Origin of the sequence: Pseudomonas mosselii, assembly GCF_003205295.1 — a bacterium.
Classification (GTDB): Bacteria; Pseudomonadota; Gammaproteobacteria; order Pseudomonadales; family Pseudomonadaceae; genus Aquipseudomonas; species Aquipseudomonas mosselii_B.
The window spans coordinates 1-56,497 of the sequence record NZ_QJRP01000003.1; the positions used below are offsets into that span (position 1 = coordinate 1).

Below are 56,497 nucleotides of genomic sequence, written 5' to 3' on the forward strand. Positions count from 1 at the left end.
GTCCGTGCATGATGGGTGGGGCACGGACTATGGGCGGGCCTTGGTGGCTCGGTGGGGTAGATAGGTCTGCCAGGTACAGGGTATTCCCGGACCGCTCCGGGGCCGGTTGCGCATAACGGTTGCCATGGATGCATGCTCAAAGCGCAATTCGGGTTTATGATGCCAGGCGGCAGACTAAATCCTCACACGGAGTGCGCAATGCAGACCCTGTACCCGCAGATCAAACCCTACGCCCGGCACGATCTGGCCGTGGAAGCGCCGCATGTGCTGTATGTCGACGAGAGCGGCTCGCCGGAAGGTCTGCCCGTGGTGTTCATCCACGGTGGGCCGGGCGCGGGTTGCGATGCCCAGAGCCGTTGCTATTTCGACCCCAACCTGTACCGCATCATCACCTTCGACCAGCGCGGCTGTGGCCGCTCCACGCCCCACGCGAGCCTGGAGAACAACACCACCTGGCACCTGGTCGAGGACCTGGAGCGTATTCGCGAGCATCTGGGCATCGACAAGTGGGTGCTGTTCGGCGGCTCCTGGGGCTCCACCCTGGCGCTGGCTTACGCCCAGACCCACCCCGAGCGCGTGCATGGCCTGATCCTGCGTGGCATCTTCCTGTGCCGCCCGCAGGAGATCAGCTGGTTCTACCAGGAGGGCGCCAGCCGCCTGTTCCCCGACTACTGGCAGGACTACATCGCGCCGATCCCGCCGGAAGAGCGCGGCGACCTGGTCAAGGCCTTCCACAAGCGCCTGACCGGCAACGACCAGATCGCCCAGATGCATGCCGCCAAAGCCTGGTCCACCTGGGAGGGCCGCACCGCGACCCTGCGCCCCAACCCGCTGGTAGTCGACCGCTTCTCCGAGCCGCAGCGTGCCCTGTCGATCGCCCGCATCGAATGCCATTACTTCACCAACAATGCCTTCCTCGAGCAGGACCAGCTGATCCGCGACATGCCGAAGATCGCCCATCTGCCGGCGGTGATCGTGCATGGCCGCTACGACGTGATCTGCCCGTTGGACAACGCCTGGGAGCTGCACCAGGCTTGGCCGAACAGCGAGCTGAAGGTGATTCGCGACGCCGGCCATGCCGCCTCCGAGCCCGGCATTACCGACGCCCTGGTGCGCGCCGCCGACCAGATGGCCCGGCGCCTGCTCGACCTGCCCCTGGAAGAAGCATGAAGGGGCTGATCCAGCGCGTGCGCGGCGCCCGGGTGGAGGTGGCGGGGGAAATCGTCGGCGCCATCGACCAGGGGTTGCTGGCGCTGGTGGCGGTCGAGCCTGACGATTCGCCCGAGCAGGCCGACAAGCTGTTGCACAAGCTGCTGAACTACCGGGTGTTCAGCGACGAGCAAGGCAAGATGAACCGCTCGCTCAAGGATGTCGGTGGCGGCCTGCTGCTGGTGTCGCAGTTCACCCTGGCCGCCGACACCCGCAACGGCATGCGCCCGAGCTTCTCGACGGCTGCGCCACCGGCTCTGGGCGCCGAACTTTTCGACTATTTGCTGCGCCAGGCACAGGGTCAGCACCCGGTTGTGGCCAGTGGTCGCTTCGGTGCCGACATGCAGGTGCATCTGGTCAATGATGGCCCGGTAACATTTATGTTACAAATATGAGGTCAAAAAACCCTTTGTTTGTCGAAAAACAAGGGGTTTTGTACGATAAATAGTTTGTTCAGCCTGATGCGTTGTAACGCGACCTGCTGGATAATCGCGCGCTGCATGAACCTGCGTTCGCAGGTTCGTTTCACTTTGACTCGAGCATTGTCAGGATCCGTTTGGGGAATCATTAGGCCCTTGCGGGGTCCGAACAGTGCTCGCCAACCCGGCATTGGTCGCTGGCCGTTGGTTTCATGATCTGTTTTCGGCGAGGATTGCTCGTGATTGTAAGCCCCTGTATTGCACCTAGAATCCCCGGTACCCGGCTGCGCAAGGCCATGTTGGCCGGCGTGGCGCTGGTCGGCCTGTTGAGCGCGGGCCAGCTGTGGGCATTCAATCTGGACGACGTTGCAGCCAAGGCAAAGGATCTGGCCGGTCAGAAGTTCGAAGCACCGAAGAGCAACCTGCCACCGGTGTTCCGCGACATGAAGTACGCCGACTACCAGAAGATTCGCTTCCTGCAGGAAAAGGCCGAGTGGGCCAAGGACAAGACGCCGTTCAAGCTGTCCTTCTACCACCAGGGCATGCACTTCGACACACCGGTGACCATCAACGAGATCACCGCCAACAAGGTCAAGGAAATCAAGTACGACCCGAGCCGCTTCGAGTTCGGTGACGTGCCGCACGACGCCGACGCTACCAAGAACCTCGGCTACGCCGGTTTCCGCGTGCTCTACCCGATCAACAAGGCCGACAAGCAGGACGAGATCATGACCCTGCTCGGCGCCAGCTACTTCCGCGTGGTCGGCAAGGGCCACCGTTACGGCCTGTCGGCCCGTGGCCTGGCAATCGACACCGCGCTGCCGTCCGGCGAGGAGTTCCCGCGCTTTCGCGAGTTCTGGATCGAAAAGCCCAAGCCGAACGACAAGCACCTGGTCATCTATGCGCTGCTCGACTCGCCGCGCTCCACTGGCGCCTACAAGCTGACCCTGCGCCCGGGCGAGGACACCCTGGTCGACGTCAAGTCGCGGGTCTACCTGCGTGACAACGTCAGTCGCCTGGGCATCGCCCCGCTGACCAGCATGTACCTGTTCGGCCCCAACCAACCGTCGAAAGTCATGAACTACCGTCCGGCCCTGCACGATTCCGAAGGCCTGTCGATCCACGCCGGCAATGGCGAGTGGCTGTGGCGTCCGCTGAACAACCCGAAACACCTGGCCGTGAGCAACTTCAGCGTCGAGAACCCGCGTGGTTTCGGCCTGCTGCAGCGCCAGCGCGACTTCAGCGACTACGAAGACCTCGACGACGAATACGAGAAGCGCCCGAGCGCCTGGATCGAGCCGAAGGGCGACTGGGGCAAGGGTACCGTCGACCTGGTCGAGATTCCGACCGCCGACGAGACCAACGACAACATCGTGGCCTTCTGGAGCCCGGAAAAGCTGCCGGAAGTAGGCAAGCCGTTCGAGTACGACTACCGCCTGCGCTGGACCATCAAGGAAGATCAGCTGCACTCGCCTGAGCTGGGTTGGGTCAAGCAGACCCTGCGCTCCACCGGCGACGTCAAGCAGTCCAACCTGATCCGTCAGCCCGATGGCACCATCGCCTTCCTGGTCGACTTCATCGGCCCAAACCTGGCAACCCTGCCGGCCGACACCGCCGTGCGCAGCCAGGTCAGCGTCGGCGACAACGCCGAAGTGGTCGAGAACAACCTGCGCTACAACACGGAAACCAAGGGCTGGCGCCTGACCCTGCGCCTGAAGGTGCAGGATCCGAAGAAATCCACCGAGATGCGTGCCGCGCTGCTGCGCGACGTTCCGGTCGAGCAGCCCAAGCCGGCCAAGGATGCCAAGCAGGACAAGGCCGCGGCCAAGCATGCTCACGCCAAGGCCGAGAAAGCCAAGGCCGAGAAGGCTGCCGAGCAACCCGCCGCCGATGCGGCATCCACCAACGGGACCCCGGCCACCACCGAGAAAGTGCTGACCGAGACCTGGAGCTATCAGTTGCCTGCCGATGAGTAACTCAAGCGCAAGGCCGGAATCGCTGAGCGAGTACCTGGCCCACCTTCCCCTGAGCGACGAGCAGCGTGCGGAACTCGCCCGCTGCACCTCCTTCAGCGAGTTGCACCAACACCTGGCGGCCCAACCGGCCGCCGGCACCACCGAGGCCGCCCAGGCTTCGGTGGGCTCCCGTCTTACCGTCGGCAGCGCCGCCGAGCTGGAAGAAGCCGAGATGCTCGGCGTCGATGCCGGCGGGCGGCTGTGCCTGAAGATCGCGCCGCCGATCAAGCGCACCAAGGTCGTGCCCGAGCCGTGGCGCACCAACATCCTGATCCGCATGTGGCGCCGCATGACCGGCCGCACCAACGCCCCGCAGCCGCCCAAGCGCGAGCTGCCGCCGGCACGCTGGCGCACGGTCGGCTCGATCCGCCGCTACATCCTGCTGACCCTGATGATCGGCCAGACCCTCGTCGCCGGCTGGTACATGAAGGGCATCCTGCCGTACCAGGGCTGGTCGTTCGTCGATCTCGACGAAATTCTCAACCAGCCGCTGTGGGACACGGTGGTGCAGGTGTGGCCGTATGCGCTGCAGACCTCCATCCTGGTCCTGTTCGGTATCCTGTTCTGCTGGGTGTCTGCGGGCTTCTGGACCGCCCTGATGGGTTTCCTCGAGCTGCTCACCGGGCGTGACAAGTACAAGATTTCCGGCAGCAGCGCCGGCAACGAGCCGATCGCGCCCGAGGCGCGCACCGCGCTGGTGATGCCGATCTGCAATGAAGACGTGCCACGGGTGTTCGCCGGCCTGCGCGCCACCTTCGAGTCGGTGGCTGCCAGCGGCAACCTCGACCGCTTCGACTTCTTCGTGCTCAGCGACACCAACGACACCGACATCGCCGTTGCCGAACAACAGGCCTGGCTCGACGTGTGCCGTGAAACCAAGGGCTTCGGCCGTATCTTCTACCGCCGCCGTCGGCGCCGGGTGAAGCGCAAGAGCGGCAACCTCGACGACTTCTGCCGTCGCTGGGGCGGCGAGTACAAGTACATGGTCGTGCTCGACGCCGACAGCGTCATGAGCGGCGAATGCCTGAGCAGCCTGGTGCGCCTGATGGAGGCCAACCCGGACGCCGGCATCATCCAGACCGGGCCGAAAGCCTCGGGCATGGACACCTTGTACGCACGCATGCAGCAGTTCGCCACCCGCGTGTACGGCCCGCTGTTCACCGCCGGCCTGCACTTCTGGCAGCTGGGCGAGTCGCACTACTGGGGCCACAACGCGATCATCCGCATGAAGCCGTTCATCGAGCACTGCGCCCTGGCGCCGTTGCCGGGCAAGGGCGCGTTCGCCGGTGCGATCCTCTCCCACGACTTCGTCGAAGCGGCGCTGATGCGCCGTGCCGGCTGGGGCGTGTGGATCGCCTACGACCTGCCGGGCAGCTACGAAGAACTGCCGCCGAACCTGCTCGACGAACTCAAGCGCGATCGTCGCTGGTGCCACGGCAACCTGATGAACTTCCGCCTGTTCCTGGTCAAGGGCATGCACCCGGTGCACCGCGCGGTGTTCCTCACCGGGGTGATGTCGTACCTGTCGGCGCCGCTGTGGTTCCTGTTCCTGGTGCTGTCGACCGCGCTGCTGGCGACCAACACCCTGATGGAGCCGCAGTACTTCATCGAGCCGTTCCAGCTCTACCCGCTGTGGCCGCAGTGGCACCCGGAGAAGGCCATCGCGCTGTTCTCCACCACCATCGTGCTGCTGTTCCTGCCCAAGCTGCTCAGCATCATCCTGATCTGGGCCAAGGGCGCCACCGAGTTCGGTGGGCGCATCAAGGTCACCCTGTCGATGCTGATGGAGATGCTGTTCTCCATGTTGCTGGCACCGGTGCGGATGATTTTCCACACCCGCTTCGTGCTGGCCGCGTTCCTCGGCTGGGCCGCGACCTGGAACTCGCCGCAGCGTGACGACGACTCCACCCCGTGGAGCGAAGCGGTGCGTCGCCATGGTCCGCAGACCCTGCTGGGTATCGCCTGGGCTGCGCTGGTGGCCTGGTTGAACCCGAGCTTCCTGTGGTGGCTGGCGCCGATCGTCGGCTCGCTGGTGCTGTCGATCCCGGTGTCGGTGATCTCCAGCCGCACGCGCCTGGGCCTGGCGGCCAAGGACGAGAAGCTGTTCCTCATTCCCGAGGAATACGCTACGCCCCAGGAGCTGCTGGCCACCGACCAGTACACCCACGAGAACCGCTGGCACGCCCTGCACGACGGCTTCGTCCGTGCCGTGGTCGACCCGCGTCAGAATGCCCTGGCCTGCGCCATGGCCACGGCGCGTCACGGCCAGGCGGCACCGATCGAGGCGTTGCGTGCCGAGCGTGTGGCCAAGGCGCTGGAAGTCGGCCCGAAAGGCCTGGACCTGAACACCCGCCTGGCGCTGCTCAGCGACCCGGTGGCGCTGTCGCGCCTGCACGAGCAGGTATGGGCCGGGCACCACGCGGCGTGGATCGATGTGTGGCGGGCGTCCATCGCCAACGATCCGCACTCGCCGCTGCTGCCGCTGCATCCGCAGAACGTGGCCCAGCCAGCCTTGGCTTGAGCCCGTTGCTCCGATAATCGCGGGGCCAGCCCGCTCCCACGCCATCACAACGGTGCGTGGGAGCGGGCTGGCCCCGCGATGCTTTCTGGTCGATTTTGGCCAACAAAGTCCCCCACGGCTCTAGGTCCCAGCTCACGCATGCGTTAGCATCCGTCCCGATATTGCGCATCGGTCTGTCGGACCGTGCTTACAAGAAAAATCTGCGTACTTCTTGCTAGGGGACTTGGTGATGATTAAGAAATACCTGTCGCGACTGCTGGTAGGTGCGACCGCCTTGATCGCGGTAACCGCCGCCCAGGCCGGCGCCATCGACGATGCGGTCAAGCGTGGCACCCTGCGCGTGGGCATGGACCCGACCTACATGCCGTTCGAAATGACCAACAAGCGCGGTGAGATCATCGGCTTCGAAGTCGACATCCTCAAGGCCATGGCCAAGTCCATGGGCGTCAAGCTGGAGATGGTTTCCACCGCCTACGACGGTATCATCCCGGCCCTGATGACCGACAAGTTCGACTTCATCGGCAGCGGCATGACCCTGACCCAGGAGCGCAACCTGCGCCTGAACTTCAGCGAACCCTTCATCGTCGTCGGCCAGACCCTGCTGATCCGCAAGGAACTGGCGGGCGAGATCAAGTCGTACAAGGACCTGAACAACGAGAAGTACCGCCTCACCTCCAAGCTCGGCACCACCGGCGAGATGGTCGCGAAGAAGCTGATCGGCAAGGCCAAGTACCACGGCTACGACAACGAGCAGGAAGGGGTGATGGACGTGGTCAACGGCAAGGCCGATGCCTTCGTCTACGACTCGCCCTACAACGTGGTGGCGGTGGAGAAGGCCGGCGCCGGCAAGCTGGTGTTCCTGGAAGAGCCCTTCACCTACGAGCCGCTGGCCTTCGGCCTGAAGAAGGGCGACTACGACAGCATCAACTACATCAACAACTTCCTGCACCAGATCAAGCATGACGGGACCTACGATCGTATTCACGACAAGTGGTTCAAGAGCAAGGAATGGCTGAAGGAAATGGAATAAGGGTCGGGCCAAAAGCCTAGACTTTGATCCCAACGCGCAGGTTGGACTGAGGGCGGTAGATCGAGGACAGCGGATGTTTTCGCTGGCCTCTTCGCGGGTAAACCCGCTCCCACAGGGTTTGGCTACATCTGTGGGAGTGGGTTTACCCGCGAAGAGGCCGGCAAGTACAACGCACGCTCCACGGGCTATCGCTAAAGCTCCACCCGGCGCGTTTCTTTTTTTGTGGAAGTACCCCAAGTGATCAAACACAAGAAAGCACAGTGGCCCTGGCATGGGCTGACCGCGCTGGTCCTGGTGGGCCTGGCGATCAGCCTGTACCTGGCCACCTCGATGATTTCCTACGAGTGGCGCTGGAACCGCGTTCCGCAATACTTCGCCTACAAGGCCGAGGAAACCCAGCGTGCCGCCAACCCGGGCACGGTCGAGGAAATCGTGGTGTCCGGCGACAACGCCCGGCTCACCCTGAAGGATGAGAGCGGCGACACACAGGTCATCGAGGTGGCCAAGGACAGCATGCTGCTGGCCCGTGGTGATGACGTCGCCGAGGGCGATGCCATTGGCGTCACCCGCCACTGGGCCGCCGGCCCCTTGGCCTGGGGCCTGTGGACCACGCTGTGGATCTCGGTGATCTCCGGCGCCCTGGGCCTGGTGATCGGCCTGTTCGCCGGGCTGTGCCGGCTGTCGAGCAATCCCACCCTGCGCGACCTGTCCACGGTGTATGTCGAACTGGTACGCGGCACGCCGCTGCTGGTGCAGATCTTCATCTTCTACTTCTTCATCGGCACCGTGCTCAACCTGTCACGCGAGTTCGCCGGAGTGGCGGCGCTGGCGCTGTTCACCGGAGCCTACGTGGCCGAGATCGTCCGTGCCGGTGTGCAGTCGATCGCCAAGGGGCAAAACGAGGCGGCGCGTTCGCTGGGCCTGAACGGTGCCCAGTCGATGCGCCACGTGATCTTGCCGCAGGCGTTCAAACGCGTGCTGCCACCGCTGGCCGGGCAGTTCATCAGCCTGGTCAAGGACACGTCGCTGGTGTCGGTGATCGCCATCACCGAGCTGACCAAGAGCGGCCGCGAGGCCATCACCACCTCGTTCTCGACCTTTGAGATCTGGTTCTGCGTGGCGGGCCTGTACCTGCTGATCAACCTGCCGCTGTCGCACATCGCCAGCCGGCTCGAGCGGAGGCTTGCGCAAAGTGATTGAAGTCCGTGACCTGCTTAAAGTCTTCGACACCCGCGGCCAGGTGGTGCGCGCGGTGGACAATGTCACCACCCAGGTCGCCAAGGGCGAGGTGGTGGTGGTGCTGGGGCCTTCGGGCTCGGGCAAGTCGACCTTCCTGCGCTGCCTGAACGGCCTGGAGCATTTCGACGAGGGCCATGTGGCCATCGACGGCCTGCAACTGGACGACCCGAAGACCGATATCAACGCCTATCGCCGTGAAGTCGGCATGGTGTTCCAGCACTTCAACCTGTTCCCGCACATGACCGTGCTGGAGAACCTGTGCCTGGCGCAGAAGGTGGTGCGCAAGCGCAACAAGGCCGAGCGCGAGGCCAAGGCCCGGGCGTTGCTGGAAAAGGTCGGTATCGCGCAGAAGGCCAACGAGTATCCGTCGCGTCTTTCCGGCGGGCAGCAGCAGCGGGTGGCCATTGCCCGGGCCCTGGCGATGGACCCGAAGGTGATGTTGTTTGACGAGCCAACTTCGGCGCTTGATCCGGAAATGGTCGGCGAGGTGCTGGATGTGATGAAGACCTTGGCCCAGGAAGGCATGACCATGGTCTGCGTGACGCACGAGATGGGCTTTGCCCGGGAAGTGGCGGATCGGGTGTTGTTCTTTGATCACGGGAAGTTGCTGGAAGATTCGCCGCCGCAGCAGTTCTTTGCTGCGCCGAAGGACCTGCGTGCCCAGGCGTTCCTGCGCCAGGTACTGTAGGGGGAGTAGCCGCCCATGCCCGGTAATGGCCGCCTGGCAGCAACGGTGTGGGGGCGGTGGACCACCGCTCCCACGAGCCCTGTGAAGCTTTAACCAGGGCTACTGCCGTATGCGGTAGCTGTCATATGCTGAGTTCCAGTGCTGACGATCAATAGCGCTCACAGCCGCTTGCGCGGTGTTCAGCGCTTCGAAAAATGCAGTTAGCTCCATAATCTGCAAGGGTAGGAGTTCAGCTATTTTCTGGTGAACTTTGTAAGCGTAGGAAGCATAATCCACGGTTAATCCGATAATTTCTTCCATTTTTGCCGGGCTGAGATTGAGGTATGCTTGATGCGCCGGCCCGCCTTCACTTGTATAGGGTAGTAGTTGATGTAGTAAACGCCCTGCTGTTTGGGTACCGATTTCTCCATTTTGGTATCGCGTCGATATCGACAGCGTCTCTGCGAGTTCGTTTTTTTTGTCGTTAATGCGTCTTAACTCGTTAGAGAGTTTGTGGATTTCGGATGTTCTGGCCTTATATCTTTCTCTTGTTATGTTTGCGGCGGCTACAGACTTATCTGCATGTGAAATGAGGGTTTGTTGAGCGAGTTGCTTAAGAGTCGGAACGTTTCCAGACGGGTCGCTATAGTTGATCGGGTCGCCTTTGCAATAGGCATAGGCATTGTAGTTTCGCTGTAAAAACACCCCGATCCGATCTGGAGAATAAAAACGCATGAGCCTGGGGCTGTAAATACGGTTGCCATGCCCCAGCAGATAAAGGCCTGCCTGCTCCAGGTATTCGCCGTTATAAGCCAGCAGGTTCTGCGCGCAACCGGGTGGCAGGTCACCATAGGGCGTATAGGCGTTGTTTTGCTGGACTGGGTCCGGGTCGGTCAGCAGAATCGATTTGGATGAGTCGATCGCCAGCAGTTTGGATTGCGCCAGGGCGTATTGTCGAGCATGCGGTGGACTACCCAGCGCGAAAAATAATTTTTTTGCATATCGGAAGTATTTTTTATTCACCTTTGGCGCTCCAGTCATGAAGGGCGAATTCTTCATGTAGTCTCGTCCAAGTACCGGAGCTCGGAAAACTAACAAAAATGTCAGGTCGAGCGAGCCCACGCTGAGTCCCAGACCGGCGGCTTTTCATTCATGCTGTGCATCACGTCCTGCGACATAGCGTTTATCAGGGAAGGTTTCAGTCGCGAACGCCGATGGACCGGCGCCGCGACGACACTGATCTGCGTTACAGGCTGAACTTACCAACCATCCCCCGAAGTTCCCGCCCCAATTCCTCCAACTCGACGCAAGATGCCGCGGACCGTTCGCTGGCCAGGCTGGTCTGCTCCGAAACATCCCGCACATTGATCACGCTACGGTTGATCTGTTCGGCCACCACGCTCTGCTGCTCACTGGCCGTGGCGATCTGCTGGTTCATGCCCTGGATCGTCGACACCGTCTCGGTAATCTGCCCAAGCGCGGCGCCGGCCTTGCGGCTAAGCTCGACGCTTTGTCCGGTCAGGCGCTTGCTGTCGTCCAACAGACCGGTGACCTCGTCAGTGCCACGGTGCAGGCTGTCGATCAGCAGCTCGATCTCCTCGGTCGACTGCTGCGTGCGCTGGGCCAGGCCGCGCACCTCGTCGGCCACCACGGCGAAACCGCGCCCGGCCTCGCCGGCCCGGGCCGCCTCGATGGCGGCGTTCAGTGCCAGCAGGTTGGTCTGCTCGGACACCGACTTGATCACATCGAGAATCGAACCGATGCGCTGACTTTCACCGGCCAGGTGACCCATGGACGTCAGGCAATGGTCCATCTGCCCGGCCAACTGCTCGATGCGGGCAATCGCCTCGGCCACCACCTGGTCGCCCAGCTGGGCCTGACGGTCGGCGGCGGTGGCCGCCTGCGAGGCCTGCTCGGCGTTCTGCGCGACCTCCTGCACCGTGGCGCTCATCTGGTTCATGGCCGTGGCCACCTGGTCGGTCTCCTCGCGCTGCTGGCCGATGCGCTCGCGGGTGTCCACACTGGCTCCGGCCAGTGCGGTCGTGGCCCGGGACAGGTGACCGACGCCCTGGTCGATGCCGCCGAGCAGCTCGCGCAGGCTCAAGGTCATCTCCCGCATGCTCGTCTGCAACTGGCCCATCTCGTCGCGACGCTGCACCGTCTGCACCTCGCTGAGGTCGCCACGGGCGATGCGCGCGGCCTGGGCCAGCACTTGTCGCAGGGGTTGGGTTACCTGCCGGGTGATCAGCCAGGCGGCCAGGATGCCGAACAGCAACGCCAGCACGGCCACGCTGGTCAGCAACGAACGGTCGGCCAGGGCCTCGTTGTCGCGCTGCTCGACCTTGCGCTCGCTCAGTTCACGGCTCACGGCCTGCAGCTCGTCGCCCATCTTCTCCATGCCGTCCTGCAACTGTTCGACCTTGAGCGCGGTGTCGCGGTATTGGCGCAGGGTGTTGCGGTAGCGGTCCAGTTCCACCTGTGGGCGTTGGGTCAGCGTAGCGGGCAGCTCCAGTGGTGCGATGGCCTGCAGCAACTGACCCAGGCTGGTGTCCGCCGCCTGCAGCGCGGCATCGCCCATGCTGGCGAAACCGTCCCGGGGCGAGAAGGCATAGGCCGGCACCAGGCTTTGCTGGCTGGCGGACTCGATATGGCGGCCCAGGGTATCCATGAGCCCGACCACGCTGCCCTGCCGGCCGTCGCCCGGCAGCTTCAGCAAGGCCTGGGTCTGCAGCTCGTCGATCACGCTTTCGAGCACGCCCGCCTGCGCCTGCATTGCCGCACGCAAGCCTTCGCGGCTGTCCACGGTGCCTTGCAGGGTGGTGAAGTCGCCCTTCAGACGCTGCAGCAACTGCAGTTTCTGCTCCAGCATCTGTCGTGACGAATCGACTCTGCTGCGTTGCTGCAGCAGGGTCAGGCGGTCGTGCAACTGTTCCAGGATAGCCGCGATGCGTGTCTTGCTGATGTCGTCGGCGAGTACCCGGTAGGTGATGCGCTCGGCGCGCAGGTCCCGGCTCAGGTCGTTGAGTTGGCCGATGTCGCCGAGTTGTTCCGAGCGTTCGATGGCGCCGTCCAGCGCACTCCAGCCGCTGAGGGTGGTGGCCAGGGTGAGCAGCAGCACCACGGCGAAACCGAGGGCGAGCTTGAGCCCGACGCCGAGGTTGCCGAGTTGGCGGTCAAGGTATCCGAACATGGCAGGTCTCCGTCCAATTGAGAAAAGGCCACGGCGGCATAGTGCCGCCATGACTCTTGCTCATCGGCTGGAAGTCCGTCGGACTGGACCTGCAAATTGAGTAGGAAATTTCCCGGCAGATTGAGGGATAAGGCCTACAGCTCGCAAGCCGCGGATCAGAGCCTGAAACGTCCCACCAAGCCCTGCAGGTGAGTCCCCAGACGGGCCAGCTCGACGCTGGAACTGGCGGTCTCCTCGCTGGCGGCCGAGGTCTGGTCGGAGATGTCGCGCACGTTCATCACGCTGCGGTTGATCTCTTCGGCCACGGCGCTCTGCTGCTCGGCGGCGGTAGCGATCTGCTGGTTCATCGACTGGATCGACGACACGGTACGGGTGATGGTGCCCAGCGAGTCGCCGGCGCGGCGGGTCAGCTCGACGCTGCTGTCGGTCAGGGCGCGGCTGCTGTCCATGACGCTGGCCACGCGTTCGGTACCGGTTTGCAGGCTGGCGATCAGCTCCTCGATCTCCTCGGTGGACTGCTGGGTGCGCTGGGCCAGGCTGCGCACCTCGTCGGCGACCACGGCGAAACCACGGCCCGCCTCGCCGGCGCGGGCGGCCTCGATGGCGGCGTTGAGTGCCAGCAGGTTGGTCTGCTGGGCCACCGACTTGATCACATCGAGCACGCTGCCGATCTTGTCGCTCTCGGCCTTGAGCTGGCTCATCGCTTCGCTGGAATTGACCACCTCGCCGGCCAGGCGCTCGATCTGGCTGATTGCCTCGCCCACCACCTTGTCACCCTCGCGGGCCTGCTGGTCGGCCATCAGCGCCGCTTCCGAGGCCTGCTCGGCGTTGCGTGCCACTTCCTGGACGGTGGCGGCCATCTCGTTCATGGCGGTGGCGACCTGGTCGGTCTCGACCTTCTGGTTGTTGACCCCGGCGCTGGTCTGTTCGGTGACCGCCGACAGTTCCTCGGCGGCGCTGGCGATCTGCGTCACGCCGTCGCCGATGCCGCCGATCAGCTCGCGCAGGCTTTGGGTCATGCGCTGCATGCTGGCCTGCAACTGGCCCAGTTCATCGCGCCGATCGGCCTTGAGGTCCTGGCGCAGGTCGCCGCCGGCCACGCGCTCGGCGGCGGCGAGGGTCTGGCGCAGCGGCACGATGATCTGCCGGGTGATGGCGAAGGCGGCCAGCACCCCCAGCAGCAGGGCCAGGGCGGTGGCGCCGGCCAGCAGGGTCTTGGCCTGCTGGGTGCCCTGGTCGCGCACGGTGGTTTGCGAAACGCTCATTTCCTGACTGGTGACCAGCAGCAGCTGGCCTTGCGCGGACATGCGCGTCAACGCCTGCTCGCTGGCGGCCTGGGCATTGCCGAACTGGTTCACTGCGTCGCGGTAGGCGGCCAGTGCGCTGGCGGCGTCGTCGAGGCTGGCGGCGAACTCGGCCGGGAGTTTGCCTGGCAGCGCCTTGAGCACGGTCACGGCCTGGTCGATGGCGCCGAGCGCCGTCTGCTGGAATTCGGCCTTGCCGCTGTAGGTGTAGCCGCGCACCTGGAAGCGCGCCTGCTGCAACAGGGCGGCGACCTGCACCACCTCCTGGTACTGCTGGATATCACCGCCCTGCAGCAGGCGCTGCTGGACCTTGCCGATCAGCGCGGCGGCCTTGTCGGCGCTGTCGCCCAGGGTGGCGCGGCTGGCCTCGCGGCGCTGGCCGGCCTGCTTGAGCTCGGCGAAGGCCTGCTGGTACTGGCGCACGGCGTCCTGCTGCTTGTCCAGGCGCTGGCGGTCGGCGGGGAGCTCGATCTGGCCAAGCATGAACTGCACCTGGCGCTCTAGGTTGGCCAGGGCCTTTTCCAGTTCCGCCACGGCGGCGTCGTCACGGTTGCGCTCATAGCCCAGGCGGGCCAGGCGCAGGTCCTGGGTGTACTGGTGGATCACCGAGATATTGCCGAGCTTGTCGCCACGGCTGGTGACGCTGTCGATGCCTAGCCAGCCGGTGAAGGTGATGCCGAGGGTGAGCAGCAGCACCAGGCCGAAGCCGATCCCCAACTTGCGATTGACGCTTACATTTCCCAGTGACTGGGCAAACCAACGGTACATAGACGACTCCCCGGCGCGTGGCAGTGCGGATTATTGTTCTGTTGCACAGGCCATCGGCGGGGGACAGGGAAACTTGATGGTAAAAACCTGACCTCTGCGTCAGAAAATTCGAGAGAGCAGGGCGGTGACTGCCGTTTCCACCCGCAGGATGCGATCACCCAGCTGCACCGGGGCCAGCCCGGCCTTGCCGAGCAGCTCGACCTCGTAGGGGATCCAGCCGCCTTCGGGGCCGATCGCCAGGGTCACCGCACCTTCCACGGCGCGGGGGCAGGCAGGGTAGGGGCCGGGATGGCCGACCAGGCCCAGGGTGCCTTCGGCAATGGCGGGCAGGCGGTCTTCGACGAAGGGCTTGAAGCGCTTCTCGATGATCACTTCCGGCAGCACGGTGTCACGTGCCTGCTCCAGGCCGAGAACAAGGTTTTCGCGGATGGTCTCGGGCTGGAGGAACGGCGTCTGCCAGAAGCTCTTCTCGACCTTGTAGCTGTTGACCAGGATCAGCCGCGGCACGCCCAAGGTGGCGACCGTCTGGAACAGCCGACGCAGCATCTTCGGTCGTGGCACGGCCAGCACCAGGGTCAGTGGCAGCTTGGCCGGCGGCGGCTGGTCGAAGGCCACCCGCAGTTCGGCCTCATGGCCCTCAAGGCGGATGACCTCGGCCTTGCCCATCAGGCCGCCGATGCGCCCGACGCGCAGGCTGTCGCCCACCGCCACGCGGTGGATCTCCTGCATGTGGGTGAAGCGGCGATCGGCCAGGACGACACGGTCGGCCGACACGAAGTCGGCCTCTTCAAGAAGCAACAGGTTCACGGTTGGGTCGCAGGCGGCTGGTCGTTGTGGTCGTTGTTCGCTTCGTCCGGCTCGTGGCTACGTTTGCGGATCAGGCTGCCGCACAGCACGCCGACCTCGAACAGCATCCACATGGGCACGGCCAGCAGGGTCTGGGAGAAGATGTCCGGCGGGGTGAGGATCATGCCGACCACGAAGCAGCCGATGATCACGTACGGGCGGATCTTCTTCAGGTACTGCACGTCGACCACGCCGATCCACACCAGCAGCACCACCGCCACCGGAATCTCGAAGGCGACGCCGAAGGCGAAGAACAGAGTCATGACGAAGTCGAGGTAGCTGGAAATGTCGGTCATCATCGACACGCCCTCGGGGGTAGCGCTGGCGAAGAAGCCGAAGATCAGCGGGAACACCAGGAAGTAGGCGAAGGCCATGCCGGCATAGAACAGGAAGATGCTCGATACCAGCAGCGGGATGGCGATGCGCTTTTCGTGGCGGTACAGGCCCGGGGCGATGAAGCCCCAGATCTGCTGCAGGATGAACGGGATCGCCAGGAACAGCGAGACGATCATGGTCAGCTTGAACGGCGTCAGGAACGGCGAGGCCACGTCGGTGGCGATCATCGTCGCGTTGGCCGGCAGGTGCGCGCGCAGCGGCGCCGAGACCAGGGTGTAGATCTGCTGGGCGAAGGAGAACAGCCCGGCGAAGATCAGGAAGATGGCGGCAACGCAGCGCAGCAGGCGGGTGCGCAGCTCGGTCAGGTGCGAGACCAGCGGCATCGGCTGGTCATGTTCCGGATTCTCGCTCATGGGGCTCGTGGCGGTTGGGGCGGCTCGGAGGGTGGCGCCGCGGTCGGCTGCGCGGGGGCGGCTTCGACGGCGGGTGTGGCGGGCGTTTCAGTGCTGGCCGGCGGCTGCGCCGGGGGCGTCAGTGGATTGAGGATACGCTTGGCCTCCTGCTCCATCTGCAGGATGTGCTCGTTGTGCAACTGGCGGCGGATGTCGTCGGCGCCGATCTCGCGCTCGACTTCCATCTTGATCGCGTTGAAGCTGCGCTTGAGGCGGCCGATCCACAGGCCCGCAGTGCGCGCGGCTCCCGGCAGGCGCTCGGGGCCGAGCACCAGCAGGGCGACCAGGCCGACGAGCAGCAGCTCGCTGAAACTGATGCCGAACATGGGTCAGTCTTTCCGCTGCGGCTCTTGGACCGGCTGCGCCTGGCCCTCGATGGTGTGGCCCTGGGCTTGCTGGGCGGTGTTCTGCACCGGCGGAACCGGCTGGGCCGGCGGCGGGGTCTGTTCGGCGGGCTTGGTTTCTTCTTCGTTCATGGCCTTGCGAAAGCCCTTGATCGACTCGCCCAGGTCGCTGCCGAAGTTCTTCAGTTTCTTGGTGCCGAACACCAGCACCACGACGACCAGCAGGACGATCCAGTGTTTCCAGTCAAAAATGCCCATTTCAAGCTCCTGAAAATGTGTGTCTGTCGGCGGGAGCCGAACTGGCTTCCAGAGGGTTTGCAGGACCCTGTGGGAGCGGGTTTACCCGCGAACAAGGGCGAAGCCCTTGCCATGTACCGCGGCGCCTGGTTCGCGGGTGAACCCGCTCCCACAGGGGAATTGAAATCTCAGGCAGAAGGCTGACGCGCAGCCTTCTCGTCATGCCCGGAAAGCCCGAACCGACGCTCCAGCTCGTCAAGCACCGCCTGCGGATGCTGGCCCAGCGCGCTGAGCATGACCAGGCTATGAAACCACAGGTCTGCGGTTTCATAGATGACATCGCTGTAATCCTTGCTGGCGGCGGCATCCTTGGCGGCGATGATGGTCTCGATGGACTCTTCGCCGAGCTTCTCGAGGATCTTGTTCAGGCCCTTGTGATACAGGCTGGCCACGTAGCTGCTGTCCGGCGCCGCGTGCTTGCGTTCTTCCAGCACCTCGGCGAGGCGGTTCAGGGTGTCGCTCATGTCAGTGTCCTGCGCTGTAGATGGCGTCCGGATCCTTCAGGACCGGGTCGACGGTTTTCCACTGGCCGTCCTCGAAGACGCGGTAGAAGCAGCTTTCGCGGCCGGTATGGCAGGCGATATGGCCCAGTTGCTCGACCATCAGGATGATCACGTCGGCGTCGCAGTCCAGGCGCATTTCATGCAGTTTCTGCACATGGCCCGACTCTTCGCCCTTGCGCCACAGCTTGCCCCGCGAGCGCGACCAGTAGATGGCGCGATGCTCGGCGGCGGTCAGGGCGAGGGATTCACGGTTCATCCAGGCCATCATCAGCACGCGCCCGGTCTTGTGGTCCTGGGCGATCGCCGGCACCAGGCCATCGCTGTTCCACTTGATCTCGTCCAGCCAGTCTTTCATCGTCGACTCCAAACCGGGCCCGCTCCCGTACCGGGCCCCTGTGCGTTAGTGTGCCAGCCGGCGGCGCGGCTGGCTATCGGCGCACGATCAGGTACAGGCCGGCGGCCAGCATCAGCCACGCGGGCCAGGCGGCCGGGGCGCTGAGGCTGGCGGCACCGGCGGCCAGGGTGGCGCCGCCACCGAGCAGGCCGGCGCCGAGCAGGCGCAGCGCCCAGTTGTCGCCGGCGCGGCGCCGTTCGGGCAGTTGCGCGTCGTGCAGATGCGGTTGCGACAGGCGCTCGAGCAGGTCGCGGGTCATGTCGGCCAGGTGCGGCAGTTGCTCGGCCTGGCTGTACAGGTTGCCGATCACAGCCTTGGGGCTCATGCGCTCGCGCATCCAGCGCTCGAGGAACGGCTTGGCGGTGCTCCACAGGTCGAGGTCGGGGTACAGCTGACGGCCCAGGCCTTCAATGTTGAGCAGGGTCTTTTGCAGCAGTACCAGCTGTGGCTGGACCTCCATGTTGAAGCGCCGGGCGGTCTGGAACAGGCGCATCAGCACCTGGCCGAAGGAGATGTCCTTCAAGGGTTTTTCGAAGATCGGCTCGCACACGGTGCGGATCGCCGCCTCGAACTCGTTGACCTTGGTCTGCGCCGGCACCCAGCCCGAATCGATGTGCAACTGGGCCACGCGACGGTAGTCGCGCTTGAAGAAGGCGATCAGGTTGCGGGCCAGGTAGTCCTGGTCCTCGGACGTGAGGCTGCCGACGATGCCGCAGTCGATGGCAATGTACTGCGGGCTCCAAGGCTTGACCGTGCTGACGAAAATGTTGCCCGGGTGCATGTCGGCGTGGAAGAAGCTGTCGCGGAACACCTGGGTGAAGAACACCTCGACGCCGCGTTCGGCGAGCATCTTCATGTCGGTGCGCTGGTCGGCCAGGGTGGCCATGTCGGTGACCGGCACGCCATAGATGCGCTCCATTACCAGCACCTTGGGCCGGCAGAAGTCCCAGTACACCTGGGGCACGTACATCAGCTCGGAGCCTTCGAAGTTGCGTCGCAGCTGGCTGGCGTTGGCCGCCTCGCGCAGCAGGTCAAGCTCGTCGTAGATGGTCTTTTCGTAGTCGCCGACGATTTCCACAGGGTGCAGGCGGCGGGCGTCTGCCGAGGCGCGTTCGGCGGCCTTGGCGATCAGGAACAGCCAGGCCAGGTCCTGGGCGATGATCGGCTTGAGGCCTGGGCGTACCACCTTGACCACCACTTCCTCGCCGCTCTTCAGGCGCGCGGCGTGAACCTGGGCTACCGAGGCCGAGGCCAGCGGCTCGACGTCGAAGCGGCTGAACACCTCGCCCACCTTCGCCCCGAGCTGTTCCTCGATCAGCGCCACGGCGTGCCGCGGGTCGAACGGCGGCACCCGGTCCTGCAGCAGCATCAGCTCGTCGGCGATGTCGGTAGGCAGCAGGTCGCGGCGGGTGGAGAGCAACTGGCCGAACTTGATGAAGATCGGCCCCAGGTCCTGCAGTGCCAGGCGCAGGCGCGCGCCGCGGCTCAGTTCCAGGGGCTTGCGCGGCAGCCAGCGCCAGGGCATCAGCAGGCGCAGGCTGGCCAGCCACCAGGGCAGCAGGGGCTGTTCGAACAGCAGGTCATCGAGGCGGTAGCGGATCACGACGCGCTGGATGCGCAACAGACGGCGGACGGCGAGCAGCTTCATGCGTTATCGCTGGTATCAAGAGTGTGGGCGAGGCGGCGCAGGCGCGCCTCGAGACGTTCGATATCGACCTTCAGCGCATCGAGTTCGCTGAACGCCGCTTCGGCTTCGCGTTTGCCGACCAGGGTGCGGGATTCCTCGGCCAGGTACTCGGAGAGGTTCTCGCCGAAGCGGGCCAGGCCCTGGCGGGTCCAGCGTGCGCGCAGGCGCAGGTGCCCGGCGATCAGTGCGGTGGGCACCGGGCCCAGCCAGCGCTGCAGCTCGTATTCCCAGTCCAGCTCCAGGTCCTGCAGGATGCCGAACAGGTCGAGCAGCACGGCGCTGTCGCCATGCAGTTCGACCTGGGGGCTGTGCAGCACGGCGGTCTTGTCCCTGGCCAGGGCCAGCTGCGCCAGGCGCCCGGCGGGGGCGCGCAGGGTGCAGTCGACCTCGCCCTCCCAGTGGGCGGCGAGCATCAGGCCTTCCTCGTCGGGCAGCACGAACAGCTTCAGGGCCGGCTGCACGCAGTCGATCTCGATCACCCGGCCTTCCAGCGCCGCCAGGCGCGGGAGGGCGGTGCTGTCCAGGCGCAGGACACGGTTGAGCCCGTGCTCGGCGCTGGCGAGCAGGCCGGCCAGGAGCATCAGGGTTTGATCCCCCGGTGCACGGCGACGATGCCGCTGGTCATGTTGTGGTAGGTGACGCGGTCGAAGCCGGCCTCGACCATCATGCTCTTGAGCGTTTCCTGATCGGGGTGCATGCGGATCGACTCGGCGAGGTAACGGTAGCTTTCCGAGTCGTTGGTGATCAGCTTGCCGGCCAGTGGCATGAAGGCGAACGAGTAGGCGTCGTAGGCCTTGGACATCAGCTTGTTGGTCGGCTTGGAGAACTCCAGGATCAACAGCCGGCCGCCGGGCTTGAGCACCCGCAGCATGGAGCGGATGGCCTCGTCCTTGTGGGTCACGTTGCGCAGGCCGAAGGCGATGGTCACGCAGTCGAAGTGATTGTCCGGGAACGGCAGCTTTTCGGCGTCGGCCTGGACGAACTCGATATTGCCGGCCACGCCGCGGTCGAGCAGGCGGTCACGGCCGACCTTGAGCATCGAATCGTTGATGTCGGCCAGCACCACCTGGCCGGTCGGGCCGACCAGGCGCGAGAACTTGGCCGCCAGGTCGCCGGTGCCACCGGCGATGTCCAGCACCCGGTTGCCGCTGCGCACGCCGGACAGCTCGATGGTGAAGCGCTTCCACAGGCGGTGCATGCCGCCGGACAGCACGTCGTTCATCAGGTCGTACTTGGCGGCCACCGAGTGGAACACCTCGGCGACTTTCTTCGCCTTCTGGCTCTCGGGCACGTCCTGGTAGCCGAAGTGGGTAGTGGGTTCGGCGTGGTCGCCTTTGCGCTGGTCGGTCATATCGCTTCACCAGAAAAAAATTACGGCCATTCTAGGGGCTGCGGGCGGATTTGTCTTGGCGGGGTGTGTCATGCAGAGGGGGCGGGCATAATGGTGATTATGTCTTCATATCCAGGATCACCCGCATGACCCAGATCAGCGTCGAACGCAAACACTCCCTCGGCCGTGACGCCGCCCGTGCCAAGGCCGAGGCGCTGGTCGACAAGCTGACCCGCGAATACGACCTCAAGGCCACCTGGAACGGCGACCGCGTCGATGTGACGCGCAGCGGCGCCAACGGCAGCGTGCACATTGGCGAGGACACCATCCGCGTCGAGCTGAAGCTGGGCATGATGCTGTCGATGATGAGTGGCAGCATCAAGGGCGAGATCGAGCGGGCGCTGGACAAGGCGCTGGCCTGACACTGCGCGCTCCTTGCTGTTTGCGGGCGCGGGCCTTGTGGGAGCAGGTATCGTGGGAGCGGGCTTGCCCCGCGATAGCGATTGCCCGGGCTGGCGCTATCGCGGGGCAAGCCCGCTCCACGCAAACGCTGCATGACCCCACCTTAGGGTGAGGATTCTAATTTTTCCGCCTACCTTCACGCTCAAGCCCTGCCTCCCAGGGCAGTTCCTCCCTCCCTTAGAACGAGCATGAGGTGCAGAGCATGGCCAAAGTGAATCTCAAGCAGAAAGACGACGCCCAAGGCAGTACCCTGGGCGAGGTGCGCGGCTACGCCCGCAAGATCTGGCTGGCGGGCATCGGTGCCTACGCCCGCGTCGGCCAGGAAGGTTCCGACTACTTCAAGGAGCTGGTGAAGGCCGGCGAAGGCGTCGAGAAACGCGGCAAGAAGCGCCTGGGCAAGGAGCTCGAAGCGGCCAACGGCCATCTCGACGAAGCCACCCAGGAAGTCAGCCGGGTACGCGGCAAGGTCGAGGTCCAACTGGACAAAATCGAGAAAGCCTTCGACGCCCGTGTCGGTCGCGCCTTGAATCGCCTCGGCATTCCGTCTAAACATGACGTTGAGGCGTTGTCCATCAAGCTTGAACAGCTGCACGAGCTGCTCGAGCGCGTCGCGCACAAACCATAAGGAGAGCAGGATGGCTGGCAAGAAGAACACCGAGAAAGAAGGCAGTTCCTGGATCGGCGGAATCGAGAAGTACTCCCGCAAGATCTGGTTGGCTGGCCTGGGTATCTACTCCAAGGTCGACCAGGATGGTCCGAAGCTGTTCGATTCGCTGGTGAAGGATGGCGAAAAGGCCGAGAAACAGGCGAAGAAAACCGCCGAAGACGTGGCCGAAAGCGCCAAGTCGTCGACCAACTCGCGGGTATCGGGCGTCAAGGACCGTGCGCTGGGCAAGTGGAGCGAGCTGGAAGAGGCCTTCGACAAGCGCCTGAACAGCGCCATCTCGCGCCTGGGCGTGCCCAGCCGCAATGAGATCAAGGCCCTGCACCAGCAGGTTGACTCGCTGACCAAGCAGATCGAGAAACTGACCGGCGCGTCGGTGACCCCGATCTCCAAGGCCAGTGCCGGCAAGACCGCAGCCAAACCCCTGGCCAAGGCGGCAGCCAAGCCTGCGGCCAAGACCGCCGCGGCAAAACCGGCGGCCAAGCCTGCGGCGAAAAGCGCGGCGGCCAAACCGGCAGCCAAGCCAGCGGCCAAACCCACTGCTGCCAAGAAACCGGCTGTGAAAAAAGCCGCCCCGGCCAAGCCTGTGGCAGCCAAGCCGGCAACTCCGGCGCCCGCCGCCACCGCGGCTCCGGCCCCGAGCGCGGCCCCGGCCAGCAGCACCCCATCGGCACCGGTGACCGCGGCCACCCAGGCCTGACACCGCGTCGCCCATTTCGCGGGTGAACCCGCTCCCACAGGCTTTTCGCAGTCCTGTGGGAGCGGGTTCACCCGCGAAAGCCTCAACGCTGATCTGACGCGCCTACCCCTCCAGATACCGCATCGCCAACTGCTCCGCCGCCCTGCGCGCCGGTGCCTGCAGATGCGGCGCCACCAGCATCATCACCTGGTACACCACCACCCCCACGTCGCCCTCGCGCCCCAGTACTCGCTGGTAGTCCAGCGAGCAAATCAGGGTCAGGGTGATCTGCTCCACCAATTGCCCCAGCGCTTGGGTCTCACTGGTTACCTGGCCCTGCCCCTTGAGGCTGGCCAGCAACGCGGCCAGGGTGCGTTTGAGGGCGTTGATCAGGCTGCGCATGCCCCGTGCCAGCTTGGGCAGGCGCCCGGTGAGGTTGGACAGGTCCTGGAACAGAAAACGGTACTGGGCCATGCGCTCGACGATCAGGTGCAGGAACAGCCAGTAGTCCTCGGCGTCCAGGCGTACGTCCAGGGGTGGGTCGAGCAGTGGCATCAACTCCTCTTCGAAGCGCTCGAACAGGCCGATCACCAGCGGCTCCTTGCCGTGGAAGTGGTAGTACAGGTTGCCGGGGCTGATCCCCAGTTCGTTGGCGATCTCCAGGGTCGAGACGTTCGGCTCGCCCTGGCGGTTGAACAGCTGCAAGGCACATTCGAGGATACGGTCGCGGGTCTTCATCCGGTCAGCGCGCCAATACGTAGCTGCCTGGCGCGGGGCCCAGCGGTGGATAGGTGGCGTTGCCCAGCTCCTCGCGGGGCGTCTTCAGCGTGCCGGAGCGCTCGGTGATCCATTCCAGCCACAGCGGCCACCAGCTGCCGTCTCGGCGCTGGGCGTCGTGGAACCAGGCCCGTGGGTCGCTGGAAAGCTTGGGGTTCTCCAGGTAGTAGGCCTTGGGGTTGCCGGGCGGGTTGATGATGCTCTGGATATGGCCGCTATTGGCCAGGATGAAACGCCGATCGCCGCCGAGCAGCAGGGCTGAGCGGTAGACCGCGTCCCACGGGGTGATATGGTCGTTGCTGCCGGCCACGGTGAAACTGTCCAGCCCGACTTGCTTGAGATCGATCGGCGTGCCGCACACCTCCAGCCCCTCGGGGAAGGTCAGCGGGTTGAGCTTGAAGAAGTCCAGCAGGTCGCCGTGCAGGGCGGCAGGCAGGCGGGTGTTGTCGGCGTTCCAGTAGAGGATGTCGAACGCCGGCGGGGTCTTGCCCATCAGGTAGTTGTTGACCCAATAGTTCCAGATCAGGTCATTGGGGCGCATCCAGGCGAAGATCCGCGCCACTTCGCCGCCGTCGAGCACGCCGCGCTGGTACGAGCGGCGCTTGGCCGCCTCGATGGTCTGCTCGTCGGCGAACAGGCTGGCGGGGCTGTCGAACTGGCTGTCGAGCAGGCTCACCAGGTAGGTGGCGCTGCGCACCTTGCGCAGTTGCTTCTTGGCGTGCAGGTGGCCCTGCAACGCGGCCATGGTCAGGCCGCCGGCACAGGCGCCCATCAGGTTGGGATCGCGGCTGCCGCTGATGCTGCGACAGGCATTGAGTGCTTCTTCCACGGCCTGTACGTAACTGGACAGGCCCCATTCGCGGTGACGCGGATCGGGGTTGCGCCAGCTGACCATGAACACCTGCAGGCCCTGCTTGAGCATGTACTGGACGAAGCTGTTGGTCGGGCTCAGGTCGAAGATGTAGAACTTGTTGATCTGCGGCGGTATGACCAGCAGCGGCCGGGCGTACTGTTTCTCGCTCATGGGCTTGTACTGGATCAGCTCCAGCAGCTCGTTGCGAAACACCACCGCACCAGGGCTGGCGGCGAGGTTGCCGCCGACTTCGAAGGCACGTTCGTCCACCTGGCGCGGCAGGCCGTCGTTATGGCGCAGGTCGTCAAGCAGATGGCTGACGCCACGCAGCAGGCTCAGGCCGCCGGTGTTGAACAGCTCCTTGACCGCCAGCGGGTTGAGCAGCGAGTTGCTGGGCGCGAAGGCGTCGCTGACCAGGTTGAACAGGAACTGCGCCCGGGCGCGATCATCGTCGGCCAGGCTGCTTTCCTCGATCCACAGACGGGTTTGCTTCTGCCAGGCCAGGTAGGCCTGCAGGCCGCGACGGTAGAACGGGTTCTGGCTCCAGGTCGGATCGCTGAAGCGCGTATCGCGGGGGTGGGGCTGATAGGAGCTGTCGCCGATCAGCACGCGACCCAGCTGGCCGCCCAGACTCAGCAGATGGTGGGCGGTGTGCAGCGGGTTGCGCAGGCCGATCCGGCCGACCTGGCGCAGGGTAGAAATCAGGTCGCGACCGCGCAGGCCGGTTATGGCGTTCTGCACGTTCATGCTCGTGGCGGGGACCGGTGTCATCCCTCTGGCCGGTTTGTCCTTCATGCCAACACTCCTTCGTCAGATCCATTTCCGCGTTGGCCTCGTCGCGAACAGGCCCGCACCTGTTTGGCGCAGGGTGTGGCCGCAAAAAGCCCGTGCTGACGCAATAAAAAGCCTTCCTACCCCCTTGCCGCAGGCCGGGGGTGCATGACCGCGCGTTGGCGTTCCTGCTCGAGGAATTTCATGATGATCGGCGCGACGGCCTCGGCCCGGGTGATCAGGAACAGGTGGCCGTCGTCGATTATGTGTAGCTGGGCATTGGGAATTCGCCAGGCCAGCAGGCGCATGTTGATCAGGGGGATCAACGGATCGTCGTCGCCGGCCAGCACCAGGGTGGGCTGGTGGATCTTGTGCAGCCAGTGGATGCTGGTCCAGCCGAGCCCGGCGAACAGTTGCCAGTAGTAGCCCAGCTTGCCACCCGAGCGGACCTTGGAGGCGTGGTGCATGGCCAGGTCCGGGTCGCGTCGGAAGCCGCCGCCGTAGATCAGCGGGGCGATGCGGATCACATGGGAGGGCTGCACGTAGCGCCGCGGGCTGGCCATCATCCACAGCACCTTGGGCTTGCCCGGCACCATCACCGCGCCGGCGGCCGTGGCGGCCAGCACCAGCTTCTTGCAGCGCTCGGGGTAGTCGTGGGCGAACTGCTGGGCCAGGGCGCCGCCCCAGGACACGCCGATGACATTGACCTGGCCGTAATCCAGGTAGTCGAGCATACGCGCGGTCAGCTTGGCCAGGCCGGGGAAACGGTAGGGGTGGCGGGGCGTAGACGAGCCGCCGACCCCGGGCACGTCGAAGGCGATGACCTCCAGGTCCGGGTCCAGCGCCTCGATGAACGGGAACACCAGTTCGAGGTTGGCGCCGATGCCATTGAAGATCAGCAACGGCGTCAGGTGTGGCTTGCCCGGGCGGACCGCGGTGCGGATGGACTGCTCGTCCAGCTCGACGGTCCTGAAGATGTACGGTTGCGGCATGCGCGTGACTCTGTGGTGAAGGTAGCGCCGCGATGCACCGACAGGCCCATCGCGGCGGTTCGGTTCAACGCTCGTGCACGTATGTTCCCGGTGCGGCCTCGCCTGCGGTATAGGTGCGGTTACCCAGCTTTGTAGGCGCCTTCTTGAGTTCGCCGGCGCGCTCGCCCAGCCAGGTCTGCCAGTGCAGCCACCAGGAGTCGGCATGCTTGATCGCATTTTCCTGCCAGGCCACCGGGTCGTCCGGGCGGTCTTCGCCGGTCATGAAGCGTGCCTTGGGGTTGCCCGGCGGATTGAGGATGCTCTGGATATGGCCGCTGTTGGACAGCACGAACTCGATCTTGCCGCCGAACAGGTGCGCCGAGCGGTAGCATGACTGCCACGGGGTGATGTGGTCGGCGGTGCCGGCGACGCTGTAGATGTCGCAGTCGACCTTCTTCAGGTCGATGGCGGTGCCGCACACTTCGAGGGCGTCGGAGCGGGTCAGCGGGTTGTTCTTGAACATCTCGATCAGGTCGCCGTGGAAGGCGGCCGGCAGGCGGGTGGTGTCGTTGTTCCAGAACAGGATGTCGAACACTGGTGGCTCGTTGCCGAGCAGGTAGTTGTTGACCCAGTAGTTCCAGATCAGGTCGTTGGGGCGCATCCAGGCGAACACCTTGGCCATGTCGCTGCCTTCGAGCACCCCGGCCTGGTAGGAGTGGCGCTTGGCCGCCTCCAGGGTCTGCTCGTCGACGAACAATGCGACCTGGGTGTCGACGGTGGTGTCGAGCACACTCACCAGCAAGGTCAAGGCATTGACCTTCTTCTCGCCGAGCGCGGCGTAGTGGCCCACCAGCGCGGTGCAGGTGATGCCACCGGAGCAGGCGCCAAGCATGTTCAGATCCTTGCTGCCGGTAATTGCCAGCACCGCGTCGACCGCCTCCTTGAGCGCGTCGATGTAGGTCGACAGGCCCCACTCGCGCTGGGCCTTGGTCGGATTGCGCCAGCTGACGATGAAGGTCTGCTGCTGGGAGCGCAGGCAGAAGCGCGCCAGGCTCTTTTCCGGGCTCAGGTCGAACACGTAGAACTTGTTGATCTGTGGCGGCACCACCAGCAGCGGACGGCTGTGCACCTGTTCGGTGATGGGGCTGTACTGGATCAGTTCCAGCACATCGTTGCGGTACACCACCGAGCCTTCGCTGGTGCCGAGGTTCTTGCCGACCTCGAAGGCCTCCATGTTCACCTGGCTGGGCATGCCGCCGTTGTTGACGATGTCCTTGGCCAGGTTGGACAACCCGTCGAGCAGGCTCTTGCCGCCGGTCTCGAAGAAGCGCTTGACCGCGGCGGGGTTGGAGAGGGTGTTGGTGGGGGCCATGGCCTCGGTCACCAGGTTGATGACGAACTGCCCGCGGCTGATGTCCTGGGGCGACAGGTCGCTTTCGCCGATCCAGTCGTTGAGCTCCTTGCGCCAGGCCAGGTAGGTCTGCAGGTAGCGGCGGTACAGGGGGTTCTTGCTCCATGCCGGGTCGGCGAAGCGACGGTCGTCGCCCTCGGGCTGCAGGGCCGACTTGCCCAGCAGCACGTTCTTCAGCTCAAGGCCGAAATGCGCCACGTGCTTGGCGCTGTGCAGGGGTTGGCGTAGCGCCTGGCGCAGTACCGTGCGCGCTGACGTCAGCAGATCCTTGCGGCGAATGCCGATGACCGGGTTCAGCCCCAAGGTGTTTTCCGAGGCCTGCCGCTGCAACTCATCGTTGTTCTTGTTACTCATCTACGACGCTCCGTTGTCCTGAGACGAGTACCGGCGTGCTGTGACAGCCCGGTACTGCTACTCGGGTGACCAGTGATAAGGAACAGCGGTGCTGCGACCGGATGCGTGCCGATGATGAGCTGCGTGGGTTTCTGCGTGTGAAGACAACCTGCTTTCGCTCGCGACCTCTACATACCGGCCTGGCCCTGCCTGCCATCAAGGCAATGCAGGGAACTTGCCAGCTCCATTGGTTACCCGACTTTCGTGTAATGCGCAAGACAGCCAATCTTTGGCAGTCATCAAGGCATTCAAGCAGATGAGATTAGAAAATGCGCTCTAAAGCCTGCGAGCCTTGAGCTAGAGCATCAATTTCACTACCGATTCGGACGGGTCGCGGGATTTGCCGGCCTTGTGCAATTCGTCGAGGTACTCGGCCCACAGCTGCTCCTGGCGCAGGCACAGCTGCTCGAGGTACTCCCAGGTGAACAATCCGGAGTCATGGCCGTCGTCGAAGGTCAGTTTCAGTGCATATTGACCGGCCGGCTCCAGGCCGTTGAGGCCGACGTTGATCTTGCCAAATTGCAGGATGGGATTGCCGTGGCCCTGGACCTCGGCGGAGGGGGAGTGCACGCGCAGGAACTCGGCGGGCAGGTGGTAGACCTCGCCGGGGGCGTAGGTGAGGGTGAGGGTCTTGGAGGCTTTGTGCAGGTTTATCGCGGTGGGGAGGCGGGCCATGGGCGAATCTCTCTTTGGCTTCAAGCTGCAAGCTTCGAGTGATTCCAGGCATTGTGCAAGGGGGCTGCTGCGCAGCCCATTCGCGACACAAGGCCGCTCCTACAGGGAGAATGCAGTCCCCCTGTAGGAGCGGCCTTGTGTCGCGAATGGGCCGCGCAGCGGCCCCCAGCGGTCTTACAGGATGTAACGCGACAGGTCTTCGTTCTGCGCCAGCTCACCCAGGTGGCTGTTCACATAGGCGGCGTCGATGTGGATCGGCGTCTCGTCGTGGGTGCTGGCCAGGTCGCCAGCGCTGAACGACACCTCTTCGAGCAGGCGCTCAAGCAGCGTGTGCAGGCGGCGGGCACCGATGTTCTCGGTCTTCTCGTTGACCTGGTAGGCGATTTCAGCCAGGCGTTTGATGCCGTCGGCGGCGAACTCGATGTTCAGGCCTTCGGTCTTGAGCAGGGCGCTGTATTGCTCGGTCAGCGAGGCGTGCGGCTCCTTGAGGATGCGCTCGAAGTCTTCCGGGGTCAGTGCCTTGAGTTCCACCCGGATCGGCAGGCGGCCCTGCAGCTCGGGCACCAGGTCGCTCGGCTTGCTCAGGTGGAAGGCGCCGGAAGCGATGAACAGGATGTGGTCGGTCTTGACCATGCCCAGCTTGGTGTTGACGGTGCAGCCCTCGATCAGCGGCAGCAGGTCGCGCTGCACGCCTTCACGGGAGACATCGGCGCCGCCGACATTGCCACGCTTGGCCACCTTGTCGATCTCGTCGATGAACACGATGCCGTGCTGCTCGACCGCTTCCAGGGCCTTGCCCTTGAGCTCTTCCTCGTTGACCAGGCGGCCCGCTTCCTCGTCGCGGACCATCTTCAGGGCGTCCTTGACCTTCAACTTGCGGCTCTTGCGCTTGCCCTTGCCCATGTTGGCGAACAGGCTCTGCAACTGGTTGGTCATCTCTTCCATGCCGGGCGGCGCGGCGATCTCGACGCCCATGTTCTCGGCGACTTCGATCTCGATTTCCTTGTCGTCCAGCTGGCCTTCGCGCAGGCGCTTGCGGAACAGCTGGCGGGTGTTGGAGTCGCTGCTGGACTGCTGGGCTTCCTCGCTGAAGCTGCTGACCCGCGCCTGCGGTAGCAGGGCGTCGAGAATGCGATCTTCGGCGGCATCCTCGGCGCGGTGGCGCACGCGGACGATTTCCTGCTCGCGCAGCATCTTCAGGGCGGCGTCGGCCAGATCGCGGATGATCGACTCGACATCACGGCCAACGTAGCCCACTTCGGTGAACTTGGTCGCTTCGACCTTGATGAACGGCGCATTGGCCAACTTGGCCAGGCGGCGGGCGATCTCGGTCTTGCCGACGCCGGTGGGGCCGATCATCAGGATGTTCTTGGGGGTCACTTCGGCACGCAGCTCGGCGGGGAGCTGCATGCGCCGCCAGCGGTTGCGCAGGGCAATGGCGACGGCGCGCTTAGCGTCGTCCTGGCCGATGATGTGGCGGTTGAGTTCGTGAACGATTTCGCGGGGGGTCATGGACATGATGAATGTGGTCCTCAAGCAGAGTGATCAGTGTGGAAAAGTCCCGCTGCGAGCGGGACGCCAAAACAACTGATTCACTCGGCCAGGTCCTGCTCCTCGATGGTCAGGTTGTGGTTGGTGAACACGCAGATGTCGCCGGCGATGTTCAGGGCGGCCTCGGTGATTTCACGGGCCGACAGGTCGGTCTTGTTCAGCAGTGCGCGGGCTGCGGCCTGGGCGTAGCCGCCACCGGAGCCCATGGCGATCAGGCCGTCCTCGGGCTCGACCACGTCACCGTTGCCGGTGATGATCAGGGAGGCGTCCTTGTTGGCCACGGCCAGCATGGCTTCCAGACGGCTGAGCGAGCGGTCGGTGCGCCATTCCTTGGCCAGCTCGACGGCGGCACGCACCAGGTGGCCGGAGTGTTTCTGCAGCTGGGCTTCGAAGCGCTCGAACAGGGTGAAGGCATCGGCGGTGGCACCGGCGAAGCCGGCGATGACCTGGCCGTTGTACAGGCGACGGACCTTCTTGGCGTTGCCTTTCATCACGGTGTTGCCGAGGGAAACCTGGCCGTCGCCGCCCATGACGACTTTGCCGTTACGGCGGACAGAAACGATGGTAGTCAAGGGAGAGTCTCCACGCAGCGGGGCGAAAATGCCTGATGCAGACTCATATGGGGGGAGGGGGGAAGGATTTCAACCTTGGGGGATGAGTGGTTGGCGCAGGGCAGGCGCATTCATGTTGGGGCATTCGCGGGTAAACCCGCTCCCACAGGCGCTTCGATAGCCCTGTGGGAGCGGGTTTACCCGCGAAGGGGGCGGTGCGGTCTATCAGGCTTCGTGGCAGACGTGCCCGTCGACCAAGGTATAACGCACCGCGCCCGGCAGGCAGTGGCCGATGAACGGGCAGTTCGCGCCGCGGGAGAACCACTGCTCGCCTGCAACAGTGGACGCTTTCGGATCGAACAGCACCAGGTCCGCCGCGCCGCCCACCTTCAGCTCGCCGGCCGGCAGGCGCATGGCCGCGGCCGGGCCGCTGCTCAGGCGTGCCAGCAGGGTCGGCAGGTCGAGCAGGCCGTCCTCGACCAGGGTCATGGCCAGCGGCAGCAGCAGTTCGACGCTGCTGATACCCGGCTCGGTGGCACCGAACGGCGCCAGCTTGGCATCACGCTCGTGGGGCTGGTGGTGGCTGGAAATCGCCTGGATCACCCCGGACTTCACCGCCTCGCGCAGGCCGTCGCGGTCGGCGGCGCTGCGCAGCGGTGGCTGCACGTGGTACAGGCTGGAGAAGTCGCGCAGCGCCTCGTCGGTGAGGATCAGCTGGTACAGCGCCACATCGGCGGTGACCGGCAGCCCCAACTGCTGGGCCTGGGCGATCAGCCGGGCGCCGCGGGCGCTGGTGATCTGGCTGAAGTGGGCGCGTACGCCGCTCTGCTCGACCAGCAGCAGGTTGCGCGCCAGGGCCACGGTCTCGGCGGTTTCCGGGATGCCCGGAAGGCCGAGGAAGCTGGCCATCGGGCCTTCGTGGGCCAGGCCGCCCTGGGCCAGGTCGCGGTCCTGGGAGTGGAACACCACGGTCAGGTCGAAGGTCGCCGCGTACTCCAGGGCACGGGCCAGGGTGCGGTTGTTGGGGATTTCCTTAAGGCCATTGCCGAAGGCCACGCAACCGGTGTCGCGCAGGGCCACCAGCTCGGCCAGTTGCTCGCCTTCCAGGCCCTTGGTCAGGGCGCCGATCGGGTAGACCTTGCTGTTGGCGGCTTCGCGGGCGCGGTCGAGGATCAGTTCGGCGACCGCCGAAGTGTCCAGCACCGGCTTGGTCTGCGGCGGGCAGCACAGGCTGGTGACACCGCCGGCTACAGCGGCGCGGGTTTCGCTGGCGATGTTGCCCTTGCGGCTGTAGCCCGGCTCGCGCAGGGATACGCCGAGGTCGACCAGGCCAGGGGCTGCCACCAGGCCGTCGGCCTGGATCGTGCGGCTGGCGCTGAAGCCGGCCGGCGCCGCGCCGATGGCGGCAATACGACCGCCGTCCAGGTGCAGGTCGGTGACGCGGTCAAGGCCGCTGGCAGGATCGATGACCCGGGCGCCGATAATGCTGATGGTCACTGGGCGTTCTCCTGGTCGAATTGACGTTGCGCGTTCTGTCCGCTCATGGCCATGGACAGCACGGCCATGCGCACGGCGATGCCGTAGGTGACCTGGTTGAGGATCACCGAGTGCTGGCCGTCGGCCACCGCCGATTCAATCTCGACACCGCGGTTGATCGGGCCCGGGTGCATGACGATGGCATCCGGCTTGGCCCCGGCCAGGCGCGCGGTGGTCAGGCCGAACAGGCGGTAGAACTCGCCCTCGCTGGGCAGCAGGCCGCCGGCCATGCGCTCGCGCTGCAGGCGCAGCATGATCACCACGTCGACGTCCTTCAGGCCTTCGGCGAGGTCGGTGTAGACCTTCACGCCATATTGCTCGATGCCGATCGGGATCAGCGTCTTCGGGCCGATCACGCGGATGTCCGGGCAGCCCAGCGCCTTGAGCGCGAGCATGTCCGAGCGGGCCACCCGCGAGTGCAGGATGTCGCCGACGATGGCCACGGAGAGGTTTTCGAAACCGCCCTTGTGCCGACGAATGGTGAGCATGTCGAGCATGCCCTGGGTCGGGTGGGCGTGGCGGCCGTCACCGCCGTTGATCACTGCCACGTCCGGGCACACATGCTCGGCGATGAAGTGGGCGGCGCCGGAATCGGAGTGGCGCACGACAAACATGTCGGCGGCCATGGCCTCCAGGTTGCGCAGGGTGTCGAACAGGGTCTCGCCCTTGCTGGTCGAGGAAGTCGATACGTTCAGGCTGATCACGTCGGCCGACAGGCGCTGGGCGGCCAGTTCGAAGGTGGTGCGGGTGCGGGTGGAGTTCTCGAAGAACACGTTGCACACGGTCTTGCCGCGCAGCAACGGGACTTTCTTCACGGCCCGGGCGCCGACTTCGAGGAACGAGTCGGCGGTGTCGAGGATCTCGGTGAGCAGTTCGCGGGGCAAACCGTCGAGCGAGAGGAAGTGGCGCAGCTGGCCCTGGTCATTGAGCTGCAGCGGGCGCTTGGCGTCGAATGGCGTCATCGCGGGGGACTCTTAAAGGGCGGAAGCGGGAGCGAGGTCCTGGCGCTCGAGGGCGAGCGGCGTGGGTCCGGTCAATTTTACCCGTTCATGGGCCGCCAGGGACAGGGTGGCGCCAAGCACATTCGGGCGGATCGGCAATTCGCCGGCATCCAGGTCGAGCAGGCAGGCCAGGGTCACGCTGGCTGGACGGCCATAGTCGAACAACTCGTTGAGGGCGGCGCGGATGGTGCGCCCGCTCATCAGCACGTCGTCCACCAGCACCAGATGCTGGCCTTCGATCTCGAACGGCAGCTCGGACGGGCGCACCTGCGGGTGCAGGCCGTTCTGGCTGAAGTCGTCGCGGTAGAAGGACACATCCAGGGTGCCCAGCGGGCCCTGGTCGCCCAGCTCGGCCTGCAGGGCCTGGGCCACCCACACGCCGCCGGTGCGGATGCCGATGAAACGCGGCTCGCTGATGCCGCGGCGGGCCAGGTGGGCGCGAAGGTCGACGGCCATCTGCCGGATCAGATCGGCGGGATTGGGTAGGCTCATTGCGTGCTCCTCGGAAGGCGGGCGCCGGCTCCAGCCGGCGGCAAAGCGGATTTAAGTGTTGGCCTCCAGCCAGCCTTGCAGCAGCAGGGCGGCGGCGATGGCGTCGACCGGGTTGTCGCGGTAGCTGCCGTGGCGCCCGCTTCGGGCCATCTGCTCGCCCTTGGCCTCGAAGGTGGTCAGGCGTTCGTCGTGGGTGTGCACCGGCAGGTTGTAGCGACCGTGCAGGCGCCGGGCGAATTTCTCGGCGCGCTCGCTCATCTCGCTGGGCGTGCCGTCCATGTTCAGCGGCAGGCCGACGACGATGGCGTCGGGTTTCCATTCCTTGATCAGCTTCTCGACCTGGTTCCAGTCCGGCACGCCGTTCTGCGCCTTGAGCGTGCACAGTTCGCGGGCCTGGCCGGTGATCACCTGGCCGACGGCGACGCCGATCTGCCGGGTGCCGTAGTCGAAGCCCAGCAGCAGGCGCAGTTCGGCCATCAGGCGTGGCCCGCCTGGCTGGTCAGCAGGCTGAGGTTGATCCCCAGGCTGGCGGCAGCGGCGCCCAGGCGCTGGTCGCTGGCCAGGCCGAAGATGATCTCGGGGTCGAACGGGCAGTTGAGCCAGGCGTTGTCGGCCAGCTCCGCCTCAAGCTGGCCGGCTTCCCAGCCCGCGTAGCCCAGGGTGATCAGGCTCTTGCGCGGACCGTCGCCGGCGGCGATGGCGAACAGCACGTCTTGGGAGGTGGACAGCGACAGGCCCTCCAGCTCGACCGTGGCCTGGTAGCTGCGGTCGTTGCTATGCAGCACGAAACCGCGGTCGGTCTGCACCGGGCCACCCTGGTAGATCGGGATGTGCACAGTGCTGGCCGGCGGCTCGTCGTCCGGGCGCAACTGCTCGAGGATGTCGGCCAGGTTCAGCTCCTGCGGGCGGTTGACCACCAGGCCCATGGCGCCGTGGGCATTGTGCTCGACGATGTAGGTGAGGGTCTGGGCAAAGTTCGGATCGGCCATGTGCGGCATGGCGATCAGGAACTGGTGCTTGAGGTAGCTGGGGGCGAGGGTCTTCATGACCGCTAGTGTGGCGCCAGGTGGCGAGGCTGACAAGGTGCTCTGCAGTCCCGATCAGTTGCTCGACAGCCGGTCACCCCGGGCAAAGCGCCAGGTGCGGATGATCTCCAGACGGTCGAATTCCGCCAGGTCGCCGGTGAACGGCGCGAACGGCGCCGCCAGACGCACGATGCGCTGGGCCGCCTGGTCCAGCACTGGCTGGCCAGAGGACTCCAGTACCAGCACCTCGTACAGCGAGCCGTCGCGGTTGATCGATACCATCATCCGCAAGCTGCCGTACATTTGCTGGCGCCGGGCCTCTTCGGGGTAGTTGAGGTTGCCGATGCGCTCGACCTTCTTGCGCCACTCTTCCTTGTACCAGGCGCCCTTGTCGCGCAGGGTCGAGGCGGCGTTCAGACGATGGATGCGCGGGCGCTTGGCATACAGCTGCTGCTCATGGGACAGCTCGGCCTCGAGGCTGGCGATCTGGCTGGACAGCTGCGAGCTGTCGAAGTCCGGCACCTTGGCCTCGGGCTTGGGCTGCGGCTTGCTTTCCTTCGGCCTGGGCTCGACCTTCTGGGTTTTCGGCGCTTGGGTGGCGACCACGGACTTCGCCGGTGCGGGCGGGGTTTGCGGTTTCGCCGCCGGCGGCGGGGTGATCTTGTTGATCTTGCTGTCCTGGAACGGCGCGACCTCGGTGGTCTTGGGCACCGCCTTCTTCTCCAGGGTGCCGCTGCCCTGCTGGTTGTCCTGGGCCTGGAAGTCGGCCTTCTCGGGCGCTTTCTCGCTCTTGAAGGTGGCCAGGGTGATGTCCATGGTGTGGCGGATATCAGCCGGTTTGACCACGGTGAAACCCACGCCGAGGATCAGCGCCAGGTGCACCAGGGCGGCCAGGAACAGGGTGAAGCCGAGGCGGTCCACCGGGCGAACGCGGGGTGGCAGCAGGTCGGCGGGGATGTCGGCGGGCAGCGTCATCAGGTATCCAGCAACCGCGAAACAGGGCGCAGGTCAGCGAAAAAGGACCGGCATCATACCCCACTCCGCGGGTTTGCCGCGTGTCGGCGGTCAGCGCGCCTGCAACTGGCGATCAATGGCGTCCATCAAGCGGCCGCCGATGTCGGTGTTGTAGGCCGCGTCGATCTCGCGGATGCAGGTCGGGCTGGTGACGTTGATCTCGGTGAGGTAGTCGCCGATCACGTCCAGGCCGACGAACAGCAGGCCCTTCTCGCGCAGGGTCGGGCCGACCTGGGCGGCGATCCAGCGGTCGCGCTCGCTCAACGGCCGGGCTTCGCCGCGTCCGCCGGCGGCCAGGTTGCCGCGGGTCTCGCCACTGGCCGGGATGCGCGCCAGGCAGTAATCCACCGGCTCGCCGTCGATCATCAGGATGCGCTTGTCGCCGTCCTTGATCGCCGGCAGGTAGGCCTGGGCCATGATCTGCTGGGCGCCGAGCGCGGTCAGGGTCTCGAGGATCACCGACAGGTTGGGGTCACCGGCCCGGTGACGGAAGATCGAGGTGCCACCCATGCCGTCCAGCGGCTTGAGGATCACGTCGCCATGTTCGGCGGCGAAGGCGCGGATGATGTCCGGGCGGCGGCTGACCAGGGTCGGCGGCGTGCACTGCGGGAACAGCGTGGCGAACAGTTTCTCGTTGCAGTCGCGCAGGCTTTGCGGGCGGTTGACCACCAGCACGCCTTCGGCCTCGGCCTGTTCCAGCAGGTAGGTGCTGTAGACGAACTCCATGTCGAAGGGCGGGTCCTTGCGCATCAGGATCACGTCCAGCTCGGCCAGGGGGCTGTCCTGCTCCTCGTCCAGCTCGAACCAGCGGGCCGGGTCGGCGAACACCCTGAGCGGACGCATGCGCGCGCGGGCCTTGCCCTGGGCCTGGTACAGGTCGCGTTGTTCCATGTAGAACAGGCTCCAGCCGCGGGCCTGGGCAGCCAGCAGCATGGCCAGCGAGCTGTCCTTTTTGTAGGAGATGGACGCGATGGGGTCCATGACAATCCCGAGGCGAACGCTCATGGGGTAGTTCCTCTTGGCGGCGGGTGGCCGCGATGGCACGAAAGAAAAGTGGCTCAGGGTGGCGCCGGGCGCGCCCACGGTCAAGGGGCGGGCGGATGGAATGGCCTTCGGGAGTGTGCTAAAAAGGCCGGACAAGTGGTCTGTGTTGGCCTCCAGCCTGGCCGTACCTCCAAGAGCTGGGGCTGCTGCGCAGCCCATCGCGACACAAGGCCGCTCCCACAGGGTTCGGCGTCGGATGGCTGCTCAGCGCAACGCATGGACAGGTGGGAGCGGCCTTGTGTCGCGATGGGGCGCGAAGCGGCCCCAGGATTTCGGCCCCGGCAGCGATGGTAGTGCGACTATGGAACAACCCCTGAAGGTGATGGTGATCGACGACTCCCGCACGATCCGCCGCACCGCGCAGATGTTGCTCGGCGAGGCAGGCTGCGAGGTGATCACCGCCAGCGACGGCTTCGACGCCCTGGCCAAGATCGTCGACCACAAGCCCCGAATCATCTTCGTCGATGTGCTGATGCCGCGCCTTGACGGTTACCAGACCTGCGCCATCATCAAGCACAACAACGCATTCAAGGACACCCCGGTGATCCTGCTCTCTTCCCGTGATGGCTTGTTCGACAAGGCCCGCGGCCGGGTGGTCGGCTCCGACCAGTTCCTGACCAAACCGTTCAGCAAGGAAGAACTGCTCGACGCGATCCGTGCCAGCGTGCCCGGTTTCGCCGCGCAGGACCCAAACGCACCCTGACGCCGCCTTCACCGGACGGCGTCTCTATTTCCTGATGGGGAAACAGCATGGCCCGAATTCTGATTGTCGATGATTCGCCGACAGAGATGTATCGATTGACCGAATGGCTCGAAAATCACGGCCACCAGGTGCTCAAGGCCGACAATGGCGCCGACGGCGTGGCCTTGGCCCGTCAGGAAAAACCCGATGCCGTGCTGATGGACATCGTCATGCAAGGCATGAATGGTTTCCAGGCCACCCGCCAGTTGAGCAAGGATGACGAGACCCGTCACATCCCGGTGATCGTGGTGACCACCAAGGATCAGGATACCGATCGCATCTGGGCCCTGCGTCAGGGCGCCCGCGACTTTCTTACCAAACCTGTGGAAGAGGACGCACTGATCCGCAAGCTGCAAGAAGTGCTCGGCGCTTGACCTCCCGCCCCCAGGGCGCGTCGCTGACCGCTTTCGAGCTTCTGCTGGACATCGACCGGCGCTGCCGCCTGCTGGTGGCCGACCAGCCACCGCAGGACACCCGCCTGCAGCAGTGGAGCGGCATCGGCTTTCGCATCGCCGGGCAGTGGTTCGTCGCGCCCATGGGCGAGGTCGCCGAGGTGCTGCGCGAGCCTCGCAGTAGCCGGGTGCCAGGCGTGCAGCCGTGGGTTCGCGGGGTGGCCAACCTGCGCGGGCGGCTGTTGCCGGTGATGGACCTGTGCGCGTTCTTCGGCCTCGGCCCGGCGGCGGCGGGCAAGCAACGGCGGGTGCTGGTGCTGGACCACGAGGAGCTGTTCGCCGGGCTGCTGGTGGACGAGGTGGTAGGCCTGCAGCACTTCGCCCTGAGCAGCCTCGAGCTGTCGCCGCCGCAGCCATTGATCCGCGCGGCCGCGCCCTTCGTGCAGGGCCATTTCCCCCGTGAACGCAACTGGGCGATCTTCAGCCCGTTCGCCCTGGCCCAGGCCCCGGGTTTTCTCGATGTGGCGTTGTAGAGGATTTTCGACGTGAACAAGCCAGGACCTTCCGTAGCCACCGCCGGCGTTTCACCCGCCGCCGTGGCCCAGCGCCCGCGCAGCACCGCGCAGATCACCGTGCTGTTCGTGGTGCTGATCCTGTCGATCGTCCTGTTGTTCGCCAACTTCGCCTACCTCAATACCCAGGCCAACCACGACAAGCAGTACATCGGCCATGCCGGCGAGCTGCGCGTGCTGTCCCAGCGCATCGCCAAGAACGCCACCGAGGCGGCGGCGGGCAAGGCGCTGGCGTTCAAGCTGCTCAGCGACGCGCGCAACGACTTCGAGCGGCGCTGGAGCTACCTGCGCGAGGGCGACAAGACCACCGGCCTGCCCGCCGCGCCAGTGACGGTGCGCGACGAGATGGACGCGGTGCGCCAGGACTGGGAGAACCTGCGCAAGAACACCGACACCATCCTCGCCAGCGAACAGACCGTGCTGTCGCTGCACCAGGTCGCGGCCACCCTGGCCGAGACCGTGCCGCAACTGCAGGTCGAATACGAGAAGGTGGTGGAGATCCTGCTGCAGAGTGGCGCGCCGGCCAATCAGGTGGCCGTGGCCCAGCGTCAGCTGCTGCTGGCCGAACGCATACTAGGCTCGGTCAATACCGTGCTCGCCGGCGACGAAACCTCGGTGCAGGCCGCCGACGCCTTCGGTCGCGACGCCAGCCGCTTCGGCCAGGTGCTCGAAGGCATGCTCGCCGGCAACCCGTCGATCCAGGTCACCCGGGTCGAGGACGCCGATGCCCGGGCGCGGCTGGCCGAGATCGCCGAGCTGTTCCAGTTCGTCTCGGGCTCGGTGGACGAGATCCTCGAGACCTCGCCCGAGCTGTTTCGCGTGCGCGAGGCCGCCGGCAACATCTTCAGCCTGTCGCAGACCCTGCTCGACGAGGCCTCGCACCTGGCCAACGGCTTCGAGAACCTGGCCGGCGGGCGCACCCTGGACACCGTCGGCGGCTACGTGCTCGGCCTGCTGGCGCTGGCCTCGATCATCCTCATCGGCCTGGTGATGGTGCGCGCCACCCACCGCCAGTTGCGCGAGACCGCCGAGAAGAACGAACGCAACCAGCAGGCGATCATGCGCCTGCTCGACGAGATCGAGGAGCTGGCCGACGGCGACCTGACTGTCACCGTGTCGGTCACCGAAGACTTCACCGGCGCCATCGCCGACTCGATCAACTACTCGGTCGACCAACTGCGCGACCTGGTGGCCACCATCAACCATAGCGCCGAGCAGGTCGCCGCCGCCGTGCAGGACACCCAGAACACCGCTCGCCAGCTGGCCAAGGCCTCCGAGCACCAGGCCGAGCAGATCAGCGAGGCCTCCGAGGCGGTGGGCGACATGGTCGAGTCGATCGACCGGGTCTCGGCCCACGCCTACGAATCGGCCAAGGTGGCCGAGCGTTCGGTGGCCATCGCCAACAAGGGCAACGAGGTGGTGCACAACACCATCCACGGCATGGACAACATCCGCGAGCAGATCCAGGACACCGCCAAGAGGATCAAGCGCCTTGGCGAGTCTTCCCAGGAGATCGGCGACATCGTCAGCCTGATCGACGATATTGCCGACCAGACCAACATCCTCGCCCTCAACGCGGCGATCCAGGCCTCGCTGGCCGGCGAGGCCGGTCGCGGCTTCGCCGTGGTCGCTGACGAGGTGCAGCGTCTGGCTGAGCGATCCTCATCGGCGACCCGACAGATCGAGGCGCTGGTACGGACCATCCAGGTCGACACCAACGAGGCGGTGATCTCAATGGAGCAGACCACCGCCGAAGTGGTGCGCGGCGCGCGCCTGGCCCAGGACGCCGGGGTGGCCCTGGCGGAAATCGAGGGCGTCTCGCAGACGATGGCCGAACTTATCCACAGCATCTCCGACGCCGCCCAGTTGCAGACTTCCTCGGCCGGGCAGATTTCCCACACCATGGCGGTCATCCAGCAGATCACCGCGCAGACCTCCGCCGGCTCCGGCGCCACCGCCGACAGCATCCGCCACCTGGCGCGCATGGCCAGCGAGATGCGCCGTTCAGTGTCCGGCTTCACCCTGCCCAAGCCGGTGGAGCGCTCGTGAGCGAGGCGAACCTGAACACCCCCGGCGAGCGCCACGACACGGTGGCCCTGGCCTGGACCAAGGCGCCGATTCTCGATTGCCTGGGCCAGGCGCGCCAGGCCCTGGAGCGCTTCTCGGCGGAGCCGGGCGACCTGTCGATGCTGGCGTTCTTCGTCGACAACCTGCACCAGGTCCACGGCTGCCTGCACATGCTCGCGCTGCCGGGCGCGATGCGCCTGGCCGAGGAGCTGGAGCTGCTCGGGCGGGCCATGGCCGACGGCCAGGTGAGCCCTCGCGGCGATTGCCTGGGCGCGCTGTTCCGCGGGCTCGAGCAATTGCCGCCGTACCTGGATCGTCTGCGTGGCGCGCGCCACGACCTGCCGCTGGTGGTCATGCCGCTGCTCAACCAGTTGCGGGTCTGCCGTGGCGCCGAACCCCTGGCCCAGGGCAGCCTGCTGGGCGACCTGGGGCAACGGCTGGCCGGTGCGGCGGACCTGGCCAACCTCGACCTGTCGCTGGGCAACTGGCGCGAGCACATGCAGGCCGGCCCCGGGCGCGATGCGTTGCGCTCGGTGGTGATGGCCCTGTGCGACGACCTGATGCGCATCAAGGACCGCCTCGACCCTTTCGTCGGTGGCGAACGCTCGCCACACGAGCCGCTGGAGACGCTGCTGCCGCCCTTGCGACATGTGGCTGACACCCTGGCGGTGCTGGGCTTCCAGCAGCCGCGGCGGGTGATCATCGACCAGGTGCTGGCGCTGCAGGCACTGGTCGAGAAGGACGGAGCCGTGGACGAGGCGCTGCTGATGGACGTCGCCGGGGCACTGCTGTATGTCGAGGCCACCCTCAACGGCATGGTTGGCCCGCTGGAGGAAACCAACCCCGGCAGCCTGCCCGGCTCGGACCTGGCCGAAATCCGCCAGCTGGTGCTCAACGAATCGCTCAATGTGCTGCAGCAGGCCAAGGACCTGATCGGCGATTGCCTGGAGTCCGACTGGTCGCGCCAGCGCCTGCAGGCCCTGCCCGGCTTGTTGCAGCAGGTACGTGGAGCGCTGGCGATGCTGATGCTGCCGGCCGCCGCCGAGGTGTTCGCCGGTTGTGCGGGCTATGTGCAAGGCTGGCTGGTGCATCTGGAGGATGAGCCGCAAGCGGACGAACTGGCGCACCTGGCCGATGCCCTGAGTGCCGGCGAGGCCTGGCTGCAATGGCGGGTGGCCGATCCGCTGGCCGACGCCCAGCGCTTCATCGACATGGCCCACGCCAGCCTGGCCGCGCTGGGCGTGCAGTGCGCCCGCGACACATCAGCCGCAGGCGGTGAGCAGGCGCTGGACGGTATCGACGATGAGTTGCGCGAGGTGTTCCTCGAAGAGGCTGGCGAGCTGCTGCCTGAGATCGAGCGCCAATGGCTGCGCTGGCGCGCCGACAACGGTCTGCGCGAGGCGTTGATCGAGGTGCGCCGGGCCCTGCACACGCTCAAGGGCAGCGGGCGAATGGTCCATGCCGAAGCCGTGGCCGAGCTGGCCTGGGGCGCCGAGCACCTGCTTAATCGGGTGCTGGAGGGGCGCATCGTGCTCAGCGCCGAAGGTCTGGTGGCCCTGCAGCAGGTGTTCGTGCGCCTGCCCGACCTGCTGGCCGACTTCGCCGCCAGCCAGTTGCCGCCCACGGCCGAGATCGAACAGCTGGCCGGGCACCTGCATGCGCTGGCGCTCAATGACACGCCGGTCAGCGCCAGCATCGATGGGCTCGATCCGCAATTGCTGGAGATCTTCCGCAACGAGGCCCAGGGCCACCTGGCCGGGCTCGATGGCTTCCTGCAGGCGGTCGACGGCCGGGGCAGCGCGGTCAGCGACAGCCTGCAACGTGCCCTGCACACCCTCAAGGGCAGCGCCGCCATGGCCGGCGTGATGCCGGTGGCGGAACTGGCTACCGCCCTCGACCGCCTGGTGCGCGAATACAAGGGGCACCAGCTACCCCTGCAAGTGGCCGAGATCGAACTGCTGGAGGCGGCGCGTGCACTGTTCCACCTTGGCCTGGCCCAGCTGGGCAGCACACCGTTGGCGCCCATCCCCGGGGCCGTCGGGCTGATCGAGCAGGTCGGGCAGACGGTCGACGCCCGGCTGGCCCTGCTCCAGGCCGAGCCGCACCCGCCGCGCCGGACCCGACGCGACCCGCAACTGACGGCCACCTTCCTGACCATGGGCATGGATATCCTGCTCGATGCCGAGGCGCGGCTCGCCAACTGGCAGGGCGATCCCGCGCAGCATCACGAACTGCACCTGCTGCTCGAGGAAATGACCACCCTGGGTCACGGCGCGCACCAAGCCGAACTGTGGCAGGTCGATGAGGTCTGCGAAGGGCTGCTGGACCTGTATGGGGCGGTGGAGGAGGGTAGCCTGGCGGTAACGCCGCGCTTCTTCGCCGTTGCCCGGCAAGCCCACGAGGTGCTTTTCGACCTGTTCGACGAGATTGCCGCCGGCCAGGACCCGAGCCCCCGGCCCGAATGCCTGGCGACCCTGCATGGCTTGCTCGACGATGCGCTCGACCCTGCCGCCCTGGGGCTGGTCGGGGCGAACGGCGTGACGGTGCTGACAGCGCCCGGCGAGTTGCCGGACCCGGCGGTGGTCGAGCTGTTCCTCGAAGAAGCTGGGGATATTCTTGACGGTGCCGACCACGCCTTGCGGCAATGGAAGGCTGATCCGGACAGCCTGTCACCGCTGTCGGCGTTGCAGCATGATGTGCTGACCCTCAAGGGTGGGGCGCAGATGGCGGCGATCGGCGCTGTCGAGGTGCTGGCCCAGGAGCTGGCGCTGCTCTATGAAGGCCTGGTGGACCGCCGGCTGGGTGCCAGCCCGGCGCTGTTCGAGCTGCTCCGGCGCAGCCATGACGCCCTGGCCGGGATGTTGAAAAGCCTGCGCGAGGGCCAGGCACCGCTGTCGGCGGTGACGTTGCTGGGCGAATTGCGTGAGTTCCGCCACAGCGCCCCGCCTCCTGTCGCCTCCGAGCCGCAGGATGACAACGAAGAAGCCGAGGGCGACAAGGAGCTGCTGGACGTTTTCCTCGAAGAGAGCTCCGATATCCTCGAGAGCGCCGCCGAATCCCTGGCGCGTTGGCAGGCCGACCCGCGCAACACGGTCGAGGTGGAGAACCTGCTGCGCGACCTGCACACGCTCAAGGGCGGCGCGCGCATGGTCGAGATCGCCGCCATCGGCGACCTTGCCCACGAACTGGAATTCCTTTACGAGCTGCTGGCCGCCGGGCGCCTGCCGCCGACGCCGGCCTTGTTCAGCCTGCTGCAGAACTGCCATGACCGCCTGGCACATATGCTCGACGCGGCGCGCCTGGGCGAGCCGCTGCATGCGGCCACGGCGCTGATCGACTACATCCGCAACTTCTCCAGCGCCGCCCTGACCGACAGCGTGGCCGGCCAGCCCCAGGCCGAGCCGGCCGCCGTCGAGGCCCCGGCCGCCGCCCCCGAGCGGGCGGGCGATATGGTCAAGGTCGATGCCGAACTGCTCGACGACCTCGGCAACCTGGCCGGTGAGCACTCGGTCATCCGTGGGCGCATCGAGCAGCAGGTCAACGATGCGCAGTTCGCCCTCAACGAGATGGAGACCACGCTGGAGCGCATGCGCGACCAGCTGTTGCGCCTGGACATCGAGACCCAGGGGCGAATTTCCAGCCGTCACCAGTTCGAGGGTGACGCCTATGACGATTTCGACCCGCTGGAGATGGACCGCCATTCCCAGTTGCAGCAATTGTCGCGGGCGCTGTTCGAGTCCACCTCGGACCTGCTTGACCTCAAGGAGACCCTGCTGCAGCGGGCCCAGGAGGCCTACAGCCTCCTGCAGCAGCAGGCGCGGGTCAACAGCCAGTTGCAGGAGGGCCTGACCGCCACCCTGATGGTGCCCTTCGAGCGCCTTGTGCCGCGTCTGCAGCGGGTGGTGCGGCAGGTGGCCAGCGAGCTGGGCAAGCAGGTCGAGCTGGTGGTTGGCAATGCCGAGGGCGAGCTCGACCGCAGCGTGCTCGAACGCATGGTCGCACCCCTGGAGCACATGCTGCGCAACGCCGTCGACCATGGCCTGGAGGCCCGCGAGGCGCGCCTGGCGGCCGGCAAGCCGGAGCAGGGCACCATTCACCTGAACCTGCTGCACGAAGGCGCCGACATCGTCATCGAGATGAGCGACGACGGTGCCGGAGTGCCGCTGGAGGCGGTACGCAACAAGGCGATCAAGCGCGGCCTGCTCGATCCGCAGGCGCGCCTGAGCGATCACGAGATCCTGCAGTTCATCCTGCGCCCCGGGTTCTCCACGGCCGAGAAGATCACCCAGATCTCCGGGCGCGGCCTGGGCATGGATGTGGTCCACGAAGAGGTCAAGCAACTGGGCGGCTCGATGAGCATCGAGTCCAGCCCCGGCAAGGGCGCGCGTTTTCTGATCCGCCTGCCGTTCACCGTGTCGGTGAACCGGGCGCTGATGGTGCACGTGGAGGAGGAGCAGTACGCCATCCCGCTGAACACCATCGAGGGCATCGTGCGCGTGCCGCCGGCGGAGCTGGAGGCCTGCTACCGGCTCGATCCTCCCCGCTACAGCTATGCCGGACACGACTACGCGCTGCGTTACCTCGGCGACCTGCTGCAGGGCGGCGGCCTGCCCGGGTTGCTGGGCCAAAGCGTGCCGCTGCCGGTGCTGCTCACCCATTCCCATGAGCAGTCGTTCGCCATCCAGGTCGACGGCCTGTCGCCCAGCCGCGAGATCGTGGTCAAGAGCCTCGGCCCGCAGTTCGCCGCGGTGCCGGGGCTGTCTGGCGCCACCCTGCTGGGGGACGGGCGGGTGGTGCTGATTCTCGACCTGCTCGGCCAGTTGCGCGGCCAGCAACGGCGCCTGGCGCGCCTGCCGGGCGTGGTCGAGGGGGCGCATGCGCTGACTGGCCCGGTGCCTCGGCGGCCATTGCTGGTGATGGTGGTGGACGACTCGGTGACCGTGCGCAAGGTCACCAGCCGCCTGCTCGAGCGTCACGGCATGAGCGTGCTGACGGCCAAGGACGGCGTCGATGCCATGGCGCTGCTTGAGGAGCACCGTCCGGATGTGCTGTTGCTGGATATCGAGATGCCGCGCATGGATGGCTTCGAAGTGGCCACGCGGATCCGCCGCGATGAGCGCCTGAGCCAGCTGCCGATCATCATGATCACCTCGCGTACCGGCCAGAAGCACCGCGACCGGGCCATGGCCATCGGCGTCAATGAATACCTCGGCAAGCCGTACCAGGAATCGGTGCTGCTGCAGAGCATCGCCCACTGGAGCCGACCCCATGCTTGAACATATTGCCGGCCAGCGCAGCAGCCTGACTGGGTTGCTGCTGCCCCTGGGCGATCGTACCTTGGTGTTGCCCAACGTGGCGGTGGCCGAACTGATCGGCCACCGTGTCATCGCCTGTGAGCCAGGGGAGCCGGCCTGGCATCTGGGCTGGGTGAACTGGCGCCAGCAACGGTTGCCGTTGATCGGCTTCGAGGCGGCCTGCGGCGGGCAGACCCCCTGCGGCGAGCGGGCGCGGGTGGTGGTGCTCAACGCCCTGGGGGATACCGGGCTGCGTTACCTCGCGTTGCTGCTGCAGGGGATCCCGCGCTCGTGCAAGCTCGACAGCCAGCTGAATTATGTCGATGTGCCGTTGGCGGGGCTGGAACTGGCGGCGGTGCAGGTGGGTGAACAGGTGGCGCGGGTGCCTGACCTGGCGGGGTTGGAAAGATTGGTGCGTGACGCGCAACTGCAACCTGTAGCCGGCTAGGATGGTCTCTGGGTGGGCCCTATCGCGGGGCAAGCCCGCTCCCACGATAAGGTGGGGGAGGAACCCGACCGGCGTAGCGAGGTCTTTGCTTGCATGTACTACGGTGAACGTTTCAACGCTTGGACCCATCTGGTCGGCGCGATCCTGGCCTGTATTGGCGCGATCTGGCTGATCGTCGTGGCGGGCTTGCAGGGCGATCCCTGGAAGATCGTCAGTTTCTCCATCTACGGCTTCACCCTGCTGCTGCTCTACAGCATCTCCACCCTCTACCACAGCACCCGCGGGCGGGCGAAGCTGATCATGCGCAAGCTCGACCACCTGTCGATCTACCTGCTGATCGCTGGCAGCTACACACCCTTTTGCCTGGTCAGCCTGCGCGGGCCGTGGGGCTGGAGCCTGTTCGGCGTGGTTTGGGGGTTGGCGTTGGTCGGCATGCTGCAGGAGATCAAGCCGCGCTCGGAGGCGCGGATCCTGTCGATCGTCATCTATGCGCTGATGGGCTGGATCGTGCTGGTGGCGGTCAAGCCTCTGCTGCACAGCCTGGGCGGTGCCGGCTTCGCCTGGCTGGCGGCCGGCGGTATTTTCTACACCGTCGGCATCATCTTCTTCGCCTTCGACAGCCGGTTCCGCCACTGGCATGGCATCTGGCACCTGTTCGTCATCGCCGGCAGCCTGATGCACTTCGTCGCGGTGTTTTACTACGTGCGCTAGAAGTCGCCCCACAACTGCTGCGCCACTGACAGCGCCACCACGGGCGCTGTCTCGGTGCGTAGTACCCGTGGGCCGAGGCGGGCGGCGTGGTAGTCGCAGGCCTTGGCCTGCTCGACTTCCGCCTCGCTCAGACCGCCCTCGGGGCCGATCAGGAAGGCCAGCTTCGCTGGTTTCTCATGGCTGGTCAGCGGTTCGGCCACCGGGTGCAGCACCAGCTTGAGGTCGGCCTCGGTGCCCTTGAGCCATTCGGTCAGGGTGACCGGCGGGTGGATGACCGGCAGGGTCGAGCGGCCGCATTGCTCGCAGGCGCTGATCGCCACCTGGCGCCAGTGGGCCAGGCGCTTGTCGGCGCGCTCGTCCTTCAGACGCACTTCGCAGCGTTCGCTGACGATCGGGGTGATTTCGTTGGCGCCCAGTTCGGTGGCCTTCTGGATCGCCCAGTCCATGCGCTCGCCGCGGGACAGGCCCTGGCCGAGGTGGATGTGCAGCGGCGAGTCGGCCTGGCCGGGGAGGGCCTGGTCGAGGCTGACGCGCACGCTTTTCTTGCCCACCTCGAGCAGTTGGCCGAGGTATTCCTGGCCGCTGCCGTCGAACAGCTGCACGGCGTCACCGGCGGCCATGCGCAGCACGCGGCCGATGTAGTGGGCCTGGGCTTCGGGGAGCTCGTGCTCGCCGAGGCCAAGCGGGGCGTCGATGAAGAAGCGGGAGAGTCTCATGGTTCTACTCGGAATCTGATGGGGACATCGTCCCCTGTAGGAGCGGCCTTGTGCCGCGAAAGGGCCGCAAAGAGGCCCCAGGCCTTCAGCTTCGCAGCAGAGATTGCCGGGGCTGCTCTGCAGCCCCTTCGCGGCACAAGGCCGCTCCTACAGGGGGGCGAGTGAAGGCTTGGGCCTAGCCCGGATCGCGGAAATCGGGGTGAAAATCGGCCGGCACCGCCACGCTGACGCGGTCACGGGTGGCGATGTCGATCCCTTCGCTGGCCACCTCGGCCAGGAAATCGATCTGCTCCGGGGTGACGACGTAGGGCGGCAGGAAGTACACCACGCTGCCCAGCGGGCGCAACAGCGCGCCACGGCTCAGGGCGTGCTCGTAGACCTTCAGGCCGCGGCGTTCCTGCCAGGGGTAGGCGGTCTTGCTGGCTTTGTCCTGGACCATCTCGATGGCCAGGGCCATGCCGGTCTGGCGGATCTCGGCGACATGGGCGTGGTCGGCCAGGTGCGCGGTGGCGCTGGCCATGCGCGCCGACAGGGCTTTGTTGGCCTCGATGATGTTGTCCTGCGCGAAGATGTCCAGGGTCGCCAGGGCCGCGGCGCAGGCCAACGGGTTGCCGGTGTAGCTGTGCGAGTGGAGGAAGGCGCGCAGGGTCGGGTAGTCGTCGTAGAAGGCCTGGTACACCTTGTCGGTGGTCAGGCAGGCGGCCAGGGGCAGGTAGCCGCCGGTCAGGGCCTTGGACAGGCACAGGAAGTCCGGACGGATGCCGGCCTGTTCGCAGGCGAACATCGTGCCGGTGCGGCCGAAGCCCACGGCGATCTCGTCGTGGATCAGGTGCACCTCATAGCGGTCGCAGGCCTCGCGCAGCAGCTTGAGGTACACCGGGTGGTACATGCGCATGCCGCCGGCGCCCTGGATCAGCGGCTCGACGATCACCGCGGCGATGCTGGCGTGGTGTTCGGCCAGGGTCTGCTCCATGGCCGCGAACATGTTCCGCGAATGCTCCTCCCAGCCCATGCCTTCAGGGCGCAGGTAGCAGTCCGGGCTCGGCACCTTGATGGTGTCCAGCAGCAGGGCCTTGTAGGTCTCGGTGAACAGTGGCACGTCGCCCACCGACATCGCCGCGATGGTTTCGCCGTGGTAGCTGTTGGTCAGGGTGACGAAGCGCTTTTTCTGCGGTTTGCCGATGTTCTGCCAGTAGTGGTAGCTCATCTTCAGCGCCACTTCGATGCACGAAGAGCCGTTGTCGGCGTAGAACACTCGGTCCAGGCCGGCAGGGGTCATGGCCACCAGGCGCTCGGACAGCTCGATCGCCGGCTGGTGACTGAAACCAGCCAGGATCACGTGCTCGAGCTGGTCGACCTGGTCCTTGATGCGCTGGTTGATACGCGGGTTGGCATGGCCGAACACATTGACCCACCAGGAGCTGACCGCGTCCAGGTAGCGCTTGCCCTCGAAGTCCTCGAGCCATACGCCCTCGCCGCGGCGGATCGGGATCAGCGGCAGCTGCTCGTGGTCTTTCATCTGGGTGCAGGGGTGCCACAGGACCTTGAGGTCGCGTTGCATCCACTGATCGTTGAGGCCCATGGGCACTTCTCCTGGCGTTACGGCTCGGTTTGACCGCGTAAGCCTAAGCAATGCCGGGGAGCAGGACAACCGCTCAATGACGCCAGGCCGGGCGCCATTCAAGTTGGCGCACATGTACGGTGCACTGGGGCAGGGTAGAGAGGGTCAGGCGGTCGAGCGGACCAGGCACGTCGTGCCAGAAGGTCCCGGGCCGGCCGGGGCCTGGCGTGAACTCGATGTACTCCTGGTCGCGCAAGGTCAGCCAGTAGGCAGTCGATACGCAGTCGAGCATGTCGATATCGAGCTCGAGCAGCAGGCAGTCGACCGTCTGGCCGAAGATGAACTCGACATCGCACTGGCCACGGACGATCAGTTCGGTGCCAATGCGCCCCTCGTCTGTCTGGTAATGCGCGCTGTAGGCGACGCCGCTCGAGACGATGCTCAGCCCGGAGGGTGTGCGCCAGTTGATCTCTGGCAGGGGTGGCGAGGCGACCCAACTGGCAACGTCTTCCGTGTAGATCACTGCTGTTTCCTCGACATGCCTCTGGAGTACATGCCTAGCCTGCAAGCCCCTGCGACAAACGGCTACTGACAAAAATACCAGTTGCCAAAGGCACTTGATGTCACTGCGGTGGCAGGGTGGGCAGAGGTGACGTATTCTTAACGCATCTCTCCCGGGGCATTCTTCCCCGTCTCTTCTATCGCTTCTCTAACCGGAGTTCGCCATCATGGCTGCTGCTTGGGTGCGCCTGTGCGCGTTGGTATTGATCGGGGTGTCCAGCGGTGCCGCGCTGGCCAAGGACAAGACGGCGATCGTCGTCGGTGGTGGCCTGGCAGGCCTGACCGCAGCCTACGAGCTGCAGGCCAAGGGCTGGCAGGTCACCCTGCTGGAGGCCAAGTCGGGCATGGGCGGGCGTTCGGGGCTGGCCACCAGCGAGTGGATCGGCAACAGCACGACCCAGCCGGTGCTCAACCAGTATCTGGAGCGGTTCAAGGTCGGTACCCTGGCGGCGCCGGAGTTCGTGCGTACCCCGGGCTACCTGATCGACGGCGAGTACTTCAGCGCGACCGATCTGGTTGCCAAGCAACCGGCCACCGCCGAGGCCCTCAAGCGCTATGAGAAGACCCTCGACGACCTGGCCCGCTCCATCGAAGACCCGCTGAACCCGGCGGCCAACAGCACCCTGTTCGCCCTCGACCAGATGAACGTGTCCACCTGGCTGGACAAGCTGCAACTGCCGGCAACCGCCCGTCAGCTTGTCAACCAGCAGATCCGCACCCGCTATGACGAACCTTCGCGCCTGTCGCTGCTGTATTTCGCCCAACAGAGCCGTGTCTACCGCAACGTCAGCGACCGCGACCTGCGCGCCGCTCGCCTGCCGGGCGGCAGTCCGGTGCTGGCCCAGGCCTTCGTCAAGCAACTCAAGACCATCAAGACCAGCTCGCCGGTCACCGCCATCGTCCAGGACAAGGACGGGGTGACGGTCAAGGTCGGCGCCGTGGGCTACCAGGCCGATTACCTGGTCATGGCCGTGCCGCTGCGGGCCCTGGCCAAGATCCAGATGACCCCGGGCCTGGACAACCAGCACCTGGCCGCCTTGAAGGGTACCAACTACGGCTGGCGCGACCAGCTGATGCTCAAGTTCAAGAGCCCGGTATGGGAAAGCCGTGCGCGCATGTCCGGCGAGATTTTCTCCAACACCGGCCTGGGCATGCTGTGGATCGAGCCGGCGCTCAAGGGCGGCGCCAACGTGGTGATCAACCTGTCCGGCGACAACGCCCGCCTGCTGCAGGCCTTCGGTGACAAGCAGATGGTCGACCAGGTACTGATCCGTCTGCACGCCTTCTACCCGCAGGCCCGTGGCGCCTTCACCGGCTACGAAGTGCGCCGTTACAGCACCGATGCGGGCATGGGGGGCGCCTACCTGGCCTATGGGCCGGGCCAGATCAGCAAGTACTGGCGTCTGTGGGAGCGTCCGGTCCAGCGCATCGCCTTTGCCGGCGAGCATACCGACGCACTTTACCCGGGCACCCTGGAGGGCGCCCTGCGCAGCGGCCAGCGCGCCGCGGGCCAGGTCCAGGACCTGGCCGCGGGCAAGTCCTTCGACCCGGCCAAGGCCGCACCGGTTGCCGCCGCAGCCGCCGCCGGAGCGGCGGGCGCCGTGGCGGCGAAGGACAAGGGCGGGTTCTTCTCCAACCTGTTCGGTGGCGGTTCCGACAAGGCGCCGGCCAAGGCCGAGCCTGTGAAGGTCGAGGAGGCCAAGCAGGACAAGCCGGGCTTCTTCTCGCGCCTGTTCGGTGGTGCTGACAAGCCCGAGGCCAAGGCCGCGCCGATTGCCAAGGCCGAGGAGGTTGCTCCAGCACCTGCACCGGCCCCCGCGCCGGCACCTGTGGCCAAGGAGGAACCGGTGAAGCCGGCAGCCACCAAGCCCGCTCAAGCCAAGCCTGCGGCCAAGCAGGCACACAAGCCCGCTGCCAAGCCGGCGCCTGTGAAGAAGGCCACCGCCAAGTCGGACCCGGCCAAGAAGCCGGTGGTCAACAGCCAGGCCAAGGCCGGCTGATCTCGGTATAACCGCCATCGCGGGCCCCCGCGATGGCGTCGACACATCCAAACGACTATCGTTAATGTTTCCTTAATAGGAAGCTTGCAGACTAAATATCGGATTTTTAGATAAACCGAAGCAATTTTTTACGCTTTTATTCGATGCGTTACGCGCTAGTCTTGTGCACAGCTTTCACGGGGAAATACGCCAACATGCAACTGCGCAACTCATCTTCCCGCTATGGCCTGGTCAGCATCGTCCTGCACTGGGGTGTGGCGCTGGCGGTCTTCGGCCTGTTCGGCCTGGGCCTGTGGATGGTCGGCCTCGACTACTACAGCCCGTGGCGCAAGTCCGGGCCCGACCTGCACAAGAGCATCGGCCTGGTGTTGCTGGCCGCCATGCTGCTGCGCGTGCTCTGGCGCTTCATCAGCCCGCCACCGCCGGCGCCGGCCAACCATGGCAAGGTCACCCGCCTGGCCGCCACGCTGGGCCACCTGGCGCTGTACCTGGGCCTGTTCGCGGTGATGATCGCCGGCTACCTGATTTCCACCGCCGACGGTGTCGGCATTCCGGTGTTCGGCCTGTTCGAGGTCCCGGCACTGATCAGCGACCTGCCTGACCAGGCCGATACGGCCGGGGTGATTCACCTCTGGCTGGCCTGGGGCCTGGTGATTTTCGCGGTGCTGCATGCCCTGGCGGCACTCAAGCACCATTTCATCGACCGTGACGCGACCCTGACCCGCATGCTGGGCCGCAAAGCTTGACTCTCAACCTCAATTGCAAAGGAAGGAAGTAAGGATGTTGAAAAAGACTTTTGCCGCTCTGGCGCTCGGTACCGCCCTGATCTCCGCCGGCCAGGCCATGGCCGCCGAATACAAGATCGACAAGGAAGGCCAGCACGCGTTCGTTGACTGGAAAATCAGCCACCTGGGCTACAGCTTCATCCACGGCACCTTCAAGGACTTCGACGGCAACTTCACCTGGGACAGCGCCAAGCCCGAGGCCAGCAAGATCAGCGTCGACCTGAAGACCGCCAGCCTGTGGTCGAACCATGCCGAGCGTGACAAGCATATCGCCAGCAAAGACTTCCTCGATGTGAAGAAGTACCCGGATGCCAAGTTCGTCTCCACCAGCGTCAAGTCGACCGGTGAGAAGACCGCCGACGTCACCGGCGACCTGACCCTGCACGGCGTGACCAAGCCGGTCACCTTCAAGGCTGTGTTCAACGGCGAGGGCAAGGACCCGTGGGGTGGCGAGCGTGCCGGCTTCAACGCCAAGACCACGCTGAACCTGAACGACTTCGGGATCAAAGGCCCAGGCCCGACCTCCCAGACCCTGGACCTGGATATCAGCGTCGAAGGTGTGAAGGCGAAGTAATTCGCTACACCGGAAACAAAAACGCCGCCCACTGGGCGGCGTTTTTGTTTGGCCTTCATTCGGTCCTTATCGCGGGCTTGACCCGCGATTGCGCTCTCAGCCCTTGCGGGTCAGCAGCGCCGGACGCTCACCCCGTGGGCGGCTCGGCAGGTCGTCCAGTTGCTCGGGCGTCGGGTAACGGTCGAGCTTGGATTCCTTGCGAATGATCACCGGTGCGCTTTGCGATTCACGCGGGTTGCGCACGGCTGGTTCCTGGCGAGCCGATTCGTCACGGCGGTTACGGCCACCGTTGTTGTCGCGACGAGCGCCGCCATTGCTGCCACCACCGTTGCGCGGGCGTTTTTCACCCGAGCCCTGGCCTTGGCGCTGTTGGCCATTGCCACGGCCTTGACCTTGCGCCTGACCAGCGCCGCTGCGTTGACCTTGCCCTTGACCTTGTCCGCCATTGCCGCCCGGGCGACGGTTGCGCCCCTGGTTCTTGGCGTTCTGGTAAGGGCTGACGTAGTCGGCGCGGTTGCCGAAGTTATCCACATCGTCGTCCAGGAACTCTTCCGGGTCACGATCGGCGGGGGCCGACGGAATGGCCTTCTGGCCCTGTGCGGCCTGCTGCTGGCGTGGCTTCTTGTCACGCGGCTTGCGCTGCTGCTGACCTTGCTGCTGCTTCTCGCCGGCCTTTTCCTTGTCGGCCTGCTTCTCGCCCGCAGGCTTGTTGCGGCCTTTGTCCTTGCCCTTGTCCTTGCGCCCGCCACTGCCTTCCTTGCCGCCTTCGCCGCGAGGTTGCTGGTTGCGGCCACCGCGGCCAGTGTTCTGCTGGCGCTCGCGGACTTCCGGCTTCTCGGCCTCGACCTGGGAGGAGTCGAAGCCCATCAGGTCGCCATCCGGGATCTTCTGCTTGGTGACGCGCTCGATGCTCTTGAGCAGCTTCTCTTCGTCCGGGGCGACCATCGAGATGGCCTCGCCCGAGCGACCGGCACGGCCGGTGCGGCCGATGCGGTGAACGTAGTCTTCCTCGACGTTGGGCAGCTCGAAGTTGACCACGTGGGGCAGCTGGTCGATGTCCAGGCCACGGGCGGCGATGTCGGTGGCGACCAGCACGCGCACGGTGTTGGCCTTGAAGTCGGCCAGGGCCTTGGTGCGGGCGTTCTGGCTCTTGTTGCCGTGGATCGCCGCGGCAGTCAGGCCGTGCTTCTCGAGGTACTCGGCCAGACGGTTGGCGCCGTGCTTGGTGCGGGTGAACACCAGTACCTGTTCCCAGGCACCCAGGGTGATCAGGTGCGCCAGCAGGGCGCGCTTGTGGCTGGCCGGCAGGCGGTAGACGCGTTGCTCGATGCGCTCGACGGTGGTGTTCGGCGGCGTGACCTCGATGCGCTCGGGGTTGTGCAGCAGCTTGTCGGCGAGGTCGGTGATGTCCTTGGAGAAGGTCGCCGAGAACAGCAGGTTCTGGCGCTTGGCTGGCAGGCGTGCCAGCACTTTCTTGACGTCGTGGATGAAGCCCATGTCGAGCATGCGGTCGGCTTCGTCCAGCACCAGGATCTCGACACGCGAGAGGTCGACGCTGCCCTGGCCGGCCAGGTCGAGCAGGCGACCCGGGCAGGCGACCAGGACGTCGACGCCCTTGGCCATGGCCTGGACCTGCGGGTTCATGCCGACGCCGCCGAAGATGCAGGCACTGATGAAGTTCAGGTCGCGGGCATAGACCTTGAAGCTGTCATGCACCTGGGCGGCCAGCTCGCGGGTTGGCGTCAGCACCAGCACGCGTGGTTGGCGCGGGCCGTGGCGCTGTGATTTGTCGGGGTGGCCGCCCGGGAACAGGCGCTCGAGGATCGGGAGCGCGAAGCCGCCGGTTTTACCAGTACCTGTCTGGGCGGCGACCATCAGGTCGCGACCTTGCAACACGGCGGGAATGGCCCGCTGTTGCACCGGAGTGGGCTGGGTATAGCCCGCTGCCTCGATAGCGCGGACAAGAGCCTCGGAGAGACCGAGGGAAGCAAAGGACATGGGCAATCCTGTTCTCGTGGGGGCTGGGCCCGATGGGGTGTTCTGCCTGGCGCGACGGGCATCGGAAGGATGCGATCGCGTCCGGTCCAGCTGGGCGTTCACGGCGCATCCTGGAGCCTGCGGGCGGCGCGCAAGGTGCGCTGCTGCGGGTCGAGATGCCTGTTGCGAGGCCGAGCGTCCGGGCGTGAGCCTGGCGGGAAGGCCCGAGTATAACAGAGCAATCAGGGTGTGCTGCGTTCCTGCTGCTCAACGGCGAAAGGAAAATCCCGATTACCCAGATAGCGGGCGTTGATCGCCGCATAGGCAGGCTCCTGCTTGAAGCGTCGCAGTTCATCGCTGAACGCCTGTGCCAGCTGCTCGCGCCCTGGCTTGCGGGCCAGCCCCAGGTACTGCTGGCGGCGGCTGATCACCAGGGGCAGCGCCTCGACGGTCTGCTCCAGGCCCAGCTGGCGGCTGACGTAGCGGCCAACCCGGCGGTCGGTCACCAGCAGGTCGATACGCCCGAGCGCCAGCTTGCCGAAGTTGGCTTCGTGGCTGGGCGCCGGCTCCCGGCGGAACAGCGGCGATTCGGCGAAGCTGCCGTCATAGACATAGCCCGGCGAGGTGCCCACGGTCAGCCCGGCCAGGTCTTCGAGGCGCTCGACCGGGTGCGGGCGCGAGCGGACCTGGTAGAGGACGAACTCGACCTCTGACATGGGTTCGTCCGGGTAGACCAGGTAACCCTGGCGGGAGTCGACCCGGAAAATGTCCATCACCGCGTCTGCCAGCCCCTGCTCGACCATGGCCAGGCAGCGCCGCCAGGGCAGGAACTGCCATTGCACCTCGACACCCAGGCGCTTGAACACCTCGTTGGTGACCTCGTAGTCGATGCCTTTGGGCTGGCCGTTTTCCTGGTAGAGGTAGGGCGCCCAGTCGTCGCTGACGATACGCAGGCGTTCGGCATGGGCCAACGGGCTCAGGCCGGCGAGCAGCAACAGCAGGAGAGGGAGGATGAGCGTGCGCATGGCGGGAGAGTACGCTGCAAGCCCGGGCAAGGCCAGTGAACACCGGTCTCGGGGGCCTGCGGCACAAGCGCGAATGAACAAGGCTTTGATCTGCGCCAAAGCCCTGTTCACAACCATCAGCGTGGCAGCTTCAGGTTGTTCCAGATCGCCAGGCTCGGCTCGGCCTGGTTGAGCGTGTAGAAGTGCAGGCCCGGTGCGCCGCCTTGCAGCAATTGCTCGCACATGCGGGTGATCACTTCCTCGCCGAAGGCCTGGATGCTGGCGGTGTCGTCGGCATAGGCTTCCAGCTGCTTGCGGATCCAGCGCGGGATCTCGGCGCCGCAGGCATCGGAGAAGCGTGCCAGCTTGCTGTAGTTGGTGATCGGCATGATGCCGGGCACCACCGGGATGTCCACGCCCAGTTGCTGCGCACGCTCGACGAAGTAGAAGTAGCTGTCGGCGTTGAAGAAGTACTGGGTGATGGCGCTGTCGGCACCGGCCTTGACCTTGTGCACGAAGTTGGCGAGATCCGTCTCGAAGTTGCGCGCCTGGGGGTGCATCTCCGGGTAGGCGGCCACTTCCAGGTGGAAATGGTCACCGGTTTCCTGGCGGATGAATTCGACCAGGTCGCTGGCGTAGCGCAGCTCGCCGCTGGCCATGCCCATGCCCGAC

General features: G+C 65.6%; 52 protein-coding genes and 2 pseudogenes (1 of these 54 cut by a window edge). 20 read left to right on the forward strand and 34 right to left on the reverse strand.

What is annotated here, in order from left to right; genetic code table 11:
• The first annotated feature begins 198 nt into the window (after positions 1-198).
• From pip to DMX06_RS03590, 7 genes are all read left to right on the forward strand, one after another.
• Positions 199-1,170, forward strand: a complete 972-nt coding sequence (pip, locus tag DMX06_RS03560; protein WP_046853900.1) for a prolyl aminopeptidase — start codon at positions 199-201, stop codon at positions 1,168-1,170.
• Complete coding sequence (gene dtd, locus DMX06_RS03565; protein ID WP_110734678.1) at positions 1,167-1,604, forward strand: D-aminoacyl-tRNA deacylase; 438 nt, start codon at positions 1,167-1,169, stop codon at positions 1,602-1,604. Before pip ends, dtd begins: the two co-directional genes overlap by 4 nt.
• A 263-nt stretch (positions 1,605-1,867) precedes the next feature.
• Positions 1,868-3,604, forward strand: a complete 1,737-nt coding sequence (locus DMX06_RS03570; protein ID WP_220037403.1) for a glucan biosynthesis protein G — start codon at positions 1,868-1,870, stop codon at positions 3,602-3,604.
• Positions 3,597-6,164: a glucans biosynthesis glucosyltransferase MdoH gene (gene mdoH, locus DMX06_RS03575; RefSeq protein ID WP_110734682.1), complete on the forward strand. Its 2,568-nt coding sequence runs from the start codon at positions 3,597-3,599 to the stop codon at positions 6,162-6,164. The genes DMX06_RS03570 and mdoH overlap by 8 nt, the downstream gene beginning before the upstream one ends.
• Positions 6,165-6,396: 232 nt before the next feature.
• Positions 6,397-7,194, forward strand: a complete 798-nt coding sequence (locus DMX06_RS03580; protein ID WP_110735164.1) for a transporter substrate-binding domain-containing protein — start codon at positions 6,397-6,399, stop codon at positions 7,192-7,194.
• Positions 7,195-7,431: 237 nt separating this feature from the next.
• A complete protein-coding gene (locus DMX06_RS03585; RefSeq protein WP_110734684.1) occupies positions 7,432-8,394 on the forward strand; it encodes an amino acid ABC transporter permease in 963 nt (320 codons plus the stop codon).
• A complete protein-coding gene (locus DMX06_RS03590) occupies positions 8,387-9,121 on the forward strand; it encodes an amino acid ABC transporter ATP-binding protein (protein WP_110735167.1) in 735 nt (244 codons plus the stop codon). Before DMX06_RS03585 ends, DMX06_RS03590 begins: the two co-directional genes overlap by 8 nt.
• A 99-nt stretch (positions 9,122-9,220) precedes the next feature.
• On the opposite strand, the gene DMX06_RS03595 is transcribed toward DMX06_RS03590, so the two are convergent.
• The 14 genes and pseudogenes from DMX06_RS03595 to ubiE form a co-directional block, all read right to left on the reverse strand.
• A complete protein-coding gene (locus tag DMX06_RS03595; protein ID WP_110734686.1) occupies positions 9,221-10,159 on the reverse strand; it encodes an RHS repeat-associated core domain-containing protein in 939 nt (312 codons plus the stop codon).
• A gap of 187 nt (positions 10,160-10,346) precedes the next feature.
• The gene (locus DMX06_RS26715) at positions 10,347-11,240 is read right to left on the reverse strand and encodes a methyl-accepting chemotaxis protein (RefSeq protein WP_375538082.1); all 894 of its coding nucleotides are present in this window, start codon (positions 11,238-11,240) and stop codon (positions 10,347-10,349) included.
• 9 nt (positions 11,241-11,249) lie between these two features.
• A pseudogene (locus tag DMX06_RS26720) lies at positions 11,250-12,341 on the reverse strand (methyl-accepting chemotaxis protein); the annotation flags it as partial.
• Between the two features lie 104 nt (positions 12,342-12,445).
• The gene (locus DMX06_RS26950; protein WP_446033102.1) at positions 12,446-13,318 is read right to left on the reverse strand and encodes a methyl-accepting chemotaxis protein; all 873 of its coding nucleotides are present in this window, start codon (positions 13,316-13,318) and stop codon (positions 12,446-12,448) included.
• Positions 13,301-14,362, reverse strand: a pseudogene (locus tag DMX06_RS26955) (methyl-accepting chemotaxis protein); the annotation flags it as partial. The pseudogene DMX06_RS26955 and the gene DMX06_RS26950, both read right to left, overlap by 18 nt.
• A 99-nt stretch (positions 14,363-14,461) precedes the next feature.
• On the reverse strand, positions 14,462-15,169 hold the full coding sequence (locus DMX06_RS03610) for a 16S rRNA (uracil(1498)-N(3))-methyltransferase (RefSeq protein ID WP_110734692.1): 708 nt from the start codon (positions 15,167-15,169) through the stop codon (positions 14,462-14,464).
• Positions 15,166-15,957 carry a twin-arginine translocase subunit TatC gene (tatC, locus tag DMX06_RS03615; protein WP_110734694.1) on the reverse strand — a complete coding sequence of 264 codons (792 nt, stop codon included), beginning with the start codon at positions 15,955-15,957 and terminating at the stop codon, positions 15,166-15,168. Before tatC ends, DMX06_RS03610 begins: the two co-directional genes overlap by 4 nt.
• Entirely contained in the window at positions 15,954-16,322 is a 369-nt protein-coding gene (gene tatB, locus DMX06_RS03620) for a Sec-independent protein translocase protein TatB (RefSeq protein ID WP_110734696.1), read from the reverse strand. The genes tatC and tatB overlap by 4 nt, the downstream gene beginning before the upstream one ends.
• Before the next feature lie 3 nt (positions 16,323-16,325).
• Positions 16,326-16,598, reverse strand: a complete 273-nt coding sequence (locus DMX06_RS03625; protein ID WP_028688374.1) for a twin-arginine translocase TatA/TatE family subunit — start codon at positions 16,596-16,598, stop codon at positions 16,326-16,328.
• 167 nt (positions 16,599-16,765) lie between these two features.
• Positions 16,766-17,101 (reverse strand): phosphoribosyl-ATP diphosphatase, encoded by a 336-nt coding sequence (locus DMX06_RS03635; protein ID WP_050707262.1) that lies wholly within the window; start codon positions 17,099-17,101, stop codon positions 16,766-16,768.
• 1 nt (position 17,102) lies between these two features.
• A complete protein-coding gene (hisI, locus tag DMX06_RS03640; protein ID WP_050707261.1) occupies positions 17,103-17,495 on the reverse strand; it encodes a phosphoribosyl-AMP cyclohydrolase in 393 nt (130 codons plus the stop codon).
• Positions 17,496-17,568: 73 nt separating this feature from the next.
• Positions 17,569-19,182, reverse strand: coding sequence for a ubiquinone biosynthesis regulatory protein kinase UbiB (gene ubiB / locus DMX06_RS03645; RefSeq protein WP_110734701.1), 1,614 nt, complete (start codon positions 19,180-19,182; stop codon positions 17,569-17,571).
• Entirely contained in the window at positions 19,179-19,802 is a 624-nt protein-coding gene (locus tag DMX06_RS03650) for a ubiquinone biosynthesis accessory factor UbiJ (RefSeq protein WP_110734703.1), read from the reverse strand. Before DMX06_RS03650 ends, ubiB begins: the two co-directional genes overlap by 4 nt.
• The gene (gene ubiE, locus DMX06_RS03655) at positions 19,802-20,572 is read right to left on the reverse strand and encodes a bifunctional demethylmenaquinone methyltransferase/2-methoxy-6-polyprenyl-1,4-benzoquinol methylase UbiE (RefSeq protein ID WP_050707258.1); all 771 of its coding nucleotides are present in this window, start codon (positions 20,570-20,572) and stop codon (positions 19,802-19,804) included. Before ubiE ends, DMX06_RS03650 begins: the two co-directional genes overlap by 1 nt.
• A gap of 125 nt (positions 20,573-20,697) precedes the next feature.
• Here ubiE and DMX06_RS03660 point away from each other — a divergent pair, with 125 nt between their 5' ends.
• The 3 genes from DMX06_RS03660 (at position 20,698) to DMX06_RS03670 (ending at position 22,377) form a co-directional block, all read left to right on the forward strand.
• Complete coding sequence (locus DMX06_RS03660; RefSeq protein ID WP_110734705.1) at positions 20,698-20,973, forward strand: polyhydroxyalkanoic acid system family protein; 276 nt, start codon at positions 20,698-20,700, stop codon at positions 20,971-20,973.
• Between the two features lie 242 nt (positions 20,974-21,215).
• Positions 21,216-21,638: a phasin family protein gene (locus DMX06_RS03665; RefSeq protein ID WP_110734707.1), complete on the forward strand. Its 423-nt coding sequence runs from the start codon at positions 21,216-21,218 to the stop codon at positions 21,636-21,638.
• Between the two features lie 10 nt (positions 21,639-21,648).
• The gene (locus DMX06_RS03670; RefSeq protein ID WP_110734709.1) at positions 21,649-22,377 is read left to right on the forward strand and encodes a phasin family protein; all 729 of its coding nucleotides are present in this window, start codon (positions 21,649-21,651) and stop codon (positions 22,375-22,377) included.
• A 102-nt stretch (positions 22,378-22,479) separates the two neighbouring features.
• On the opposite strand, the gene DMX06_RS03675 is transcribed toward DMX06_RS03670, so the two are convergent.
• From DMX06_RS03675 to gshB, 14 genes are all read right to left on the reverse strand, one after another.
• Complete coding sequence (locus DMX06_RS03675; protein ID WP_110734710.1) at positions 22,480-23,094, reverse strand: TetR/AcrR family transcriptional regulator; 615 nt, start codon at positions 23,092-23,094, stop codon at positions 22,480-22,482.
• 4 nt (positions 23,095-23,098) lie between these two features.
• Positions 23,099-24,781, reverse strand: coding sequence for a class II poly(R)-hydroxyalkanoic acid synthase (phaC, locus tag DMX06_RS03680; RefSeq protein WP_110734711.1), 1,683 nt, complete (start codon positions 24,779-24,781; stop codon positions 23,099-23,101).
• A 116-nt stretch (positions 24,782-24,897) separates the two neighbouring features.
• Positions 24,898-25,749, reverse strand: coding sequence for a poly(3-hydroxyalkanoate) depolymerase (gene phaZ, locus DMX06_RS03685; RefSeq protein WP_110605347.1), 852 nt, complete (start codon positions 25,747-25,749; stop codon positions 24,898-24,900).
• 64 nt (positions 25,750-25,813) lie between these two features.
• Positions 25,814-27,493 (reverse strand): class II poly(R)-hydroxyalkanoic acid synthase, encoded by a 1,680-nt coding sequence (gene phaC, locus DMX06_RS03690; RefSeq protein ID WP_110734713.1) that lies wholly within the window; start codon positions 27,491-27,493, stop codon positions 25,814-25,816.
• Between the two features lie 336 nt (positions 27,494-27,829).
• Positions 27,830-28,207 (reverse strand): gamma-butyrobetaine hydroxylase-like domain-containing protein, encoded by a 378-nt coding sequence (locus DMX06_RS03695; protein ID WP_110734715.1) that lies wholly within the window; start codon positions 28,205-28,207, stop codon positions 27,830-27,832.
• 174 nt (positions 28,208-28,381) lie between these two features.
• Entirely contained in the window at positions 28,382-29,725 is a 1,344-nt protein-coding gene (gene hslU / locus DMX06_RS03700) for an ATP-dependent protease ATPase subunit HslU (RefSeq protein ID WP_110734717.1), read from the reverse strand.
• Between the two features lie 74 nt (positions 29,726-29,799).
• Entirely contained in the window at positions 29,800-30,330 is a 531-nt protein-coding gene (gene hslV, locus DMX06_RS03705) for an ATP-dependent protease subunit HslV (RefSeq protein WP_011536056.1), read from the reverse strand.
• Positions 30,331-30,534: 204 nt separating this feature from the next.
• On the reverse strand, positions 30,535-31,806 hold the full coding sequence (locus DMX06_RS03710; protein WP_110734719.1) for a dihydroorotase: 1,272 nt from the start codon (positions 31,804-31,806) through the stop codon (positions 30,535-30,537).
• On the reverse strand, positions 31,803-32,807 hold the full coding sequence (locus tag DMX06_RS03715) for an aspartate carbamoyltransferase catalytic subunit (RefSeq protein WP_050707248.1): 1,005 nt from the start codon (positions 32,805-32,807) through the stop codon (positions 31,803-31,805). The genes DMX06_RS03710 and DMX06_RS03715 overlap by 4 nt, the downstream gene beginning before the upstream one ends.
• Positions 32,808-32,819: 12 nt before the next feature.
• On the reverse strand, positions 32,820-33,338 hold the full coding sequence (gene pyrR / locus DMX06_RS03720) for a bifunctional pyr operon transcriptional regulator/uracil phosphoribosyltransferase PyrR (protein ID WP_050707247.1): 519 nt from the start codon (positions 33,336-33,338) through the stop codon (positions 32,820-32,822).
• A 51-nt stretch (positions 33,339-33,389) separates the two neighbouring features.
• Positions 33,390-33,815 (reverse strand): Holliday junction resolvase RuvX, encoded by a 426-nt coding sequence (gene ruvX, locus DMX06_RS03725; RefSeq protein ID WP_110734721.1) that lies wholly within the window; start codon positions 33,813-33,815, stop codon positions 33,390-33,392.
• Positions 33,815-34,384: a YqgE/AlgH family protein gene (locus DMX06_RS03730; RefSeq protein ID WP_110734723.1), complete on the reverse strand. Its 570-nt coding sequence runs from the start codon at positions 34,382-34,384 to the stop codon at positions 33,815-33,817. The genes ruvX and DMX06_RS03730 overlap by 1 nt, the downstream gene beginning before the upstream one ends.
• Before the next feature lie 54 nt (positions 34,385-34,438).
• On the reverse strand, positions 34,439-35,338 hold the full coding sequence (locus tag DMX06_RS03735; protein ID WP_110734725.1) for an energy transducer TonB: 900 nt from the start codon (positions 35,336-35,338) through the stop codon (positions 34,439-34,441).
• A 90-nt stretch (positions 35,339-35,428) separates the two neighbouring features.
• Positions 35,429-36,382, reverse strand: coding sequence for a glutathione synthase (gene gshB, locus DMX06_RS03740; protein ID WP_110734727.1), 954 nt, complete (start codon positions 36,380-36,382; stop codon positions 35,429-35,431).
• 340 nt (positions 36,383-36,722) lie between these two features.
• Between gshB and pilG the strand changes: the two genes are divergently transcribed.
• The 7 genes from pilG (at position 36,723) to trhA (ending at position 46,647) form a co-directional block, all read left to right on the forward strand.
• Positions 36,723-37,124: a twitching motility response regulator PilG gene (gene pilG / locus DMX06_RS03745; RefSeq protein ID WP_110734729.1), complete on the forward strand. Its 402-nt coding sequence runs from the start codon at positions 36,723-36,725 to the stop codon at positions 37,122-37,124.
• 47 nt (positions 37,125-37,171) lie between these two features.
• Positions 37,172-37,537, forward strand: coding sequence for a twitching motility response regulator PilH (pilH, locus tag DMX06_RS03750; protein WP_110734731.1), 366 nt, complete (start codon positions 37,172-37,174; stop codon positions 37,535-37,537).
• Positions 37,534-38,088: a chemotaxis protein CheW gene (locus DMX06_RS03755; RefSeq protein WP_110734733.1), complete on the forward strand. Its 555-nt coding sequence runs from the start codon at positions 37,534-37,536 to the stop codon at positions 38,086-38,088. Before pilH ends, DMX06_RS03755 begins: the two co-directional genes overlap by 4 nt.
• 63 nt (positions 38,089-38,151) lie before the next feature.
• Complete coding sequence (locus DMX06_RS03760) at positions 38,152-40,176, forward strand: methyl-accepting chemotaxis protein (protein ID WP_110735169.1); 2,025 nt, start codon at positions 38,152-38,154, stop codon at positions 40,174-40,176.
• Positions 40,173-45,470, forward strand: a complete 5,298-nt coding sequence (locus DMX06_RS03765; protein ID WP_258378801.1) for a hybrid sensor histidine kinase/response regulator — start codon at positions 40,173-40,175, stop codon at positions 45,468-45,470. Before DMX06_RS03760 ends, DMX06_RS03765 begins: the two co-directional genes overlap by 4 nt.
• Complete coding sequence (locus DMX06_RS03770; RefSeq protein ID WP_110734735.1) at positions 45,463-45,936, forward strand: chemotaxis protein CheW; 474 nt, start codon at positions 45,463-45,465, stop codon at positions 45,934-45,936. Before DMX06_RS03765 ends, DMX06_RS03770 begins: the two co-directional genes overlap by 8 nt.
• Before the next feature lie 93 nt (positions 45,937-46,029).
• The gene (trhA, locus tag DMX06_RS03775) at positions 46,030-46,647 is read left to right on the forward strand and encodes a PAQR family membrane homeostasis protein TrhA (protein ID WP_110734738.1); all 618 of its coding nucleotides are present in this window, start codon (positions 46,030-46,032) and stop codon (positions 46,645-46,647) included.
• On the opposite strand, the gene DMX06_RS03780 is transcribed toward trhA, so the two are convergent.
• The 3 genes from DMX06_RS03780 to DMX06_RS03790 form a co-directional block, all read right to left on the reverse strand.
• On the reverse strand, positions 46,644-47,363 hold the full coding sequence (locus DMX06_RS03780; protein ID WP_110734740.1) for a 16S rRNA (uracil(1498)-N(3))-methyltransferase: 720 nt from the start codon (positions 47,361-47,363) through the stop codon (positions 46,644-46,646). The genes trhA and DMX06_RS03780 overlap by 4 nt on opposite strands.
• A gap of 175 nt (positions 47,364-47,538) precedes the next feature.
• Positions 47,539-48,945: an adenosylmethionine--8-amino-7-oxononanoate transaminase gene (locus tag DMX06_RS03785; protein WP_110734742.1), complete on the reverse strand. Its 1,407-nt coding sequence runs from the start codon at positions 48,943-48,945 to the stop codon at positions 47,539-47,541.
• 73 nt (positions 48,946-49,018) lie between these two features.
• Positions 49,019-49,447, reverse strand: a complete 429-nt coding sequence (locus tag DMX06_RS03790) for a hypothetical protein (RefSeq protein ID WP_110734744.1) — start codon at positions 49,445-49,447, stop codon at positions 49,019-49,021.
• A 205-nt stretch (positions 49,448-49,652) separates the two neighbouring features.
• Here DMX06_RS03790 and DMX06_RS03795 point away from each other — a divergent pair, with 205 nt between their 5' ends.
• The 3 genes from DMX06_RS03795 to DMX06_RS03805 all read left to right on the forward strand — a co-directional run bounded on the left by DMX06_RS03795 (position 49,653) and on the right by DMX06_RS03805 (position 52,844).
• Positions 49,653-51,485: a flavin monoamine oxidase family protein gene (locus DMX06_RS03795; RefSeq protein WP_110734746.1), complete on the forward strand. Its 1,833-nt coding sequence runs from the start codon at positions 49,653-49,655 to the stop codon at positions 51,483-51,485.
• Positions 51,486-51,679: 194 nt separating this feature from the next.
• A complete protein-coding gene (locus tag DMX06_RS03800) occupies positions 51,680-52,231 on the forward strand; it encodes a cytochrome b (protein ID WP_110734748.1) in 552 nt (183 codons plus the stop codon).
• 34 nt (positions 52,232-52,265) lie between these two features.
• The gene (locus tag DMX06_RS03805) at positions 52,266-52,844 is read left to right on the forward strand and encodes a YceI family protein (protein ID WP_110734750.1); all 579 of its coding nucleotides are present in this window, start codon (positions 52,266-52,268) and stop codon (positions 52,842-52,844) included.
• Between the two features lie 96 nt (positions 52,845-52,940).
• On the opposite strand, the gene DMX06_RS03810 is transcribed toward DMX06_RS03805, so the two are convergent.
• From DMX06_RS03810 to metF, 3 genes are all read right to left on the reverse strand, one after another.
• Positions 52,941-54,842 carry a DEAD/DEAH box helicase gene (locus tag DMX06_RS03810; protein ID WP_110734752.1) on the reverse strand — a complete coding sequence of 634 codons (1,902 nt, stop codon included), beginning with the start codon at positions 54,840-54,842 and terminating at the stop codon, positions 52,941-52,943.
• Positions 54,843-55,063: 221 nt separating this feature from the next.
• Entirely contained in the window at positions 55,064-55,846 is a 783-nt protein-coding gene (locus tag DMX06_RS03815) for a substrate-binding periplasmic protein (protein WP_110734754.1), read from the reverse strand.
• Positions 55,847-55,962: 116 nt separating this feature from the next.
• Positions 55,963-56,497, reverse strand: the 3' portion of a protein-coding gene (gene metF / locus DMX06_RS03820) for a methylenetetrahydrofolate reductase [NAD(P)H] (RefSeq protein ID WP_110734757.1). 311 nt of this gene lie beyond the right edge of the window; 535 of the gene's 846 nt are visible here — the last part of the coding sequence; its start codon lies beyond the right edge, outside the window; it ends in the stop codon at positions 55,963-55,965.

Excerpts from the sequence above, each read along its gene's own strand:
- phaC (WP_110734713.1), bottom strand. The coding sequence starts at position 27,493 with ATGAGTAACAAGAACAACGATGAGTTGCAGCGGCAGGCCTCGGAAAAC.
- DMX06_RS03780 (WP_110734740.1), bottom strand. The coding sequence starts at position 47,363 with ATGAGACTCTCCCGCTTCTTCATCGACGCCCCGCTTGGCCTCGGCGAG.
- DMX06_RS03805 (WP_110734750.1), top strand. The coding sequence starts at position 52,266 with ATGTTGAAAAAGACTTTTGCCGCTCTGGCGCTCGGTACCGCCCTGATC.
- hslU (WP_110734717.1), bottom strand. The coding sequence starts at position 29,725 with ATGTCCATGACCCCCCGCGAAATCGTTCACGAACTCAACCGCCACATC.
- DMX06_RS03785 (WP_110734742.1), bottom strand. The coding sequence starts at position 48,945 with ATGGGCCTCAACGATCAGTGGATGCAACGCGACCTCAAGGTCCTGTGG.
- DMX06_RS03770 (WP_110734735.1), top strand. The coding sequence starts at position 45,463 with ATGCTTGAACATATTGCCGGCCAGCGCAGCAGCCTGACTGGGTTGCTG.
- dtd (WP_110734678.1), top strand. The coding sequence starts at position 1,167 with ATGAAGGGGCTGATCCAGCGCGTGCGCGGCGCCCGGGTGGAGGTGGCG.
- tatB (WP_110734696.1), bottom strand. The coding sequence starts at position 16,322 with ATGTTCGGCATCAGTTTCAGCGAGCTGCTGCTCGTCGGCCTGGTCGCC.
- DMX06_RS03650 (WP_110734703.1), bottom strand. The coding sequence starts at position 19,802 with ATGCTCCTGGCCGGCCTGCTCGCCAGCGCCGAGCACGGGCTCAACCGT.
- DMX06_RS03800 (WP_110734748.1), top strand. The coding sequence starts at position 51,680 with ATGCAACTGCGCAACTCATCTTCCCGCTATGGCCTGGTCAGCATCGTC.
- phaZ (WP_110605347.1), bottom strand. The coding sequence starts at position 25,749 with ATGCCGCAACCGTACATCTTCAGGACCGTCGAGCTGGACGAGCAGTCC.
- DMX06_RS03715 (WP_050707248.1), bottom strand. The coding sequence starts at position 32,807 with ATGACGCCATTCGACGCCAAGCGCCCGCTGCAGCTCAATGACCAGGGC.
- pilH (WP_110734731.1), top strand. The coding sequence starts at position 37,172 with ATGGCCCGAATTCTGATTGTCGATGATTCGCCGACAGAGATGTATCGA.
- DMX06_RS03795 (WP_110734746.1), top strand. The coding sequence starts at position 49,653 with ATGGCTGCTGCTTGGGTGCGCCTGTGCGCGTTGGTATTGATCGGGGTG.
- DMX06_RS26950 (WP_446033102.1), bottom strand. The coding sequence starts at position 13,318 with ATGCAGCGCATGACCCAAAGCCTGCGCGAGCTGATCGGCGGCATCGGC.
- DMX06_RS03660 (WP_110734705.1), top strand. The coding sequence starts at position 20,698 with ATGACCCAGATCAGCGTCGAACGCAAACACTCCCTCGGCCGTGACGCC.
- mdoH (WP_110734682.1), top strand. The coding sequence starts at position 3,597 with ATGAGTAACTCAAGCGCAAGGCCGGAATCGCTGAGCGAGTACCTGGCC.
- ruvX (WP_110734721.1), bottom strand. The coding sequence starts at position 33,815 with ATGGCCGAACTGCGCCTGCTGCTGGGCTTCGACTACGGCACCCGGCAG.
- DMX06_RS03735 (WP_110734725.1), bottom strand. The coding sequence starts at position 35,338 with ATGACGCTGCCCGCCGACATCCCCGCCGACCTGCTGCCACCCCGCGTT.
- DMX06_RS26715 (WP_375538082.1), bottom strand. The coding sequence starts at position 11,240 with ATGGGCCAGTTGCAGACGAGCATGCGGGAGATGACCTTGAGCCTGCGC.
- pip (WP_046853900.1), top strand. The coding sequence starts at position 199 with ATGCAGACCCTGTACCCGCAGATCAAACCCTACGCCCGGCACGATCTG.
- DMX06_RS03730 (WP_110734723.1), bottom strand. The coding sequence starts at position 34,384 with ATGAAGACCCTCGCCCCCAGCTACCTCAAGCACCAGTTCCTGATCGCC.
- pilG (WP_110734729.1), top strand. The coding sequence starts at position 36,723 with ATGGAACAACCCCTGAAGGTGATGGTGATCGACGACTCCCGCACGATC.
- DMX06_RS03815 (WP_110734754.1), bottom strand. The coding sequence starts at position 55,846 with ATGCGCACGCTCATCCTCCCTCTCCTGCTGTTGCTGCTCGCCGGCCTG.
- DMX06_RS03665 (WP_110734707.1), top strand. The coding sequence starts at position 21,216 with ATGGCCAAAGTGAATCTCAAGCAGAAAGACGACGCCCAAGGCAGTACC.
- DMX06_RS03810 (WP_110734752.1), bottom strand. The coding sequence starts at position 54,842 with ATGTCCTTTGCTTCCCTCGGTCTCTCCGAGGCTCTTGTCCGCGCTATC.
- DMX06_RS03695 (WP_110734715.1), bottom strand. The coding sequence starts at position 28,207 with ATGGCCCGCCTCCCCACCGCGATAAACCTGCACAAAGCCTCCAAGACC.
- hisI (WP_050707261.1), bottom strand. The coding sequence starts at position 17,495 with ATGAAAGACTGGCTGGACGAGATCAAGTGGAACAGCGATGGCCTGGTG.
- DMX06_RS03625 (WP_028688374.1), bottom strand. The coding sequence starts at position 16,598 with ATGGGCATTTTTGACTGGAAACACTGGATCGTCCTGCTGGTCGTCGTG.
- DMX06_RS03635 (WP_050707262.1), bottom strand. The coding sequence starts at position 17,101 with ATGAGCGACACCCTGAACCGCCTCGCCGAGGTGCTGGAAGAACGCAAG.
- tatC (WP_110734694.1), bottom strand. The coding sequence starts at position 15,957 with ATGAGCGAGAATCCGGAACATGACCAGCCGATGCCGCTGGTCTCGCAC.
- DMX06_RS03675 (WP_110734710.1), bottom strand. The coding sequence starts at position 23,094 with ATGAAGACCCGCGACCGTATCCTCGAATGTGCCTTGCAGCTGTTCAAC.
- ubiB (WP_110734701.1), bottom strand. The coding sequence starts at position 19,182 with ATGAAGCTGCTCGCCGTCCGCCGTCTGTTGCGCATCCAGCGCGTCGTG.
- DMX06_RS03595 (WP_110734686.1), bottom strand. The coding sequence starts at position 10,159 with ATGAAGAATTCGCCCTTCATGACTGGAGCGCCAAAGGTGAATAAAAAA.
- trhA (WP_110734738.1), top strand. The coding sequence starts at position 46,030 with ATGTACTACGGTGAACGTTTCAACGCTTGGACCCATCTGGTCGGCGCG.
- ubiE (WP_050707258.1), bottom strand. The coding sequence starts at position 20,572 with ATGACCGACCAGCGCAAAGGCGACCACGCCGAACCCACTACCCACTTC.
- DMX06_RS03670 (WP_110734709.1), top strand. The coding sequence starts at position 21,649 with ATGGCTGGCAAGAAGAACACCGAGAAAGAAGGCAGTTCCTGGATCGGC.
- gshB (WP_110734727.1), bottom strand. The coding sequence starts at position 36,382 with ATGAGCGTTCGCCTCGGGATTGTCATGGACCCCATCGCGTCCATCTCC.
- pyrR (WP_050707247.1), bottom strand. The coding sequence starts at position 33,338 with ATGAGCCTACCCAATCCCGCCGATCTGATCCGGCAGATGGCCGTCGAC.
- phaC (WP_110734711.1), bottom strand. The coding sequence starts at position 24,781 with ATGAAGGACAAACCGGCCAGAGGGATGACACCGGTCCCCGCCACGAGC.